This window comes from Pseudomonas sp. URMO17WK12:I7, assembly GCF_003269045.1.
In the GTDB taxonomy this organism is placed as follows: Bacteria; Pseudomonadota; Gammaproteobacteria; order Pseudomonadales; family Pseudomonadaceae; genus Aquipseudomonas; species Aquipseudomonas putida_J.
In genome coordinates this window covers 54,188-111,858 of the sequence record NZ_QLTL01000009.1, presented here as the reverse complement: position 1 = coordinate 111,858, position 57,671 = coordinate 54,188, and the positions used below count along the sequence as shown (strand labels likewise).

General features: G+C 58.3%; 51 protein-coding genes and 1 pseudogene (2 of these 52 running past the window's edge). 42 read left to right on the top strand and 10 right to left on the bottom strand.

The window, feature by feature from the left end:
- On the top strand, positions 1 to 195 hold the 3' portion of the coding sequence (locus H040_RS14075) for a DMT family transporter (protein WP_027918168.1). It extends 759 nt beyond the left edge of the window; only the last 195 of its 954 coding nucleotides appear in the window; the start codon falls outside the window, past its left edge; the stop codon is at positions 193 to 195.
- A 132-nt stretch (positions 196 to 327) separates the two neighbouring features.
- Here the strand turns inward: H040_RS14075 and H040_RS14070 are convergent, their stop codons facing one another.
- A complete protein-coding gene (locus H040_RS14070; protein WP_027918169.1) occupies positions 328 to 1,722 on the bottom strand; it encodes a class II fumarate hydratase in 1,395 nt (464 codons plus the stop codon).
- A 155-nt stretch (positions 1,723 to 1,877) separates the two neighbouring features.
- Here H040_RS14070 and H040_RS14065 point away from each other — a divergent pair, with 155 nt between their 5' ends.
- The 7 genes from H040_RS14065 to H040_RS14030 all read left to right on the top strand — a co-directional run bounded on the left by H040_RS14065 (position 1,878) and on the right by H040_RS14030 (position 9,777).
- Positions 1,878 to 2,402 carry a DUF2059 domain-containing protein gene (locus tag H040_RS14065; protein ID WP_027918170.1) on the top strand — a complete coding sequence of 175 codons (525 nt, stop codon included), beginning with the start codon at positions 1,878 to 1,880 and terminating at the stop codon, positions 2,400 to 2,402.
- A 10-nt stretch (positions 2,403 to 2,412) separates the two neighbouring features.
- Complete coding sequence (locus tag H040_RS14060) at positions 2,413 to 2,709, top strand: BolA family protein (protein WP_027918171.1); 297 nt, start codon at positions 2,413 to 2,415, stop codon at positions 2,707 to 2,709.
- 206 nt (positions 2,710 to 2,915) lie between these two features.
- Complete coding sequence (gene trhO, locus H040_RS14050; protein WP_027918172.1) at positions 2,916 to 3,848, top strand: oxygen-dependent tRNA uridine(34) hydroxylase TrhO; 933 nt, start codon at positions 2,916 to 2,918, stop codon at positions 3,846 to 3,848.
- A 3-nt stretch (positions 3,849 to 3,851) separates the two neighbouring features.
- A complete protein-coding gene (locus H040_RS14045; protein ID WP_027918173.1) occupies positions 3,852 to 4,484 on the top strand; it encodes a DsbA family protein in 633 nt (210 codons plus the stop codon).
- Positions 4,477 to 6,309: an ABC transporter ATP-binding protein gene (locus H040_RS14040; RefSeq protein WP_027918174.1), complete on the top strand. Its 1,833-nt coding sequence runs from the start codon at positions 4,477 to 4,479 to the stop codon at positions 6,307 to 6,309. Before H040_RS14045 ends, H040_RS14040 begins: the two co-directional genes overlap by 8 nt.
- 186 nt (positions 6,310 to 6,495) lie before the next feature.
- Entirely contained in the window at positions 6,496 to 8,952 is a 2,457-nt protein-coding gene (locus H040_RS14035) for an EAL domain-containing protein (RefSeq protein ID WP_027918175.1), read from the top strand.
- Between the two features lie 39 nt (positions 8,953 to 8,991).
- Positions 8,992 to 9,777, top strand: a complete 786-nt coding sequence (locus H040_RS14030) for a TenA family transcriptional regulator (RefSeq protein ID WP_027918176.1) — start codon at positions 8,992 to 8,994, stop codon at positions 9,775 to 9,777.
- A 123-nt stretch (positions 9,778 to 9,900) separates the two neighbouring features.
- On the opposite strand, the gene H040_RS14025 is transcribed toward H040_RS14030, so the two are convergent.
- From H040_RS14025 to ubiG, 3 genes are all read right to left on the bottom strand, one after another.
- Positions 9,901 to 10,641, bottom strand: a complete 741-nt coding sequence (locus H040_RS14025) for a YciK family oxidoreductase (RefSeq protein ID WP_027918177.1) — start codon at positions 10,639 to 10,641, stop codon at positions 9,901 to 9,903.
- Positions 10,642 to 10,796: 155 nt separating this feature from the next.
- Positions 10,797 to 11,468: an N-acetylmuramic acid 6-phosphate phosphatase MupP gene (mupP, locus tag H040_RS14020; protein ID WP_027918178.1), complete on the bottom strand. Its 672-nt coding sequence runs from the start codon at positions 11,466 to 11,468 to the stop codon at positions 10,797 to 10,799.
- A gap of 2 nt (positions 11,469 to 11,470) precedes the next feature.
- Entirely contained in the window at positions 11,471 to 12,169 is a 699-nt protein-coding gene (gene ubiG, locus H040_RS14015; RefSeq protein ID WP_027918179.1) for a bifunctional 2-polyprenyl-6-hydroxyphenol methylase/3-demethylubiquinol 3-O-methyltransferase UbiG, read from the bottom strand.
- Between the two features lie 112 nt (positions 12,170 to 12,281).
- Between ubiG and mtnA the strand changes: the two genes are divergently transcribed.
- The 7 genes from mtnA (at position 12,282) to rpsA (ending at position 23,898) form a co-directional block, all read left to right on the top strand.
- Positions 12,282 to 13,358 carry an S-methyl-5-thioribose-1-phosphate isomerase gene (gene mtnA, locus H040_RS14010; protein WP_027918180.1) on the top strand — a complete coding sequence of 359 codons (1,077 nt, stop codon included), beginning with the start codon at positions 12,282 to 12,284 and terminating at the stop codon, positions 13,356 to 13,358.
- Between the two features lie 490 nt (positions 13,359 to 13,848).
- Positions 13,849 to 16,611 (top strand): DNA gyrase subunit A, encoded by a 2,763-nt coding sequence (gene gyrA, locus H040_RS14005; protein ID WP_027918181.1) that lies wholly within the window; start codon positions 13,849 to 13,851, stop codon positions 16,609 to 16,611.
- Positions 16,612 to 16,816: 205 nt separating this feature from the next.
- Positions 16,817 to 17,902, top strand: a complete 1,086-nt coding sequence (serC, locus tag H040_RS13995; protein WP_027918182.1) for a 3-phosphoserine/phosphohydroxythreonine transaminase — start codon at positions 16,817 to 16,819, stop codon at positions 17,900 to 17,902.
- A complete protein-coding gene (gene pheA, locus H040_RS13990; protein WP_027918183.1) occupies positions 17,902 to 18,996 on the top strand; it encodes a prephenate dehydratase in 1,095 nt (364 codons plus the stop codon). Before serC ends, pheA begins: the two co-directional genes overlap by 1 nt.
- 210 nt (positions 18,997 to 19,206) lie before the next feature.
- Positions 19,207 to 21,414, top strand: coding sequence for a bifunctional prephenate dehydrogenase/3-phosphoshikimate 1-carboxyvinyltransferase (locus tag H040_RS13985; protein WP_256208045.1), 2,208 nt, complete (start codon positions 19,207 to 19,209; stop codon positions 21,412 to 21,414).
- A complete protein-coding gene (gene cmk / locus H040_RS13980) occupies positions 21,411 to 22,097 on the top strand; it encodes a (d)CMP kinase (RefSeq protein ID WP_027918185.1) in 687 nt (228 codons plus the stop codon). Before H040_RS13985 ends, cmk begins: the two co-directional genes overlap by 4 nt.
- Before the next feature lie 124 nt (positions 22,098 to 22,221).
- Entirely contained in the window at positions 22,222 to 23,898 is a 1,677-nt protein-coding gene (gene rpsA / locus H040_RS13975) for a 30S ribosomal protein S1 (protein WP_027918186.1), read from the top strand.
- Between the two features lie 143 nt (positions 23,899 to 24,041).
- Here rpsA and H040_RS13970 read toward each other — a convergent pair whose 3' ends face one another.
- The gene (locus H040_RS13970) at positions 24,042 to 24,635 is read right to left on the bottom strand and encodes a hypothetical protein (RefSeq protein ID WP_027918187.1); all 594 of its coding nucleotides are present in this window, start codon (positions 24,633 to 24,635) and stop codon (positions 24,042 to 24,044) included.
- Positions 24,636 to 24,991: 356 nt separating this feature from the next.
- Between H040_RS13970 and ihfB the strand changes: the two genes are divergently transcribed.
- The 23 genes and pseudogenes from ihfB (at position 24,992) to rfbA (ending at position 49,832) form a co-directional block, all read left to right on the top strand.
- On the top strand, positions 24,992 to 25,288 hold the full coding sequence (ihfB, locus tag H040_RS13965) for an integration host factor subunit beta (RefSeq protein ID WP_012313292.1): 297 nt from the start codon (positions 24,992 to 24,994) through the stop codon (positions 25,286 to 25,288).
- A 19-nt stretch (positions 25,289 to 25,307) separates the two neighbouring features.
- Positions 25,308 to 25,571, top strand: a complete 264-nt coding sequence (locus H040_RS13960; RefSeq protein ID WP_027918188.1) for a LapA family protein — start codon at positions 25,308 to 25,310, stop codon at positions 25,569 to 25,571.
- A 101-nt stretch (positions 25,572 to 25,672) separates the two neighbouring features.
- Positions 25,673 to 27,094: an MBL fold metallo-hydrolase RNA specificity domain-containing protein gene (locus H040_RS13955; RefSeq protein ID WP_027918189.1), complete on the top strand. Its 1,422-nt coding sequence runs from the start codon at positions 25,673 to 25,675 to the stop codon at positions 27,092 to 27,094.
- A gap of 205 nt (positions 27,095 to 27,299) precedes the next feature.
- On the top strand, positions 27,300 to 28,349 hold the full coding sequence (locus H040_RS13950) for an LPS O-antigen chain length determinant protein WzzB (protein ID WP_027918190.1): 1,050 nt from the start codon (positions 27,300 to 27,302) through the stop codon (positions 28,347 to 28,349).
- A 170-nt stretch (positions 28,350 to 28,519) separates the two neighbouring features.
- Positions 28,520 to 29,899, top strand: a complete 1,380-nt coding sequence (locus tag H040_RS13945) for a Wzz/FepE/Etk N-terminal domain-containing protein (RefSeq protein ID WP_033696097.1) — start codon at positions 28,520 to 28,522, stop codon at positions 29,897 to 29,899.
- A gap of 657 nt (positions 29,900 to 30,556) precedes the next feature.
- A pseudogene (gene rfbC / locus H040_RS28145) lies at positions 30,557 to 31,108 on the top strand (dTDP-4-dehydrorhamnose 3,5-epimerase); the annotation flags it as partial.
- Positions 31,082 to 31,549, top strand: a complete 468-nt coding sequence (locus H040_RS28140; RefSeq protein WP_256208046.1) for a sugar 3,4-ketoisomerase — start codon at positions 31,082 to 31,084, stop codon at positions 31,547 to 31,549. The pseudogene rfbC and the gene H040_RS28140, both read left to right, overlap by 27 nt.
- Positions 31,524 to 31,991, top strand: a complete 468-nt coding sequence (locus tag H040_RS13935; protein WP_081784265.1) for an acyltransferase — start codon at positions 31,524 to 31,526, stop codon at positions 31,989 to 31,991. Before H040_RS28140 ends, H040_RS13935 begins: the two co-directional genes overlap by 26 nt.
- On the top strand, positions 31,984 to 33,081 hold the full coding sequence (locus H040_RS13930; RefSeq protein WP_027918192.1) for a DegT/DnrJ/EryC1/StrS family aminotransferase: 1,098 nt from the start codon (positions 31,984 to 31,986) through the stop codon (positions 33,079 to 33,081). The genes H040_RS13935 and H040_RS13930 overlap by 8 nt, the downstream gene beginning before the upstream one ends.
- Before the next feature lie 143 nt (positions 33,082 to 33,224).
- Positions 33,225 to 34,496: an O-antigen translocase gene (locus H040_RS13925; protein ID WP_027918193.1), complete on the top strand. Its 1,272-nt coding sequence runs from the start codon at positions 33,225 to 33,227 to the stop codon at positions 34,494 to 34,496.
- A gap of 43 nt (positions 34,497 to 34,539) precedes the next feature.
- Positions 34,540 to 35,445, top strand: a complete 906-nt coding sequence (locus tag H040_RS13920; protein WP_027918194.1) for a glycosyltransferase family 2 protein — start codon at positions 34,540 to 34,542, stop codon at positions 35,443 to 35,445.
- Complete coding sequence (locus H040_RS13915) at positions 35,442 to 36,791, top strand: hypothetical protein (RefSeq protein WP_027918195.1); 1,350 nt, start codon at positions 35,442 to 35,444, stop codon at positions 36,789 to 36,791. The genes H040_RS13920 and H040_RS13915 overlap by 4 nt, the downstream gene beginning before the upstream one ends.
- Positions 36,791 to 37,678, top strand: a complete 888-nt coding sequence (locus H040_RS13910; protein ID WP_027918196.1) for a glycosyltransferase family 2 protein — start codon at positions 36,791 to 36,793, stop codon at positions 37,676 to 37,678. The genes H040_RS13915 and H040_RS13910 overlap by 1 nt, the downstream gene beginning before the upstream one ends.
- Positions 37,679 to 37,717: 39 nt before the next feature.
- Positions 37,718 to 39,643: an asparagine synthase (glutamine-hydrolyzing) gene (asnB, locus tag H040_RS13905; RefSeq protein ID WP_027918197.1), complete on the top strand. Its 1,926-nt coding sequence runs from the start codon at positions 37,718 to 37,720 to the stop codon at positions 39,641 to 39,643.
- Between the two features lie 27 nt (positions 39,644 to 39,670).
- On the top strand, positions 39,671 to 40,477 hold the full coding sequence (locus H040_RS13900; RefSeq protein WP_050437194.1) for a glycosyltransferase: 807 nt from the start codon (positions 39,671 to 39,673) through the stop codon (positions 40,475 to 40,477).
- A 6-nt stretch (positions 40,478 to 40,483) separates the two neighbouring features.
- On the top strand, positions 40,484 to 41,443 hold the full coding sequence (locus tag H040_RS13895) for an NAD-dependent epimerase/dehydratase family protein (RefSeq protein WP_027918199.1): 960 nt from the start codon (positions 40,484 to 40,486) through the stop codon (positions 41,441 to 41,443).
- 12 nt (positions 41,444 to 41,455) lie between these two features.
- On the top strand, positions 41,456 to 42,796 hold the full coding sequence (locus tag H040_RS13890) for a UDP-glucose dehydrogenase family protein (protein ID WP_027918200.1): 1,341 nt from the start codon (positions 41,456 to 41,458) through the stop codon (positions 42,794 to 42,796).
- A gap of 22 nt (positions 42,797 to 42,818) precedes the next feature.
- On the top strand, positions 42,819 to 43,769 hold the full coding sequence (locus H040_RS13885; RefSeq protein WP_027918201.1) for an NAD-dependent epimerase/dehydratase family protein: 951 nt from the start codon (positions 42,819 to 42,821) through the stop codon (positions 43,767 to 43,769).
- Positions 43,770 to 43,792: 23 nt separating this feature from the next.
- A complete protein-coding gene (locus tag H040_RS13880) occupies positions 43,793 to 44,806 on the top strand; it encodes an MraY family glycosyltransferase (protein WP_027918202.1) in 1,014 nt (337 codons plus the stop codon).
- A gap of 36 nt (positions 44,807 to 44,842) precedes the next feature.
- Complete coding sequence (locus H040_RS13875; protein ID WP_371260239.1) at positions 44,843 to 46,852, top strand: polysaccharide biosynthesis protein; 2,010 nt, start codon at positions 44,843 to 44,845, stop codon at positions 46,850 to 46,852.
- 129 nt (positions 46,853 to 46,981) lie between these two features.
- Positions 46,982 to 48,052, top strand: coding sequence for a dTDP-glucose 4,6-dehydratase (gene rfbB, locus H040_RS13870; RefSeq protein WP_027918204.1), 1,071 nt, complete (start codon positions 46,982 to 46,984; stop codon positions 48,050 to 48,052).
- A complete protein-coding gene (gene rfbD, locus H040_RS13865) occupies positions 48,049 to 48,945 on the top strand; it encodes a dTDP-4-dehydrorhamnose reductase (protein WP_027918205.1) in 897 nt (298 codons plus the stop codon). The genes rfbB and rfbD overlap by 4 nt, the downstream gene beginning before the upstream one ends.
- 5 nt (positions 48,946 to 48,950) lie before the next feature.
- Complete coding sequence (rfbA, locus tag H040_RS13860) at positions 48,951 to 49,832, top strand: glucose-1-phosphate thymidylyltransferase RfbA (RefSeq protein WP_027918206.1); 882 nt, start codon at positions 48,951 to 48,953, stop codon at positions 49,830 to 49,832.
- Positions 49,833 to 50,036: 204 nt separating this feature from the next.
- Here the strand turns inward: rfbA and H040_RS13855 are convergent, their stop codons facing one another.
- Positions 50,037 to 51,227, bottom strand: coding sequence for an acyltransferase family protein (locus H040_RS13855; protein ID WP_027918207.1), 1,191 nt, complete (start codon positions 51,225 to 51,227; stop codon positions 50,037 to 50,039).
- 676 nt (positions 51,228 to 51,903) lie between these two features.
- On the opposite strand from H040_RS13855, the gene H040_RS13850 reads away from it, so the two are divergent.
- A complete protein-coding gene (locus tag H040_RS13850) occupies positions 51,904 to 52,245 on the top strand; it encodes a ComEA family DNA-binding protein (RefSeq protein WP_027918208.1) in 342 nt (113 codons plus the stop codon).
- A gap of 60 nt (positions 52,246 to 52,305) precedes the next feature.
- Here H040_RS13850 and H040_RS13845 read toward each other — a convergent pair whose 3' ends face one another.
- On the bottom strand, positions 52,306 to 52,473 hold the full coding sequence (locus tag H040_RS13845; protein WP_003252762.1) for a DUF2897 family protein: 168 nt from the start codon (positions 52,471 to 52,473) through the stop codon (positions 52,306 to 52,308).
- A gap of 185 nt (positions 52,474 to 52,658) precedes the next feature.
- On the opposite strand from H040_RS13845, the gene pyrF reads away from it, so the two are divergent.
- Positions 52,659 to 53,360, top strand: a complete 702-nt coding sequence (pyrF, locus tag H040_RS13840) for an orotidine-5'-phosphate decarboxylase (RefSeq protein WP_027918209.1) — start codon at positions 52,659 to 52,661, stop codon at positions 53,358 to 53,360.
- Between the two features lie 57 nt (positions 53,361 to 53,417).
- On the opposite strand, the gene H040_RS13835 is transcribed toward pyrF, so the two are convergent.
- The 3 genes from H040_RS13835 to H040_RS13825 all read right to left on the bottom strand — a co-directional run bounded on the left by H040_RS13835 (position 53,418) and on the right by H040_RS13825 (position 56,481).
- Complete coding sequence (locus tag H040_RS13835) at positions 53,418 to 54,248, bottom strand: undecaprenyl-diphosphate phosphatase (protein WP_112312843.1); 831 nt, start codon at positions 54,246 to 54,248, stop codon at positions 53,418 to 53,420.
- A 201-nt stretch (positions 54,249 to 54,449) separates the two neighbouring features.
- The gene (kdsA, locus tag H040_RS13830) at positions 54,450 to 55,292 is read right to left on the bottom strand and encodes a 3-deoxy-8-phosphooctulonate synthase (RefSeq protein ID WP_027919533.1); all 843 of its coding nucleotides are present in this window, start codon (positions 55,290 to 55,292) and stop codon (positions 54,450 to 54,452) included.
- A gap of 187 nt (positions 55,293 to 55,479) precedes the next feature.
- Complete coding sequence (locus H040_RS13825; protein ID WP_027919532.1) at positions 55,480 to 56,481, bottom strand: NADP-dependent oxidoreductase; 1,002 nt, start codon at positions 56,479 to 56,481, stop codon at positions 55,480 to 55,482.
- A gap of 216 nt (positions 56,482 to 56,697) precedes the next feature.
- Here H040_RS13825 and H040_RS13820 point away from each other — a divergent pair, with 216 nt between their 5' ends.
- On the top strand, positions 56,698 to 57,459 hold the full coding sequence (locus H040_RS13820) for an SDR family oxidoreductase (RefSeq protein WP_027919531.1): 762 nt from the start codon (positions 56,698 to 56,700) through the stop codon (positions 57,457 to 57,459).
- Positions 57,460 to 57,539: 80 nt separating this feature from the next.
- Positions 57,540 to 57,671, top strand: partial view of an LPS biosynthesis protein gene (locus tag H040_RS13815; protein WP_027919530.1) — the 5' portion only. Its footprint extends 696 nt past the window's final position; the window shows 132 of its 828 coding nt (coding positions 1–132); its start codon is at positions 57,540 to 57,542; its stop codon lies beyond the right edge, outside the window.

Below are 57,671 nucleotides of genomic sequence, written 5' to 3'. Positions count from 1 at the left end.
CTGGCGCTGACGCCGCTGGTGACTTTTGTGGCGGTGGCGCTGGCGGCTGTGGTGTGGCCGGAATATGTTCAGGCCGAGGACATCAATGCCTTGGGGTACGTGGGAGCGATGACCGTGGTGGCGGGGTCGAGCCTGGTGGCCTTGGGGCCGTCGCTGGTGGCCGGGTGGCGGGCCAGAAGAGCGCGCCTGGCCTAAGTTGATGTGTTGTCTGTGCCCGCCTCTTCGCGGGTAAACCCGCTCCCACAAGGAACCCAAAGGCTTGAACCTGGTGAAATCCCTGTGGGAGCTGGTTTACCCGCGAAAGGGCCGGCACAGGCGATGCCTCATTCAGCCCTTGCCACCGGGCGCCAGCATGTTCTCCGGCCTCACCCACTGGTCGAACTGCTCATTGGTCAGGTACTTCAACTCCAGCGCCGCCTCGCGCAAGGTCTTGCCCTCGCCATAGGCCTTCTTGGCAATCTCCGCCGCCTTGTCATAGCCAATATGCGGGTTCAGCGCCGTCACCAGCATCAGCCCACGCTCCAGGTGCGCCGCCATCTGCTCGGCATCCGGTTCGATCCCGGCCACGCAATGCTGCTGGAAGTTGCGACAGCCATCGGCCAGCAGCTCGACCGACTGCAGCAGGTTGTGGATGATCACCGGCTTGAACACGTTCAGTTGCAGGTGCCCCTGGCTCGCGGCAAAGCCGATCGCCGCATCGTTGCCCAGTACCTGGCAGGCCAGCATCGACAGCGCTTCGCACTGGGTCGGGTTGACCTTGCCCGGCATGATCGAGCTGCCTGGCTCGTTGGCCGGCAGGCGCACTTCGGCCAGCCCCGCACGTGGGCCCGAGCCGAGCAGGCGCAGGTCATTGGCGATCTTCATCAGCGCCACTGCCAGGGTCTTCAGCGCACCGGCCAGGCTGGTCAGCGGCTCATGGCCGGCGAGGGCGGCGAACTTGTTGGGGGCGGTGACGAAGGGCAGGCCGGAGAGGGCGGCCAGTTCGGCGGCCACGGCTTCGGCAAAACCATGCGGGGCGTTCAGCCCGGTGCCCACGGCCGTACCGCCCTGGGCCAGCTCGCACACCGCCGGCAAGGTGGCGCGGATGGCGCGCTGGGCGTAGTCGAGCTGGGCGACGAAGGCCGAAACTTCCTGGCCGAAGGTGATCGGCGTGGCGTCCATCATGTGCGTGCGGCCGGTCTTGACCAGCTTGCTGTGGCGCGCCGATAGCTCGGCCAGCCCCGATGAAAGCTCGGCGATCGCCGGCAGGAGTTTTTCATGCACCGCCTGGGCGGCGGCGATGTGCATGGCGGTGGGGAAGCAGTCGTTGGAACTCTGCGAGCGGTTCACGTGATCGTTGGGGTGCACTGGCGCCTTGCCACCGCGGCCCTTGCCGGCCAGCTCGTTGGCGCGCCCGGCGATCACCTCGTTGACGTTCATGTTGCTCTGGGTGCCGCTGCCGGTCTGCCACACCACCAGCGGGAACTGGTCGTCGTGTTCGCCGTCGAGCACTTCGTCGGCGGCCTGTTCGATCAGGCGGGCGATGTCGGCGGGCAGGTCGCCGTTGCGGTCGTTGACCCGCGCAGCGGCTTTCTTGATGAGTGCCAGGGCGTGCAGCACCGCGAGCGGCATGCGTTCCTTGCCAATGGCAAAGTTGATCAGCGAACGCTGGGTCTGCGCGCCCCAGTAGGCGTGCTCAGGAACTTCGACCGGGCCCAGGCTGTCTGTCTCGATACGGCTCATGCTGCGTTCACTCCTTTGTCAGTCAGAATCAGCAGTTTAGGCCCTCATGCGTGCGAGCGGTTCATTCGCTCGTCGTGCCACTTGAGCGCTGCGACCCTGCGGGAGCAGAATGCTCTACTCTGAGGTACCGCCTCCCCCTCCTTGAAGGAAATGCAATGACCCGTCTTCGTGTCCTCTGTGCTGCCGTTGCCCTGGCCTGTGCCAGCGGCCAGGTACTCGCTGCCACCGCCAGCCACAACGCTGCCGCCGAGAAATTCCTGACCCTGGCCAATGCCGACAAGCTGGGCACTCCGGTGTACATGCAGGTCCAGCAGATGTTTGCCCAGCGTTTCGCCCAGACCAAGGCCCCGGCCTCCAAGCAACCGGTGCTCGAGAGCTACCAGGCCAAGGCCAACGCCGCGCTGGACAACGCCATTGGCTGGAACAAGCTGAAGCCGAAGATGGTCGACCTGTATACCCAGACCTTCACCGAGCAAGAGCTCAAGGACCTGGTCAAGTTCTACGAGTCGCCGCTGGGCAAGAAGGTCCTGCGTGAAATGCCGAAGGTCACCCAGCAGTCGGCCCAGCTGACCCAGACCAGCCTGGAACCGGCCGTGCCGGTGGTCAACAAGCTGCTCGACGACATGACCAAGGAGCTGGACCCGAACGCCGGCAAGGCCGCCGCCCCGGCCAAGAAGTGAGCCATAACCGATGAGCATGCAGCAACGCATCGAGCAGCAACTGGCCGCGCTGGCCCCGCAACACCTTGAAGTGCTCAACGAAAGCCACATGCACAGCCGTGGCCAGGAAACCCACTACAAGGCGGTGATCGTCAGCGAGCAGTTTGCCGGGCTCAACAGCGTCAAGCGCCACCAGAAGGTCTACGCCACCATGGGTGAGCTGATGGGTGAGATCCACGCCCTGGCGATCCACACCTACACGGCCGAGGAGTGGGCCAAGGTGGGCGTGGCACCGGCCTCGCCAGTGTGTGCTGGCGGCGGGCACTGAATCCTTTCCGTCGTTCTGGTACAATCCTGCAAAATCCGGGGGCCGCTTTGCGGCCCTTTCGCGACACGAGGCCGCTCCTACAGGAATACGCATTCCCCTGTAGAAGCGGCCTTGTGTCGCGAAAGGGGCGCGTAGCGGCCCCATGTTTTTTTAAATTCAAACCCGGTCCGCCCCTTACGAGGGCAACCACCTGGAGATCCACCTGAATGTCCCAAGCTATCGTCGTGGCGGCGCTGTACAAGTTCGTCACTCTTGAAGACTACGTCGAGCTGCGTGAACCGCTGCTCAAGGCCATGCTCGAAAACGGCGTCAAAGGCACCTTGTTGCTGGCCAACGAAGGCATCAACGGCACCGTTTCAGCCACCCGCGAAGGCATCGACGGCCTGCTCGCCTGGCTGCGCAACGACCCTCGCCTGGTCGATGTCGACCACAAGGAATCCTACTGCGACGAGCAGCCGTTCTACCGCACCAAGGTCAAGCTCAAGAAAGAGATCGTCACCCTCGGCGTGCCGGGTGTCGACCCGAACAAGGCCGTCGGCACCTATGTCGAACCCAAGGACTGGAACGACCTGATCAGCGACCCCGAAGTGCTGCTGATCGACACCCGCAACGACTACGAAGTGGCCATCGGTACCTTCAAGGGCGCCATCGACCCGAAGACCGAGACCTTCCGGGAGTTCCCCGAGTACATCAAGGCCAACTTCGACCCGAGCAAGCACAAGAAGGTGGCAATGTTCTGCACCGGTGGCATCCGTTGCGAAAAAGCGTCCAGCTACATGCTCGGTGAAGGCTTCGAGGCGGTCTATCATCTTAAGGGTGGCATCCTGAAATACTTCGAGGAAGTACCTCAGGAAGAAAGCCTTTGGGACGGCGACTGCTTCGTCTTCGACAACCGCGTCACGGTGCGCCATGACCTGAGCGAAGGCGAGTACGACCAGTGCCATGCGTGCCGCCACCCAGTCGATGCCAAGGACCGCGAGTCCGAGCACTATTCGCCAGGCGTGAGCTGCCCGCACTGCTGGGACACCCTGAGCGAAAAGACCCGGCGCAGCGCCATCGACCGGCAGAAGCAGATCGAGCTGGCCAAGGCCCGCAACCAGCCGCACCCGATCGGTTACAACTACAAAGCCGAGGCTTGAGCCATGACTGCCCGCCTGATCTATGTGATGGACCCGATGTGCTCCTGGTGCTGGGGTTTCGCGCCAGTGGCCGCAGCCCTGGTCGCACAGGCCGCCGAGGCGGGCGTCAGTACCCGGCTGGTGCCGGGTGGCCTGCGCAGTGGCGGCAGCGCGCTGGATGGCTCGACCCGCAAGTACATCCTCGAGCACTGGCAGGCGGTGGCCGAAGCCACCGGGCAGCCGTTCCGTTTCGACGGCGCCATGCCTGACGGCTTCGTCTACGACACCGAGCCGGCCTGCCGCGCCTTGGTCACTGCCCGCGAACTGGAGGCCGAGCGCGTCTGGCCGCTGCTGGCGCTGATCCAGCGTTCGTTCTATGAACAGGGTTTGGATGTCACCCGCGCCCCGCAACTGGTCGAGTTGGCCGTGCAGGCTGGCTTCGACCGCGAGCGCTTCGCTCAGCATTTCGCCAGCCATGACATCCGCGCCGCCACCGCAGCCGACTTCAGCTGGGTACAGGACCTGGGTATCGCCGGCTTCCCGACCCTGCTGGCCGAACGCAATGGCCAGCTGGCACTGCTGACCAACGGCTACCAGCCGCTGGACAGCCTGCAGCCGCTGCTTGGCCGCTGGTTGCAGCAGGCCGTCTGTGCTTGATCTGCCAGGGTCGCCAGACCCTGTGCCAGGGAAGCCTGCCGCTGTGCCCGATCGCCTGAGCTGGGCGGAAATCCGCCGCTTGGCCCTGCATCACAAGAAAAACCTCTGGACCGCCAACCTGGTGGCCGTGCTGGCGGCCTGCTGCAGCGTGCCGATCCCGCTGCTGCTGCCGTTGCTGGTCGACGAAGTGCTGCTGGGCCACGGCGATGCCGCACTGAAATGGATGAATCACCTGCTGCCGAGCGGCTGGCAGGTGGCGGCCGGCTATATCGGCCTGATGCTGGCGGCCACGCTGTGCCTGCGCCTGTCGGCGCTGGCCTTCAACGTGGTGCAGGCCAAGCTGTTCGCCGGGCTGGCCAAGGATATCGTCTACCGCCTGCGCATTCGCCTGATCGAGCGCCTCAAGCGCATTTCGCTCAAGGAATACGAAAGCCTCGGCAGCGGCACCGTGACCACTCATCTGGTCACCGACCTGGATACCCTCGACAAGTTCGTCGGTGAAACCCTCAGCCGCTTCCTGGTGGCCATGCTGACGCTGACCGGCACGGCGGCGATCCTGATCTGGATGCACTGGAAGCTGGCGTTGCTGATCCTGCTGTTCAACCCGTTGGTGATCTACTTCACCGTGCAGTTGGGCAAGCGCGTCAAGCACCTGAAAAAGCTCGAGAACGACAGCACTTCGCGCTTTACCCAGGCATTGTCGGAAACCCTGGATGCCATCCAGGAAATACGCGCCGGCAACCGCCAGGGTTACTTCCTCGGGCGGCTTGGCCTGCGCGCCCGTGAAGTGCGCGACTATGCCGTGGAGTCGCAATGGAAGAGCGATGCCAGTGGGCGCGCCAGTGGCCTGCTGTTCCAGTTCGGTATCGATATCTTCCGGGCGGCGGCGATGCTGACCGTGCTGTTCTCCGACCTGTCGATTGGCCAGATGCTGGCAGTGTTCAGCTACCTGTGGTTCATGATCGGCCCGGTGGAGCAGCTGCTCAACCTGCAATATGCCTACTACGCCGCCGGCGGTGCGTTGAGCCGGCTGAACGAGCTGTTGTCGCGGGCCGACGAGCCGCAGTATGCGGCTGCCAGCGACCCGTTCGCCGGTCGCGAAACGGTGGGCATCGAGGTGCGCGACCTGCGCTTCGCCTACGCCGATGAGCCGGTGCTCGACCAGTTGAACCTCGCCATCGCCCCTGGTGAAAAGGTAGCGATCGTCGGTGCCAGTGGTGGCGGCAAGAGCACTTTGGTGCAGTTGCTGCTGGGGCTGTACAGCGCCCAGGCCGGGAGCATCCGTTTTGGCGGTGCCAGCCTGCAGGAAATCGGCCTTGAAACCCTGCGCGAGAACGTCGCTGTGGTGCTGCAGCACCCGTCGCTGTTCAACGACAGTGTGCGCGCCAACCTGACCATGGGCCGCGAATGCACCGACGAGGCTTGCTGGCAGGCACTGCGCATTGCCCAGCTGGATGCCACCATTGCCGCCTTGCCGCAAGGGCTGGACAGCGTGGTCGGCCGTTCGGGGGTGCGCCTTTCCGGTGGCCAGCGCCAGCGCCTGGCGATTGCCCGCATGGTCCTGGCCGAGCCCAAGGTGGTGATTCTCGACGAGGCTACCTCGGCGCTGGATGCCGCCACCGAGTACAACCTGCACCAGGCATTGGCACGTTTCCTCAGTGGCCGGACCACGCTGATCATTGCCCACCGTTTGTCGGCGGTGAAACAGGCTGACCGTGTGCTGGTGTTCGACGGTGGGCACGTGGCCGAAGATGGCGACCATCAGCAGCTGATTGCCGAGGGTGGGCTGTATGCCAAGTTGTATGGGCATCTGCAGCAGACCTGAGCTGAGCTACAAGCTATAAGCGGCAAGCCTCTAGCAGACAGTCACCACTCCACGGGTCTTCTTTCCCTTGTGGCTTGTAGCTTGAGGCTTGCAGCTCGAAATTTCCCTTCACGTAGATGGCAAATGGCCTACGCTGTGCTTGTCTGGGTTGAGTTCAAGTCTTATCTGCTCTGCGACAGGGACTAAATGAAGGGAAATCGCACTCAAGAAGCGCCAAGGTTGGTAGGTATCATCTGGCCCTTCATCGCCGTTGTCGTGTTCCAGGTATTGCTGGGTAGCCTCAGCCTTTATGCGTTGTCGGCGGTCCGTGCCTACGTGGCCGGCGAAAGCCTGTGGTCCAAGGCGCAGAAAGACGCCATCTATTACCTCAACCTTTACGCCGATGACCGCGACGAGCGCACCTTTCTGCGCTATCGCCAGGTCATGGCCGTGCCCCAGGGCGACCATGAACTGCGCGAACTGCTGGATCAGGCCAGCCCTGACCTGGAAGGCGCCCGTCAGGCCGTGCTGCAGGGCGGCAACCACCCTGACGACGTCGACCGTATCATCTGGTTCTACCGCAACTTCCGTCAGATCAGCTACATGCAGACGGCGATCGAGTACTGGAACATCGGCGATGACTACCTCAAAAAGCTTGATGTGCTGGCCAACGAGATGCACGACGGTTTCGCCGGTGGGCAGGTTGGCATCGCCCAGCTCAATGAGTGGAAGGGCCGCATCGTCGCGATCAACGAAGGTGTCACGCCAGCCGCCAGGGCGTTCAGTGATGCCTTGGGCGAAGGCTCGCGGATGCTGTTGCGGGTGCTGCTGGTCACCAATCTGTTGACCGCGCTGTTCCTCATCACCATCGCCTGGCGCCGTTCGAGCAAGCTGCTGGCCCAGCGTCAGGCGTTCGCCAGTGCCCTGAGGGAGGAGAAAGAGCGGGCACAGATCACCCTGGAGGCGATTGGCGATGCGGTGATCACCGCTGATGTCGACGGTAATATCGGCTACATGAACCCTGCTGCCGAGCAGCTGACCCACTGGCAGTCCGGCCAGGCGCAGGGCTTGCCGCTGGGGGCGCTGTTCAGCCTGCTCGACGAGCAGGAGCAGGGCGAAGGCTGCACGCTGGTTGAACAGGTGCTCAGTGGCAGCCTCAAGGGCGGCGCCGAGCATGCCCGGCTGATCCAGCGCCTGGATGGCAGCACGGTATCGGTCAACCTGGTCGGCTCGCCGATCATCAACAACGACCAGGTGGCCGGTATCGTACTGGTACTGCACGACATGACCCAGGAGCGCCAGTACATCGCCAACTTGTCGTGGCAGGCCACCCATGACGCCTTGACTGGCTTGGCCAACCGCCGCGAATTCGAATATCGCCTGGAGCAGGCGCTCAATGGCCTGGTGCGCCAGGCCGGGCGGCATTCGCTGATGTTCCTCGACCTCGACCAGTTCAAGCTGGTCAACGACACCTGCGGCCATGCGGCCGGTGACGAGTTGCTCAGGCACATCTGTGCAGTGCTGCAGTCGGGGCTACGGGAAGGCGACACGCTGGCACGCCTGGGGGGCGACGAATTTGGCGTGCTGCTGGAAAACTGCCCGGCCGAACAGGCCGAGCGCATCGGCGAAAACCTGCGCCAGGCCGTGCAGAGCCTGCATTTCGTGTGGAAGGGCAGGCCGTTCGTGACCACCGTCAGTATCGGCCTGGTGCACATGGCCCAGGCGCCGGGCACGCTCGAGGCTTCGCTGCGCGCTGCCGACATGGCCTGCTACATGGCCAAGGAAAAGGGCCGTAACCGAGTGCAGGTGTACCACGCCGACGACAGCGAATTGTCCATGCGCTTTGGCGAAATGGCCTGGATCCAGCGCCTGCATGTGGCGCTGGAGGAAAACCGCTTCTGCCTCTATTGCCAGGAAATCGCCGCGCTGAAAGCTGCCGAAGGCCCAGGCCATATCGAAATCCTGCTGCGCCTGCACGACGAAAGCGGTCGCACCATCCTGCCGGACAGTTTCATCCCGGCCGCCGAGCGCTATGGCCTGATGACGGCCCTGGATCGTTGGGTTGTGCGCAGCGTGTTCCAGGTCATCCGCCAGTGCCTGGACGAGGGCCGGGACGGGCCGCTGGCGATGTGCGCGATCAACTTGTCGGGTACCAGTATCGGAGATGACAATTTCCTCGAGTACCTGCAGCGGTTGTTCGTCGAATACGCCATCCCACCACGCATGATCTGCTTCGAGATCACCGAGACCAGTGCCATTGCCAACCTGGGCAGCGCCATCCGATTCATCAACGAATTGAAGGGCCTGGGTTGCAAGTTCTCTCTGGACGACTTCTGTGCCGGGATGTCGTCATTTGCCTATTTGAAACATTTACCCGTCGACTTCTTGAAGATCGACGGAAGTTTTGTCAAAGATATGCTGGATGACCCGGTCAACCGTGCCATGGTCGAGGTGATAAATCACATCGGCCATGTCATGGGCAAGCGGACCATCGCCGAGTTCGTCGAAACACCGTTGATCGAGCAGGCCTTGCAGGAGATTGGCGTGGACTACGCCCAGGGCTATCTGATTGAACGACCGCAGGTATTTACCTGTGACAGTCTGCAGCGCCAACGGATTGCTGCGCGGCCCTTGCTGCATCGGGCGCCAGGTACTTTTCGCTGAGAACACGTCCGCAAAATCACAAGGATCAAGGAGCTGAAAGTGATTGATGCATTCGTACGTATCGGGCCCTTGATGGACCCGGCCAGTTATCCCCAGTGGGCCCAGCAGCTGATCGAGGATTGTCGTGAAAGCAAGCGCCGGGTGGTTGAGCACGAGTTCTACCAGCGCCTGCGTGATGGCCAGCTGCGCCAGTCGACCATTCGCCAGTACCTGATCGGTGGCTGGCCGGTGGTCGAGCAGTTTTCCCTGTACATGGCCCACAACCTGACCAAGACCCGTTATGCCCGCCACCCAGGCGAGGACATGGCGCGGCGCTGGCTGATGCGCAACATCCGTGTCGAGCTCAACCATGCCGACTACTGGGCCCACTGGTGCCAGGCCCATGGCGTGCACCTGCACGAGCTGCAGGCCCAGGATGTGCCGCCGGAACTGAACGGGCTCAACGATTGGTGCTGGCGCGTGTGCACCACCGAGTCACTGGCGATTGCCATGGCAGCGACCAACTATGCAATTGAAGGGGCGACTGGCGAGTGGTCGGCGGTGGTCTGTGCCGAGGACACCTATGCCATGGGCTTTCCGGAGGATCAGCGCAAGCGGGCGATGAAGTGGCTGAAGATGCATGCCCAGTACGATGATGCGCACCCGTGGGAGGCGCTGGAGATCATCTGCACCCTGGCCGGCGAGAACCCGACCCTGGGGCTGCGCAACGAGCTGCGCAAGGCGATCTGCAAGAGCTATGACTGCATGTACCTGTTCCTCGAGCGGTGCATGCAACTGGAAGGGCGCCAGCAAGGGCGCCTACGCCCGGCCTTGGCTGCTGGCTGAAACTTGTACTGGCCTCTTCGCGGGTAAACCCGCTCCCACAGGGATATCACAAGGCTTGAGGGCGGTGATGTTCCTGTGGGAGCGGGTTTACCCGCGAAGAGGCCGGAACGGGCGAAACAAGGCTCACTGAGCGTTGAGCGCCTGCCCGTTCACATCCTTGCTGTCCGGCCCCATCAGGTACAGATAGACCGGCATGATCTCTTCCGGCAGCGGATTGTTCTGCGGGTTTTCGCTCGGGTAGGCCTGCGCCCGCATCGCCGTGCGCGTAGCGCCCGGGTTGATGCTGTTGGAGCGCACTGGCGCCACGCCTTCCAGTTCGTCGGCCAGGGTCTGCATCAGCCCTTCGGTGGCGAACTTCGACACCCCGTAGGCACCCCAGTAGGCACGGCCCTTGCGCCCGACGCTGCTAGACGTGAACACCACCGAGGCATCTTCGGACAGCTTGAGCAGCGGCAGCAGCGTGCTGGTGAGCATGAAGGTGGCGTCGACGTTGATGTGCATCACACGCATGAAGTTGTCGCCCGAAAGCTGCTCCAGTGGCGTGCGCGGGCCGATGATCGAGGCGTTGTTGAGCAGGCCGTCGAGGCGGCCGAACTGCTCCTCGATCATCACTGCCAGCTCGTCGTACTGGTGGGGCAGGGCGGTTTCCAGGTTGAACGGGATTACCACGGGCTGTGGGTGGCCGGCGGCCTCGATCTGGTCGTAGACCTCGTTCAGGTTGGCCTCGGTCTTGCCCAGCAGCAGCACGGTGGCGCCCAGTGCGGCATAGGCTTTGGCGGCGGCGGCGCCGATGCCGCGGCCGGCACCGGTGACCAGGATGACGCGGCCGGCGAGCAGGCCAGGGCGGGCGATGTAGTCGAACATGGTACTGTCCTTTGAGTTCGTAAGCGCGACACCGGCCCCTGTGGGAGCGGGTTTACCCGCGAATGGGTACGATCAGGCGGCGGTGTTGTCCGATCTGACGCTTTCGCGGGTAAACCCGCTCCCACAGGGGCGTAGTCCGGGGCGTCAATCGGTGTTCAGCAGCCGCACAGGGCGCTGTCGATCACCTTGCGCAGTTCCAGCGGGTGGTCCACCACCACATCGGCGCCCCAGTTGTTCGGGTTGTCCTCTGGATGAATATAACCGTAGCGCACCGCTGCCGTGCGGGTGCCAGCGTCACGGCCGGATTCGATGTCACGCAGGTCGTCGCCGACGAACAGCACGCTGGCCGGGTCCAGGCCCAGGGTCTTGCAGGCGAGGATCAGTGGCTCCGGGTCAGGCTTGCTGTTCTTCACGTGGTCCGGGCAGATGAGCAGGGCCGAGCGCTCGGCCAGGCCCAGTTGCTGCATGATCGGCTCGGCGAAGCGCACCGGCTTGTTGGTCACCACGCCCCACAGCAGGTTGCCCTTTTCGATGTCGGCCAGCAGTTCGCCCATGCCGTCGAACAGTTTGCTGTGCACCGCGCAATCACGCTGGTAGCGCTCGAGGAACTCCAGGCGCAGGGCTTCGAAGCCCTCGGCGTCCGGGCTCATGGCAAAGGTTGCAGCGACCATGGCGCGGGCGCCGCCGGAGATCACGTCACGGATCAGTTGGTCATCGATCGCCGGCAGGCCGCGCTCGGCGAGCATGGCCTGGCAGATGGCGATGAAGTCCGGCGCCGTGTCGAGCAGGGTGCCGTCCATGTCGAAGAGTACCGCTCGCAAACGCATGCTCATTCCTCGCGCAGGGTCTGGATCATGTAGTTGACGTCAACGTCGCTGCTCAGTTTGTAGTGCTTGGTCAGCGGGTTGTAGGTCAGGCCGATGATGTCCTTGACCTCTAGGCCGGCGACGCGGCTCCAGGCGCCGAGCTCGGACGGGCGGATGAACTTCTTGAAGTCGTGGGTGCCGCGCGGCAGCATCTTGAGGATGTACTCGGCGCCGACAATGGCCAGCAGGTAGGCCTTGGGGTTGCGGTTGATGGTCGAGAAGAACACCTGGCCGCCGGGTTTGACCATGCGGTAGCAGGCGCGGATGACCGAGGATGGGTCGGGCACGTGCTCGAGCATCTCCAGGCAGGTGACCACGTCGAACTGCTCGGGCATTTCCTCGGCCAAGGCTTCAGCGGTGATCTGCCGGTACTCGACCTCGACGCCCGATTCCAGTTGGTGCAGTTGGGCTACGGCCAGTGGCGCCTCACCCATGTCGATGCCGGTGACGGTAGCGCCGCGCAAGGCCATGGCCTCGCTGAGGATGCCGCCGCCGCAGCCGACGTCCAGCACTTTCTTGCCAGCCAGGCCGACGCGCTCGTCAATCCAGTTGACGCGCAGCGGGTTGATGTCGTGCAGCGGCTTGAACTCGCTTTCACGGTCCCACCAGCGGTGGGCCAAGGCTTCGAACTTGGCGATTTCGGCGTGATCGACGTTGCTCATTGAACAATCCTCTGGAACTTGCACTTCAAATGGGGCGCAGTATACCCGAGCGTCTGCGGCCGAGGGTCGCTATAATCGCCGGCTTTTGATATCCGAACGACGGGGAGAGGCAATGCGCGAGCGACTTTTGGCGGCGGAGAAGGTGACCGGGATGCGCTGGCAAGGCGGCGCCCTGCACCTGCTCGACCAGCGCCTGCTGCCGTCGGAAGAGCGCTGGCTGACCTGCGACAATGTCGCGCAGGTGGTGGCGGCGATCCGTGACATGGCCGTGCGAGGTGCCGCAGCCATTGGCATTGCCGCGGCCTACGGCCTGGTTCTGGCCCTGGAAGAGCGCCTGGCCGAGGGCGGCGACTGGGAAATGGACCTGGAAGAGGACTTCATCAGCCTGGCCGAAGCGCGCCCCACCGCGGCCAACCTGTTCTGGGCGCTGAACCGCATGCGCGAGCGTCTGCTGCGTGTGCGTGGCGAAGAGGGCGTGCTGGCAGCGCTGGAAGCCGAAGCGATTGCCATCCATGAAAGCGATCGCGAAGCCAACCTGACCATGGCTCAGCATGGCATCGATCTGATCCGTCGCCATCAGGGTAACGCACAGACCTTGCTGACCTACGGCAATGCCGGCGCCCTGGCCAGCGGTGGTATCGGCACGGCCCTTGGGGTGATTCGCGCCGGTTATCTGGAGGGTATGGTCGAGCGGGTGTATGTCGGCGAGACCCGCCCCTGGTTGCAGGGTTCGCGGCTGACGGCCTGGGAACTGGCCAGCGAAGGTATCCCGGTGACCCTGTGCGCCGACTCGGCGCTGGCCCACCTGATGAAGACCAAAGGCATCACCTGGGTGGTGGTCGGCGCCGACTGTATTGCCGCCAACGGCGATGTGGCCAGCAAGATCGGGACCTACCAGTTGGCCGTCAGTGCCATGCACCATGGCGTGCGCTTCATGGTGGTGGCGCCGAGCACCAGCATCGACCTCAATTTGGCCACCGGTGAGGACATCCCGCTGGAAGAGCGTGAAGCCGATGAGCTGCTGGACTACGCCGGAGCCCGCGTTGCGCCGCAGGTCGACGCATTCAACCCGGTGTTCGACGTGACCCCGGCCGACCTGATCGACGTGATCGTCACCGAGCGCGGCATTGTCGAGCGGCCCGATACCGCCAAACTGGCCCAGTTGATGTGCCGCAAGCGGCTGCATTGATCAGGGTGTAGGGTGGGCGATTTTCGGCGCCTGTGAGATCGAGCGCCGCCCGCGCGGCGCACCGCGGATGAATCCGCGCCCACATTTGTTGCAACGTACCGAACCAGTAAGGCCATGGTTGCCTGCCCTGGCGCATGGCTTGAGCCCTGCAGGCAAGGCTGACAACCCTGGCTTTACAGGCATGGCCACGTTGCAACAGGTGTAGGGGCGGATTCATCCGCGTTGCGCCGCGCGGGCGGCGCTCGATCTCCCGGGCGACACAAAACTCATGGCGAGCAACCCCGTGCCAGCTCTCCCCACTGCCCCGCCTTTGTGATAACATTCGGCAGTTTCCAAGACCGCCCATGAAGGCGGCCTTCATTGCGCAAATCCATGCAACAACTCATTGATTTGTCGTAAGTCGTCGCACCCCTATGCGCTGCGGCGGCGAGCTTCGTTCGGCCCTTGATGGAGCTGCGAAGTTTCACCAGAAAAAGGAATCAGGCTTCTCATGGGCGAACTGGCCAAAGAAATCCTCCCGGTCAATATCGAAGACGAACTGAGACAGTCTTACCTCGACTACGCGATGAGCGTGATTGTCGGGCGAGCGCTGCCCGATGCGCGTGATGGCTTGAAGCCCGTGCATCGCCGCGTCCTCTATGCAATGAGCGAACTGGGCAACGACTGGAACAAGCCGTACAAGAAATCCGCCCGTGTGGTCGGTGACGTGATCGGTAAGTACCACCCGCACGGTGACACTGCGGTCTACGACACCATCGTGCGTATGGCCCAGCCGTTCTCGCTGCGTTACCTGCTGGTCGACGGCCAGGGCAACTTCGGTTCGGTCGACGGTGACAACGCTGCGGCCATGCGATACACCGAAGTGCGCATGACCAAGCTGGCCCACGAGCTGCTGGCCGACCTGCACAAGGAAACCGTCGACTGGGTGCCCAACTACGACGGCACCGAGCAGATCCCGGCGGTCATGCCGACCCGCATCCCCAACCTGTTGGTCAACGGTTCCAGCGGTATCGCCGTGGGCATGGCGACCAACATCCCGCCACACAACCTCGGTGAAGTCATCGACGGTTGCCTGGCGCTGATCGACAACCCGGACGTCACCATCGATGAGCTGATGCAGTTCATCCCGGGTCCAGACTTCCCGACTGCCGGCATCATCAATGGCCGTCAGGGCATCATCGAGGCCTACCGTACCGGCCGTGGCCGCATCTACATGCGCGCCCGCTCCGAGATCGAAGACATCGACAAGGTCGGTGGCCGCCAGCAGATCGTCATCACCGAGCTGCCGTACCAGCTGAACAAGGCCCGCCTGATCGAAAAGATCGCCGAGCTGGTCAAAGAGAAGAAGATCGAAGGCATCACCGAGCTGCGCGACGAGTCCGACAAGGACGGCATGCGCATCGTCATCGAGCTGCGCCGCGGCGAGGTGCCGGAGGTGGTGCTCAACAACCTCTATCAGCAGACCCAGCTGCAGAGCGTGTTCGGTATCAACGTGGTTGCCCTGGTCGACGGTCGTCCGCGCCTGCTCAACCTCAAGGACCTGCTCGAGGCGTTCGTCCGTCACCGTCGTGAAGTGGTGACCCGTCGCACCGTGTTCGAGCTGCGCAAGGCCCGTGAGCGTGGCCATATCCTTGAAGGCCAGGCGGTCGCGCTGTCCAACATCGATCCGGTCATCGCCCTGATCAAGGCCTCGCCGACGCCGTCCGAAGCCAAAGAGGCCCTGGTTTCCACGCCGTGGGAATCCAGCGCCGTACAGGTCATGGTCGAGCGCGCTGGCGCCGATTCCTGCCGCCCTGAAGACCTGCCAGAACAGTACGGCCTGCGTGAAGGCAAGTATTACCTGTCGCCGGAACAGGCCCAGGCCATCCTCGACCTGCGCCTGCATCGCCTGACTGGCCTGGAGCACGAGAAGCTGCTGGCTGAGTACCAGGAGATTCTGGAGCAGATCGGCGAGTTGATCCGCATCCTCAGCAGCGCCCAGCGCCTGATGGAAGTGATCCGCGAGGAGCTGGAAGCGATCCGTGCCGAGTACGGCGATGCGCGTCGTACCGAAATCCTCGATGCCCGTCACGACCTCAACTACGGCGACATGATCCCGGAAGAAGAGCGCGTGGTGACCATCTCCCACGGCGGCTATGCCAAGACCCAGCCGTTGTCCGCGTACCAGGCCCAGCGCCGTGGTGGCAAGGGCAAGTCGGCAACCGGCGTGAAGGACGAGGACTACATCGAGCACCTGCTGGTCGCCAACAGCCATGCCACCCTGCTGCTGTTCTCCAGCAAGGGCAAGGTGTACTGGCTGAAAACCTACGACATCCCTGAAGCGTCGCGCGCCGCCCGCGGTCGCCCGCTGGTCAACCTGCTGCCGCTGGAGGAGGGTGAGCGCATCACCGCCATGCTGCAGGTCGACCTTGAGGCCCTGCAGCAGAACGCCGACCCTGAAGAAGAGCTGGAAGACGGTGATGACGGTGTCATCGAAGGCGAAATCGTCGAAGCAGAAGAAATCGACGAGGAAGACGGCGACACCCCTGAGTGGGTGGCCGAGCCTACCGGCGCCTATATCTTCATGGCGACTGCTTCCGGTACCGTCAAGAAGACGCCGCTGGCTCAGTTCGCCCGCCCACGCTCCAGCGGCCTGATCGCCCTGAAGCTGAAGGAAGGCGACACCCTGATCGCCGCGGCGATCACCGACGGCGCCAAGGAGGTCATGATGTTCTCCGACGCCGGCAAGGTGATCCGCTTCGCCGAAAGCGTGGTCCGCGAAATGGGCCGTACCGCCCGTGGTGTGCGCGGCATGAAGTTGGGCAAGGGTCAGCAGATCATTTCTATGCTGATTCCGGAGTCCGGTGCGCAGATCCTCACCGCTTCCGAGCGTGGCTTCGGCAAGCGTACCCCGCTGTCCAAGTTCCCGCGTCGCGGGCGTGGCGGCCAGGGCGTGATCGCCATGGGTACCAAGGGGCGCAACGGCCTGCTGATCGGCGCCATCCAGGTGCAGGAAGGCGAGGAGATCATGCTGATTTCCGACCAGGGTACCCTGGTGCGCACGCGGGTTGGTGAAGTGTCGAGCCTGGGCCGTAATACCCAGGGTGTTACGCTGATCAAACTGGCCACAGACGAAACCCTGGTGGGCCTGGAGCGTATCCAGGAGCCATCCGAGGACGAGCTCGATGATGTGATCGAGACGGACGAGGAGGGCGTCGAGGCGGATGCGCCGGATGATGAAGCTGCAGGCGCCGAAGAGGCTCCGCAGGAATAAGCAAGCGTGAAACCCGAGCGGGGCGACCAAGGTCGCCCCGTTTGACTGATTAGGCCGGGCAATGCCTGGCCCTGTGGGAGCGGGCTTGCCCGCGAATGAGGCACCGCGGTGCATGGCACCGGCTTTGCCGGTGTTCGCGGGCAAGCCCGCTCCCACAGGGTTCCCGCAGAACTAGCTGTTTAGATCTATTAGAGCGAGAGTGGATGTGAGCAAACGAGCCTTTAACTTCTGCGCAGGCCCTGCCGCGCTTCCTGACGCTGTGTTGCAGCGTGCCCAGGCCGAGATGCTGGACTGGAACGGCAAGGGCTTGTCGGTGATGGAAATGAGCCATCGCAGCGACGACTACGTGGCCATCGCCGAAAAGGCCGAGCAGGACCTGCGTGACCTGCTGTCCGTCCCCTCCAACTACAAGGTCCTGTTCCTGCAGGGTGGTGCCAGCCAGCAATTCGCCGAAATTCCGCTGAACCTGCTGCCGGAAAACAGCACGGCCGACTACGTCGAAACTGGCATCTGGTCGAAAAAGGCCATCGAGGAAGCGCGCCGCTTCGGCACCGTCAATGTCGCCGCCAGCGCCAAGCCCTACGACTATCTGGCCATTCCTGGCCAGAACGAGTGGAAGCTGACCAAGAACGCGGCCTACGTGCACTATGCGTCCAACGAGACCATCGGTGGCCTGCAGTTCGACTGGGTTCCAGAGACCGGCGAAGTACCGCTGGTGGTCGATATGTCCTCCGACATCCTCTCGCGCCCGATCGACGTTTCGCAGTACGGCATGATCTACGCTGGCGCACAGAAGAACATCGGCCCGAGCGGCCTGGTGGTGGTGATCGTCCGTGAAGACCTGCTTGGCCGCGCGCGCAGCAGCTGCCCGACCATGCTCGACTACAAGGTCGCGGCTGACAACGGCTCGATGTACAACACCCCGGCCACCTATTCCTGGTACCTCTCGGGCCTGGTGTTCGAGTGGCTCAAGGAGCAGGGTGGTGTCGAGGCCATGGAGCAGCGCAACCGCGCCAAGAAAGACCGCCTGTACGGCTTCATCGACGCCAGCGCGTTCTACACCAACCCGATCAGCCACAACGCTCGTTCGTGGATGAACGTGCCATTCCGCCTGGCTGACGAGCGCCTGGACAAGGCCTTCCTGGCCGGCGCCGACGCCCGTGGCCTGCTCAACCTCAAGGGCCACCGTTCGGTCGGCGGCATGCGCGCCTCGATCTACAACGCCTTGGGTCTGGAAGCGGTAGAAAGCCTGGTGGCTTACATGGCTGAATTCGAGAAGGAGCACGGCTGATGTCCGAACAGGAACTCAAAGCCCTGCGCGTACGCATCGACAGCCTCGACGAGAAGATCCTCGAGCTGATCAGCGATCGCGCCCGTTGCGCTGAAGAAGTGGCGCGGGTCAAGACCGCCTCCCTGGCTGAGGGCGAAAAGCCGGTGTTCTACCGCCCTGAGCGTGAAGCCGCCGTGCTCAAGCGCGTGATGGAGCGCAACAAGGGGCCGCTGGGCAACGAAGAGATGGCGCGGCTGTTCCGCGAAATCATGTCGTCCTGCCTGGCCCTGGAAGAGCCACTCAAGGTTGCCTACCTCGGCCCTGAGGGTACCTTCACCCAGGCTGCGGCCATGAAGCACTTCGGTCATGCCGTGGTCAGCCGCCCTATGGCGGCCATCGATGAAGTGTTCCGTGAAGTGGCGGCCGGTGCCGTCAATTTCGGCGTGGTGCCGGTGGAAAACTCCACCGAGGGTGCGGTCAGTCATACCTTGGACAGCTTCCTCGAGCACGACATGGTGATCTGTGGCGAAGTCGAGCTGCGCATCCACCATCACTTGCTGGTGGGTGAGAGCACAAAGACCAACAGCATCACCCGCATCTACTCCCACGCCCAGTCCCTGGCCCAGTGCCGCAAGTGGCTGGACGCGCACTACCCGAACGTTGAACGCGTTGCTGTTTCGAGCAATGCCGAGGCGGCCAAGCGGGTCAAGGGCGAGTGGAACTCGGCGGCGATCGCTGGCGACATGGCGGCCAACCTGTATGGCCTGACCCGCCTGGCTGAAAAGATCGAAGACCGCCCGGACAACTCCACGCGCTTCCTGATGATCGGTCAGCAGGAAGTGCCGCCGACCGGCGACGACAAGACCTCGATCATTGTTTCGATGAGCAACAAGCCAGGTGCGTTGCACGAGCTGCTGGTGCCGTTCCACGAGAACGGTATCGACCTGACCCGTATCGAAACCCGCCCGTCGCGTAGTGGTAAGTGGACCTACGTGTTCTTCATCGACTTCGTTGGCCACCACCGCGACCCGCTGATCAAGGCGGTGCTGGAGAAGATCAGCCAGGAGGCTGTGGCGCTCAAGGTGCTGGGTTCCTATCCAAAGGCAGTGCTTTGATTTGAGAGGGTTGGGGCCGCATCGCGCCCCATCGCGACACAAGGCCGCTCCTACAGGTATTGTGCAGGCCTCGAAACTGTACTGGCCCTGTAGGGGCGGCCTTGTGTCGCGATGGGCTGCAATGCAGCCCCAATGGGCCTCCCGGACTGCCTAGATTTCAGAACAGGGTTCGCAACAGTGGTAAATGCAGCAAAAACCAAACCCGCGCCAATCATCGATCGCCTGGTCGTGGTCGGTCTCGGCCTGATCGGCGGCTCCTTTGCCAAAGGGTTGCGTGAAAGCGGCCTGTGCCGCGAAGTGGTCGGTGTCGACCTCGATGCCCCGTCGCGCAAGCTGGCAGTGGACCTGGGCGTGGTCGATCGCTGCGAAGCCGACCTCGCCGCCGCTTGTGTCGGCGCCGATGTCATTCAGCTCGCCGTGCCTATCCTTGCTATGGAAAAGGTCCTGGCCCGCCTGGCTCAGCTCGACCTCGGTGACGCGATCATCACCGACGTCGGTAGTGCCAAGGGCAATGTCGTGCGTGAGGCGCGTGCCGTCTTCGGCGAACGCCTGCCGCGCTTCGTTCCCGGCCACCCGATCGCCGGCTCCGAGCAGAGTGGGGTTGAGGCCGCCAATGCCACCCTGTTCCGTCGTCACAAAGTCATCCTCACGCCACTGGAGGAAACCGACCCGGCCGCCCTGGCCCTGGTCGATCGCCTGTGGCGCGCGCTGGATGCCGATGTCGAGCACATGCCGGTGGAGCGCCATGACGAAGTGCTGGCCGCCACCAGCCATCTGCCGCACCTGCTGGCCTTCGGTCTGGTCGATTCGTTGGCCAAACGCAATGAAAACCTCGACATCTTCCGGTACGCTGCGGGAGGTTTCCGCGATTTCACGCGAATCGCCGGTAGCGACCCGACCATGTGGCACGACATCTTCCTCGCCAACCGCGAGGCTGTCCTGCGCACCCTCGACACATTTCGCAGCGACCTCGACGCCTTGCGCGACGCGGTCGATGCTGGGGACGGGCACCAGCTGCTGGGTGTTTTCACCCGTGCACGGGTTGCCCGCGAGCATTTCAGTAAAATCCTGGCCCGCCGGGCCTATGTGGACGCTATGAACGCCAACGATCTGATTTTCCTGGCCCAACCGGGTGGCCGCCTGACCGGGCGAATCCGCGTACCGGGCGACAAGTCGATTTCCCACCGCTCGATCATGCTCGGCTCGCTGGCCGAAGGCACGACCGAAGTCGAAGGTTTCCTCGAGGGCGAGGATGCCCTGGCGACCCTGCAGGCATTCCGTGACATGGGTGTGGTCATCGAGGGCCCGAACCACGGCCGCGTGACCATTCATGGCGTCGGCCTGCACGGCCTCAAGCCGCCACCAGGCCCGCTGTATGTCGGCAACTCTGGCACTTCGATGCGCCTGCTCTCCGGCCTGCTGGCTGGCCAGCCGTTCGATGTCACCATGACCGGCGACGCCTCGCTGTCCAAGCGCCCGATGAACCGTGTGGCCAACCCGCTGCGCGAAATGGGTGTCGTGGTGGAGACTGGCCCGGACGGCCGTCCGCCGCTGACCATTCGCGGTGGTAGCAAGCTGAAAGCGCTGACTTACACGCTGCCGATGGCCAGTGCCCAGGTCAAGTCCTGCCTGCTGCTGGCGGGCCTGTACGCTGAAGGCAAGACCACCGTCACCGAGCCGGCGCCGACCCGTGACCACACCGAGCGCATGCTGCGTGGCTTCGGCTACTCGGTCGAAAGCAACGGCCCGGTCGCTTCGCTGCAGTCTGGTGGCAAGCTCACCGCCACCCGCATCGAAGTGCCGGCGGACATCTCCTCGGCTGCGTTCTTCCTGGTTGCTGCATCGATCGCCGAAGGCTCCGAGCTGGTGCTCGAGCACGTCGGCATTAACCCGACCCGTACCGGCGTCATCGACATCCTGCGCCTGATGGGCGGCGACATCACCCTGGAAAACCAGCGTGAAGTCGGCGGCGAGCCAGTGGCTGACTTGCGTGTGCGGGGCGCCAAGCTCAAGGGCATCGACATCCCTGAAGAACTGGTGCCACTGGCCATCGACGAGTTCCCGGTCCTGTTCGTGGCGGCCGCCTGCGCCGAAGGGCGTACCGTGCTGCGCGGTGCCGAAGAGCTGCGGGTCAAGGAATCCGACCGTATTCAGGTGATGGCTGATGGCCTGATCACCTTGGGTATCAAGTGCGAGCCGACTCCGGATGGCATCATCATCGAGGGCGGCCAGATCGGCGGTGGCGAAGTGCACGGTCATGGTGACCACCGTATCGCCATGGCCTTCAGCGTTGCTTCGCTGCGTGCCAGCGCGCCGATCCGCATCCATGACTGCGCCAACGTCGCCACTTCGTTCCCGAACTTCCTCAAGCTGTGCGCCGATGTCGGTATCCGTGTCGCCGAAGAGGGCAAGTCGTGAATTCGCAAGCACCGGTCATCACCATCGACGGCCCAAGCGGCTCGGGCAAGGGTACCGTTGCCGGCATCCTCGCGCGCGAGCTGGGCTGGAAGCTGCTGGATTCCGGCGCGCTTTACCGTTTGCTGGCGTTCAATGCCAGCAACCACGGGGTCGATCTGACCAACGAAGAGCTGCTCAAGGCCCTGGCCGCCCATCTGGATGTGCAGTTCATCGCCGCCGAGCCGGGTAAGCTTCAGCAAATCATCCTCGAGGGCGAGGACGTCAGTAACGTCATTCGTACCGAGACGGTCGGCGCCGGTGCGTCGATGGTGGCCTCGCTGCCGGCGGTGCGTGAAGCATTGCTGCAGCGTCAGCGCGCCTTCCGTGAAGCGCCAGGCCTGATTGCCGACGGCCGCGACATGGGTACCGTGGTGTTCCCGGACGCGCCGCTGAAGGTCTTCCTCACCGCCAGTGCCGAGGAGCGTGCCCGTCGCCGCTACCTGCAGTTGAAGGGCAAGGGTGAAGATGTTAGTCTGTCGAGTCTGCTAGATGAGATTCGTGCGCGTGATGAGCGTGACACCCAGCGTGCAGTGGCCCCGCTGAAACCAGCGGCTGATGCCATTCAGCTGGACTCTACCGAGTTGTCCATCGAGCAGGTGCTGCAACGTATCAGGAGCGAGCTCGCCCAGCGCGACTTGGTCTGATAGCCAGGAGAGCAGGCAGGGGCACCAGTCAACGTCCTGCCGGCTTTCCTTTACTTAAAACAAACCCACATTGTCTGGAATGTGGCGAGGGGCGTCTGTTTCGCCCGAATCTACAGGAATTAAAATGAGCGAAAGCTTTGCAGAACTCTTTGAAGAAAGCCTGAAAACCCTCAATCTTCAGCCGGGTGCCATCATCTCCGGTATCGTTGTCGACATCGACGGCGACTGGGTTACCGTACACGCTGGCCTGAAGTCCGAGGGCGTCATCCCGCTCGAGCAGTTCTACAACGAAGCTGGCGAGCTGACCATCAAGGTCGGTGACGAAGTTCACGTTGCGCTGGACGCGGTCGAAGACGGCTTTGGCGAAACCAAACTGTCCCGTGAAAAAGCCAAGCGCGCCGAGTGCTGGATTGTTCTGGAAGCAGCTTTCGCCGCCGAAGAAGTGGTCAAGGGCGTTATCAACGGTAAGGTTAAGGGCGGCTTCACTGTCGACGTTAACGGCATCCGTGCGTTCCTGCCGGGCTCCCTGGTTGATGTCCGCCCAGTGCGCGACACCACCCACCTGGAAGGCAAAGAGCTGGAATTCAAGGTCATCAAGCTGGACCAGAAGCGCAACAACGTTGTCGTTTCCCGTCGCAGCGTGCTGGAAGCCGAGAACTCCGCCGAGCGCGAAGCCCTGCTGGAAACCCTGCAGGAAGGCCAGCAAGTCAAAGGTATCGTCAAGAACCTCACCGACTACGGCGCATTCGTGGACCTGGGCGGTATCGACGGCCTGCTGCACATCACCGACATGGCTTGGAAGCGCATCAAGCACCCATCGGAAATCGTTAACGTTGGCGACGAAGTCGACGTACGCGTTCTGAAGTTCGACCGTGAGCGCAACCGCGTTTCCCTGGGTCTGAAGCAGATGGGCGAAGATCCGTGGGTAGCTATCACTGCACGTTACCCAGAAGGTACTCGTGTACAGGCTCGCGTTACCAACCTGACCGACTACGGCTGCTTCGCTGAGCTGGAAGAAGGCGTTGAAGGTCTGGTACACGTTTCCGAAATGGACTGGACCAACAAGAACATCCACCCGTCGAAAGTCGTTCAGGTTGGCGACGAAGTGGAAGTCATGGTTCTGGACATCGACGAAGAGCGTCGTCGTATCTCCCTGGGCATCAAGCAGTGCAAGTCCAACCCATGGGAAGACTTCTCCGGCCAGTTCAACAAGGGTGACAAGATCACCGGTACCATCAAGTCGATCACCGACTTCGGTATCTTCATTGGTCTGGACGGCGGCATCGACGGCCTGGTTCACCTGTCCGACATCTCCTGGAACGAAACCGGCGAAGAAGCCGTACGTCGTTTCAAGAAGGGCGACGAGCTGGAAACCGTCATCCTGTCGGTTGACCCAGAGCGCGAGCGCATCTCCCTGGGCATCAAGCAGCTGGAAGACGATCCGTTCTCCAACTTCGTTGCTGTCAACGACAAGGGCGCTATCGTCAAGGGCATCGTGAAAGAAGTTGACGCCAAAGGCGCCATCATCACCCTGGCCGACGACATCGAAGCCACTCTGAAAGCTTCCGAAATCAGCCGTGACCGCGTTGAAGACGCGCGTAACGTCCTGAAGGAAGGCGAAGAGATCGAAGCCAAGATCATCAGCGTTGACCGCAAATCGCGCGTCATCAGCCTGTCGATCAAGTCGAAAGACGACGCTGAAGAGCGTGAAGCCATCCAGAGCCTGAAAAACGCTCCGGAAGCGGCTGCCGACACCACCATGGCTGCGCTGCTGCGCGAAGCAATGGCCAAGCAGAACTGAGTTCTGTTTGATCGGTAAAAAAAGGGTGGCCTTCGGGCCACCCTTTTTTTTGCCTGCGATTACAGTTGAGTCTTACAGTTTCTGTGGGAGGGGGCAGGCGTCGAGCCGCTGTGAGCGTACGCGAAGCCCGCTCTCACCTCAGGTCAGCGAACGGACGATTGTCCCGGTGGGGTTCCGGCTGCTGAGTTCATTCCCAGTGTTTTGAGGTCCGCTGCCGAAGGAGTGAACGTCACGGTGTAGCGACTCAGGTCGCTTTCGTTTCGCTGGAAATGTACTGCAACTCGTTTGCCTTCCCATGAGATGGTCTTCATTTCATAAGACGCGCCCGAGCTTAGCTGGATTCGACGGCTCAAGCTTGAGCCAGGTTGCCCGAGGGTATCGGTCAAGAAGTCATCGACCAGCTCGAGGCTGTTGGAGTTACCGGTCAACATCAGTTGGCTGATTGCGCCATCTTTCAGGGCTGCGAAAAGCTGATACCCCGAACTGATCGGAAGGTATGGCAGCCCATGAATCTCATAGCGGTCAGGGTCCGCGGTGCTGGTGCGGCACAGTGTTGGCTGGCGTGAGCTGCCGTTGCTGTCGGGGCATTCAGGGACCTGGGCTTTGAAATCGCCCTGAAAAGGAACGCCTAGAAACTCGGACGGTTCATTGTCCCAGGATTGGCGGACGGATTGAGCAAAGGTGCCAGTGGCGGTTACCAGAGTCGCCAGGGCGAGCGAAAGGGGGATTGTTCGCATAAACAGTCCTTGTGAGTACGACTCAACGAGCAAGGTAATTAAGCAATTTGCAATCTGCTTTAGGTCAGATCAAAGCAGATGCGTCCTACTCGCGATTATGACAAATCCTACAAGCCTTAGGTGCGTCGCGGTGGCGATTTTTATGTATACGCCAACTGGCTTGCGGGTTTGTGACATGGCGGGCACCTGCGATAAAAGGCGGTGCCATGCCTTGGGGCCGGCTTCCGGCTCTTATTTCTTTACAATCCCTTCTTGAATTTTTTTATTAAGTCAAGAACCACCCTGTTCAAATCCTTCCGAGCGTGCTACAACCTGATTAAGCAATGATCTAGCTGCTTGATAACGAAGGGAAAAATATGACGAAGTCGGAGCTGATCGAACGTATTGTCACCCATCAAGGGCTGCTCTCGTCGAAGGACGTGGAGTTGGCCATCAAGACCATGCTTGAACAGATGTCCCAGTGCCTGGCCACCGGAGATCGCATCGAGATCCGCGGTTTCGGCAGTTTTTCCTTGCACTATCGCGCGCCGCGGGTAGGTCGCAATCCCAAGACCGGCCAGTCGGTGGAGCTCGAAGGGAAATTCGTGCCGCATTTCAAGCCCGGTAAAGAGCTGCGCGATCGGGTCAACGAAGAAGAGCACGAGCACCCTTGAGTCAAGAAGGAGCAGACTGATGCGTAATTTGAAGCGCGCCTTGGCGGCGTTGTTCGTGCTGCTGTTGGCGGCGGTGGTGCTGTTCTTCGTGCTGGAGAACCAGCAGGCTGTGTCGCTGGTGCTCTTCGGCTGGTCGGCTCCAGCCTTGCCGGTGGCAGTGCCTGTGTTGGCGGCCTTGGTGGTGGGGTTGGCTGTTGGTCCGCTACTCGGCGCTTACGGTGTACAGCGTAGCAAGCGCAAGATTCGCGCATCGGCACGCCAGGCGGTGCTTAACGGCAATTAATGAAGGCGCCTACAGCTTTGTAGGAAGGCGTCCCCTATGCAGGCGGTCGGTGAAATGGAGTAATGGCATCCATTCATTAGGCCAGGCGAGCGTGGGGCAATATGCAATTTCCCAGCATTACTCATCACGGCGGAACCCGCAGCGTAACCGGGTCCTGTCACCAGCTGCATCTGGATTCTACTGCCAGCCTGCTGATTGATTGCGGCCTGGAGCAAGGTGCCGACGCGGGTTCGGGTCTGCTGCCTTGCGGTTTTGAGGTCCAGGGCATACGGGCGCTAGTAATCACGCATGTGCATCTCGATCATGTCGGGCGCATCCCGGCACTGCTCGCTGCGGGTTACCGCGGCCCCATCATTTGCAGTGAGCCTTCGGCAAAGCTGCTACCGCTGGTACTGGAAGATGCTTATAAACTGACCATCAGTAGTGAGCCTGCCCAGGTTGCGCGATATCTCGAGTTCGTCGGCAGTTTGGTAATGCCGGTTCCCTATGGGCAGTGGCATCCAGTGGCCGATCAGCTTGAGCCGAAATGCATGATCCGCTTGCAGCGCGCCGGGCACTTGCTGGGCTCCGCTTACGTGGAGTGTGATGTGGAAGTGGCGGGTGGCAGTCAGCGCATTGTCTTTTCAGGCGATCTTGGTCATGAATGCAATCCGCTGCTGCGACCGGTACAACCACCAGAGCGGGCTGATGTACTGGTACTGGAAAGCACCTATGGTGATCGTCTTCATGCGGATCGAGGTGATCGTCGGCAGCAGTTGGAGCAGGTTATCGACCGTGCTCTGCAGGATCGTGGGACCATCCTGATCCCCGCGTTCAGTCTGGGTCGCACCCAGGAGCTGCTGTTCGAACTTGAAGACATCCTCCATCGCAAGTCATTGCTGGGTGACCCTGCCGTGGCGCGGGGTGATGACGCCTTTGCCTGGTCGCAGCTACCTATCATCCTCGACTCGCCGCTAGCTCAGCGTATTACGGGTGTCTATCGGCAGTTGCATGACTACTGGAATGATGAGGCCAAGGCTCGGTTAAGTCAGGGGCGAGACCCGCTGAGCTTTGGTCAACTGGTGTGCGTCGATACGCACAGCCGCCACCTGAAGGTGGTGAATTACCTGAAGAGTACGGGGCGGCCGGCGATTGTGATTGCTGGAAATGGTATGTGCTCCGGCGGGCGGATTGTCGGCTATCTCAAGGCCATGCTCCCGGACCCGCGGCATGAGGTGGTGTTTGTCGGCTACCAGGCCAGGGGTACGCCGGGCGCGGTGATCCAGGCCTGTGAGGGTGCGGAGGGTTTTACGCAGATTGACCTCGATGGGAATACATATGAAATTCGGGCGAAAGTGATGACGCTGGGTGGTTATTCCGGCCATGCCGATCAGGCGGGGTTGGTGAGATTCGCGTTAACTTGTAATGCGCGAAAGATCGTGTTGGTGCATGGGGAAGGGAGTGCACGGAAAACGCTTGCTCGTGTATTGAGGCAAGCCGCTGCACAGGCAGGAAATGACGTGAGCGTAATGATTGCGGACTGACCATCGGGCGGAAAACGACTCGTCAGGCTGATAGTGGCGGGAACTTCTGTGCTGTCTGTCTCTCTACTTGCGCTCAATGCTATGTGAGTAAAGCTGGCAAGCGGATTGGCAAATTGCCGCTACGCTTGGTTCGGAGGGGGGTTAAGGCTGGGTGGTAACCCCCTGTGTAGAAGCGATCAGACGGACCCAAGGAAAAAAAGACTAAATGCGCAATGAACGCGAGCGCCTGAGTGGTGACGATGAGATTGATTTGGTTGAGCTTGTGCAGGGGGTCTGGAGGCAAAAGATTTGCGTGGTGCTAGTTGCGGCATTGGTGATTGGCCTCGCGTTGGTATACGTGATGCTTGCATCACCGGTCTACGAGGCAAAACTCTACCTTCGGCCCCCGACGCAAAATGATGTTGCCCAGCTCAACTTTGGTCGCGGCGAAGGCACCGGGCTCGCGCCACTTACTGCCAAGGATGTCTACAGCATTTACTTGAGAGCGCTGCAGTCTGAAGCGGTGCATGAGAAATTCTTTCGCAGTGCCTTTCTTCCTATGCTGAGCGAGGAGGAGCGCAAGGGTTCTCGTGATGCGTTGTACGCCCAGTTCAATGGCATGCTGACGGTGGCTCAGGCGGCACGTGATATGCCTGATCGCTTTGTTATTACTGCTGGCCTGGAGGATCCGCACCTCGCTGCCAATTGGGTGTCTAGCTACGCTGAAATGGCTGCGGCCCGTGCGAAAGATGAGTTGCTTAGCGGCACTCGCAGCGACATTTCAATCATGGCGGATAACCTGGAGCAACAGATTCGGGCTTCCCGAGCCAGCGCGTCCAATCAGCGTGCAGATCAGATTGCTCAGCTCAATGAGGCATTGCGTGTTGCCAAGTCGATCGGTTTGGAAAAGCCGCCTATCATATCGAATACCTTGTCCAGTGAGGTTTCGGCGGGAATGGGAGGGGCGCTCACGTACATGCGAGGTACGAAGGCGCTGGAGGCGGAGATCGCCAACCTTGAGTCTCGCTCTTCGGATGATCCCTACATCCCTGGCCTGCGCGAAAAGCAGGAAAGGCTGAACTTCATGCGCAATCTGAAGATAGATCCGTCGCTGGTCGCAATGTATCAGCAGGACGGGGCAGTCACTCAGCCCGATAAACCAATCAAGCCGCGCAAGGCAATCATCATGGCGTTCTCAGTCCTCGCTGGTCTGGCGCTGGGGGTGCTCGTAGCCCTCGGCCGTGACCGGTGGTTGAATCGAAGGAGCTGCAATTAAGGCAATTTGCCTGCTGAAGGTTGTTGTCAAGCGTTGTTGTCGGGTTGGGAAGGTGCAACAATGCGCCTCCTTCCCGCCAATGACATGGATGGCTGTATGAGGTGCACGAAGCGCCCCTTCTACCCCTGCCTGTCTTGGATGGCATCCCCGATAGAATGCAGGCAAAATCAGTGAACATCGAATCTCGCGGCTCCTACAGGGCCGGTTCTAGTGAAATAGAGCTCTTTGACCTTTTCCGAAGTGTCTGGCGTCGTCGTGTATTCGTTGCGGGCATGGGTGTGCTTTTTGCGATCATCGGTCTCGCGCTTGCCTACATCATCCCTCCTGAATATGAAGCATCTGCCACATTGCGCCCTGTTGAGCTTAATCAATTGGATGCACTGAATCGCTCGAAGATCTACAGTCTTCCGCCTGACGAAGCGCTGAAGCGTGTGGGTGCAAGGTTGGACTCCTACAGCGCACGGCTGGAGTACTTTCGTTCCAGGCCAGACCTTGTAGAGGCCTTCAGGGATGACGGGCAGACCATTGAGCAAGCCTTTCAAGACTTTAATAGCAGCGCGCTTAGCGTCGTCCAGGCTGACCCGAAGAAGACCGATTTGTTAAGCAACTTTATCGGTTTGAAAATGCGTTACGGGAAAGATATTGATGGCCCGGCTGTCCTGAATGCCTTCGTGGATTACGCTGTAGAGCGAGAGCGAATTCAGCTATCAAAGGATATGCAGGTAATTTTGGCTAACCGCCTGGCTGAGGTAAATGCCAAGCTAGGTTCGGCAGTTACTGAATACCGCAATGGTAATGAAGGGCGTATCGCTCGCCTGGAAGAAGATGATGCCATCAAGCGTGCGCAGCTTAATGACGAGCTTAAAGCTTTGCGTGTACAGCTCAAGATGCAGCGTGAATCGCGCTTGGCTGAACTGGACGAAGCTATCGGTATCGCTCGTAGTCTGGGCTTGAAAAGGCCATCCACACCCTCGCAGATGGCCGATGAGGTTACGGCGAATGGCAGCATTATTCGCACCGAAGTGAATGGTCGTCCGGTACCGCTTTATTTCATGGGTACCGAAGTGCTTGAGGCCGAGCGCAGTGCCTTGCGCAAACGCTCCTCTGATGACTTTGTCGAGCCAAGAATCGGTCAGATTCGCAAAGAGCTCCTGTTGCTTTCCAATAACCGAAATGTCGAGGCTATCAAGGCTCGGGCCAACGATCAGGATTTTCTGGAAGGTGTCGAAGCACTGCGGATTGAACGTGAGCGCCTGAAAGCCATTGATACGCAGTTGCAAGGCTTGCAGCTGGTTAGTATTGATCAGCGCGCTGTAGCAGCCAGCAAGCCGATAAAGCCGCGCAAGGCGTTAATTGTCATGCTGGCATTTATTGGGGGGCTTTTGCTTGGTGTGTTGATTGCGCTGACACGGGTGGCGTTCAAAAATCATCTACGGCGGATACGCACTCTGGAAGTAGGCGATGTAGTGGCGTCTGTTTTGCCCGAAGACCACGCGCGTAAGGTCAACGTTTTGTTGCCGGAAGTGCAGGTCCGGGCTGGTAAAGAATGATGCTATTTTGTTGCTGTGTTGGTTTTGATATGAGCAGAAAACCCTTATAGGGCGGCGTAGTTGAGCGGCCTATAATTGTGGCGGTCTACATCCACATCTCGATTCGGCGGGGCCGTTGCGCCCTGTTTCCCAGGTGGCGCCTCGTCGGTGCGATAATCCGTTCGTGCGTTCTCGACAGCGCCAAGAGGCTGAAGGTCGTTGTCCCGGCTTTCGCGTTGACACGAAGGTGTTCGAGGGTCATCAACAAGACGGCCGGTCGTTTTTTGCAGAAATCCAGTCAAGCGGTGTAAGGCTTTGATTATTCGAGCGATATCGTCGTCGGCGGCAGTGTGTCGTGCTGGCGAGGCAGTGAGGCAGCGGTCGGATTGCGTGCAAGCCAAGAGATAGGCGTGAGTCCATGGCAGAATGCTGTGGTCTCAACAGTGGTTCGCTGGCAGAATGAGTTGTTTGATCTGCGTGGTCGGTGCCGGTGACGGTGCCGGTGCATGGGGCCGTCCTCTCAGGTGCTGGCCGTGTCTAGAGGCGAGTGATGTGTCGGTAAGCATTTTGCTTGATGGTTTTTTTAGTTTTTTGCAGTGATGGAAAATGTTGTAAGTGTAGTTGAGGAGTTTTGTATGACAGGGATGAATCTGTCTACATTTATATGAGGTTGGCTGGGTGAAGCTTACAAAGACAGATATTGCTGAAGTTGTCATTATCGAACCAACAATCTTCGAGGATGAGCGTGGCTGGTTTTACGAGTTTTACAGCGAGCCGAAGTTTCACGCGCTGTTGAGGGCGTGTGATTTGCCGGTGCCGCGCCCGTTTATCCAAGAAAACTGCTCGATGTCGAAGAAGGGTGTTGTCCGAGGGTTACATTACCAGCTGTCGCCTTGTTCGCAGGGCAAGCTTGTCAATGTGAGTCAAGGCGCCGCTTATGATGTCGCAGTCGATATTCGCAAAGGTTCGCCGACGTTCGGGCAATGGGTTGGCGTAACGTTGTCCGCAGCGAACCGGAAGATGCTTTGGATTCCCGAAGGCTTCGCCCATGGTTTCATGGCGCTTGAGGATGACACTGTATTCCAGTACCGCACGACTGATACCTATTCCAAGGTGCACGAGCGGAGTCTGGCCTGGGATGACCCAGACCTGGCAATTGATTGGCCGACGACGCTTACTCCTGTAGTGAGTGCGAAGGACAAGATGGCGCCTTCCTTCGCCAGGGCCGAGCACACGGATTACCTGATCCCCGGAAAAGTTGATATTGTCGAGTTGGAGTCACATAGCGACGACCGTGGGAGTTTGATTGGTATTGAGAAAAATCTTAATATTCCATTCTCGATCAGGCGCATCTATTACATTTTTGGCACCCAGAAAGATGTCAGCAGGGGTTTCCATGCGCATCGTGATTTGCAGCAGTTGATCATCTGTGTTTCAGGAAGTTGCCGGATGGTGCTGGATGACGGTCGCGAACGGGTCGAGCATATTATTGATCGGCCAAATAAAGCCATCTTTGTTCGTAATATGGTCTGGCGCGAGATGCATGATTTTAGTGAAGATTGTGTATTAGTGGTCGTGGCAAGTGAAGTATATGACGAGCGCGACTATATTCGTGATTATCGGGATTTCAAGAGGCTGATTGGCAATGGCCAGTATTCACAAGTTGTCTGATGTTCAAACAGATGATATTGGTGAGGGTACGCGAATCTGGCAGTACGCCGTGGTATTGCAGGGTGCTCGAATCGGCAGGAATTGTAATGTCTGTGCACATACCTTCATTGAAGGTGGTGTCGTCGTTGGTGATAATGTAACCGTCAAGTGTGGTGTCTACCTGTGGGACGGTGTCAGTGTTGGTGACAATGTATTCATTGGTCCGAATGCTACGTTCACCAATGACAAGGAGCCTCGCTCCAGGCAGTATCCCGACACGTATGCAAAAACGCTGCTCAAAGAAGGCTGCAGTATAGGCGCAAATGCAACGCTGCTGCCGGGGATTACAATCGGCAAGCACGCGATGGTTGGCGCTGGTGCTGTTGTTACAAAAGATGTGCCTGACTACGCTGTCGTGGTCGGTAATCCTGCCAAAGTAATCAGGGAGTTGGAGCGTGGTTGATTTTTTGAGCCTGAAAGCTGTCAATCATCAATACCGAGAAGAGTTGCTGAAAGCCTGCGCTGATGTTATTGATTCAGGCTGGTATATCAATGGTGGTGCATTGAGGCGCTTCGAGACCCATTTTGCCAACTACTGCGACGTCAAGTTTTGCATTGGGGTCGCGAATGGCCTCGATGCGCTGACCCTGACGCTCAAGGCATGGAAGCTGCTTGGACGGTTGAAAGATGGCGATGAAGTCATCGTTCCAGGCAATACCTATATCGCCAGTGTACTTGCCATTACTGAAAGTGGCCTGACTCCGGTGCTTGTCGAGCCCGATCCGGCGACCTTCAACATTGAGCCCGAAGCGGTACGCGCAGCCGTCAATTCGCGTACCAAGGTGATTCTGCCTGTACACCTGTACGGCCGTATTGCGCCCATGCCAGCGATCCGGGCAATAGCTGACGAATTTGGCCTGCTCGTGCTTGAGGATTCTGCGCAGGCGCACGGCGCCGCAACACAGGGCAAAAAAGTCGGTGGCTGGGGCGATGCGTCTGGCTTCAGTTTCTATCCAGGCAAGAACTTGGGCGCTCTGGGTGATGGCGGCGCGATCACGACCAATGACGCCGAGTTGGCGGAAGTGCTGTGTGCCCTGCGTAATTATGGGTCGCACGAGAAGTACAAAAACATCTACGTGGGTGTCAACAGCCGTCTTGATGAAATTCAGGCGGCCATGCTGGATGTGAAGCTCAAGCACCTTGACGATGAAGTTGCGCGTCGCCGCAATATCGCCAAGTGCTACGCCAGAGGTATCGAGAATTCGAAGATCGCTTTGCCAGCGCATGGCGAAGACGGCGAGCATGTCTGGCACTTGTATGTTGTGCGCACGGCAGTTCGCGACGCTCTGCAGGCACACCTGGCATCGAAGGGAGTGCAGACCTTGGTGCACTACCCGATCCCGCCTCACAAGCAGCAGGCTTACAAGCACTTGAACGGGTTGAGCCTGCCCGTCACGGAAAAGATTCATGAGGAGGTTCTCAGCCTGCCAATGGATCCGACAATGACTCAGGAAGCGATTGAGCACGTTATCGACGCGTGTAACAGCTTCTAGTCCATCGAACAGAAGTCATGGCCCTGCATGGCATTTTGGTACGCCTGCAGGGTTATGGCTATCTTGGCGTTGCTCGATGAACTGGCATCACTGCTCGAGGTGTGTGGTGATTGTAAGTTAGGTGCTTTTGCGGATCGGTACAGATGAATCTCATCAAAACTAGCGTGCTCAACGGTATTGCGGTCGTCACAAAAATGCTGGCGCTGCTTGGTATCAATAAAATACTCGCTTTGTACGTTGGTCCGGCCGGGTACGCGGCATTCGGCCAATTTCAGAATGTTGTTGCGTTAATCACCACGCTGATTGGTGGCGCTTTTAACACGGGCGTAACGAAGTACACGGCGGAATATGTGGATGATGCCTCAAGGCGGGTCGCGGTGTGGCGTACAGCTGGCACCCTGAGCGTTGGGGTAAGCCTGGTGATCGCTTGTGTATTGTTTTTCTTTCGTGAGAGATTGGCTGAGAAGTTTTTGAATGATGGTAGCCTCGCTGATGTGTTTGCCTGGTTTGCAGCGGGTTTAGTATTTCTTATTTTAAATACGTTCCTCCTGGCCGTGTTGAATGGTTTGAAAGAAATTGCCCGGTATGTGGTCTGCAACATTGTTGGTAGCTTTCTTTCTGTTCTGATTACTGCTGTTTTGGTTCATCTTTATGGGCTTAAGGGGGCGCTGATAGCTTTGGCTACCTATCAGTCTGTCGCTTTTTTTTCTACCTTGGCCGTCTGTTGTCGTTTGAAGTTTTTCAATTTCTCCAGTCTCTTTGGTCGGCTGGATAAAGAGGTCGTTAAGAATCTGTTGAAATATGCTGTGATGGCAATTGTTTCAGCGGCCTGTCTTCCGGTCACCCAAATGTTGATTCGAAGTGAGATTGGCCAGACATTGGGTTGGACTGCGGCGGGGTATTGGGAGGCCATGTGGCGCTTGAGTTCTGCCTATCTGATGATGGCGACCACGACGTTGTCGATCTACTTTTTGCCACGGCTATCAGAACTCAAGACGTATCGAGAACTGATGGCGGAAATCGGCTTTGGATACCGAGTCATCTTGCCTTTGACAGCACTGGCAGCCGTGTCGATCTATGTGCTGAGAGAGCCCATTGTACTGTTTTTATTTAGTGCTGATTTTGCACCTGTCACTGACTTGTTTGCTTGGCAGTTGGTTGGTGATGCACTCAAGATTGGCAGTTGGATCATTGCCTATGTCATGTTGGGGAAGGCGATGTTCAAGGCCTTTATTTTTACAGAAATTATTGGGTCGTTTCTGTTTTATGTGTTGGCAGTTGTTCTGATCAGGGCTGTAGGGCTGGAAGGTGTTGTCATGGCCTATGCGATAAACTATGCCGTCTACTGGGTCCTCGTGTGGGTAGTGGTTCGTAGAAGTTTGCAGTCTATGAGGCATGCAGCCGAGACCGCTTAATAGATTGTTTGATTCAAACTGGTGCGTTGCAGGAGCTTGCAAAATGCTGACAGTAGTGATTCCGTCGTATAATCATGCAGACTATATTGTCGACTCTTTGAAGGCGGCGCTGGCAATTGCGGTGCCTGGCCTGAAAGTTCTTATTGTAGATGATGGTTCCAAAGACAGGTCCATGGAGTTGGTCAGGGCATATGTGGAGCAGTCTGGTCTTGGCGAAAAAGTCACCATAGTAGAAAAAGCTAACGGTGGTTTGGTGTCGTCGCTTAATGAGTCCATGAAGCGGATTGATACGGAATTTTGTTGGTTTGTAGCGTCTGATGATATTCTGATTCCTGAGGGTGTTGCCAAAGTATTTGCTGAAATCAAGGCGAAGCCTGAGTTGGGGTTTGTCATTGGTGGCGGCCATTACTTTAATGCTGATGGGGCTTTGGGCCCAATTTACAATGCTCGGCATGATAGATTTTTCGCGTTGGAGCGCTCCAGGCGTGAGCGTGAAATGTATACACATTATCCTTCACCTATTTTACTGCAATCTACTATTTTCAGAGTTGAAGCGCTTAGGCGTATCGGCGGCTGGGATCCTGCATTGCGGCTTGATGACTATCCGACTTTTGTAAAACTCTTGAGCGTGTATGATGAAGCCGGGCGCGATTTTGGATTCAATCCGCTGATTGACTGTGTGCGCTATCGCCAGCACGGCACCAATACATCAAAGAACTTGTCCATGCAGCTGAGGATGGTAAGGGGGGCTCTTGTAGCGCTGGCGCCAGATCACATTCGTCGCGAAGCGATCGCCAATGCAGCAGCCTATTACTCTTTGAATGCGCTTAAACATGCAAGGTTTGGCTTTTTTGTCGACTTGGTTCGCGAGTGTGATCTTGATGAGATTGTCTTAAGCTTAATTAAGATGCCGATTGTTGCTGTGCAGCATGTAGTGGCTAGAAAATGAGCGATCTGGATTTTTTTGAATTTGCCTTTTCAAATATTCCACTTTTGCTGGTCTGTATTTTTTTATCAACGGGCTTTCTATACCTTTCTGTTCGCCGGTTTGTGTTTTTGGGGTATCTTGATCCACTCCATTTTTATTGGACGTTTACGTTTGGCACGGCTTATGGCATCGTTCTGGCGCTTTTCATAGGGGGGTTCGTTTCTCTCTATTATGTGGCCTTGCTGCTGTCTTACGCGTTGTTTTTTTTGTTTTTTCTGCGGGTCAGCAAGCGCTACGGAAAATGGATGTACAAACTGGTAGTTACTTTGCTAGTGCCGCACGGTAGAGGCAGGGGGGAGTTCTGGATAATTCTACTGCTTTATGTCTGTCTGGCGCTTTTCTTGATCGTGAATACCGGTTTCGGAGCGAGTGCTGAAACTAATCGATTTGAGCAGAATAGAGGTCTGGGCGCGTTTGTGAGGGTGGCGGACGCTTTTAGGCTATTTCTAGTGGCTTATATTGCGGTTATTTGTGTGGAGCGTTGGCGGCACGGTAGGCGAAACTATTTAACCATCTTGTTCGGTATTGGTTATATTTTTTTGCTTCTGCTAAGTTCGCTTTTGAATGGTGCTAAGTTTGCGATCCTGGAAGGGATCTATGCTTCAATATTTGCGATGGCGGTCCAGGGTTATCGGTTGCGTCTGAATGTTCTAAAAGTGGGTCTCTTGTTTTCTGTTGTTCTTTTCTTTGCAGTGTGGATTTTGAGTAAGAATCTTGAGGGTGCGGGTGTGGATACTGAGGCATCCGGGGTCTATATGCAGGATGCGCCAATACTTTATGAGCGCCTTGCGTTAAGGGTGCTTGCGAATGCTGATAAGTACTATTTATCTCTGCCCAACGGCGTGATTGAGAAGCTCGAGACTGACAGTGCGCTTGTTCAATTTGTTGCGCCGTTGGTAAGCGTCACAAAGATGAGCGAGATTCTTGGGTATCCTATTAATGACTATGCTGTAGGGCGGCAGGCCTTGCTGTACTGGTATCCGGATAATGCCATTGCGGGCGGTCCGACCAGTCACTTTGATCTTTTTTCATATAAGTATTTTGGGTTCGCGCCAGGGCTTCTGTTTGCGGCACTGATGGGCTGGTTTTTTGCTTCGGTGTCGGCGCTTGGGCGTTTGGGGGGTAAGCAGGGTCCTTATTATGCTGCCTTAAGTGCTGCATTGTGGGTTCGCTCAATTGCAATGTTGCTTGAACCAACAGTTGGTTTGGCGTATGTGTTAGATATATTTATATTGTTTTTTGTTGTTAATATTTTTGGTGTTATTCTTCGGTTCGCGTCTAAGGGCAATGTTCGGGTGGTGGTGTAATGGGGGCTGATTTTACGAGTGCTAACGTTTCGATTCTAGTGACGACATACAATCCTCGTGTAGGGGAGCTGGAGGAAAACCTCAAGTCCTATTTGAATCAGGCTCAGTGCATTATATTGACTGATAACTCCGATGATGTTGTGCGGCAGCGTGAGGTTTTTGCATTGGCTGCCATGTATCCAACTATTGTAGTTAAGCAATTGTCGCGAAACCTAGGTATTGCTGCAGCGCAAAATATCGGCCTGCAAGAGGCCAGGGCCCGGAGAAGTGAATTTGTCATCGAGATGGATCAGGACTCTAAGCTCCCTCCAGATTATGTAAGCAACCTGATGCGCCGCTTCAGGGAGTTGACAGATAAAGGGATCAAGGTTGGCGGTATTGGCCCGCTCGCGGTGCGCAAGGACAGTGATGAGGTGTATGACGGGCTTACCCGCTCTGGCGATGTGATCGAAGTCGAATACACGCTGAGTTCCGGGTTTCTCATGCGCTTTGATGCCATTGATGCAGTCGGCCAGAAGAACGAGGATCTGTTCATCGATTTTGTCGACTGGGAGTGGTGCTGGCGTAGCCGCGAGCGGGGGTATCGTATCTTTATCGATACAACCCTTGAAATATCTCACATGCTCGGTGATGGCCATAAAAAAATCCTTGGCCAAAGCATTGGCATGCCATCGCCGATCCGCCATTATTACCAGTTCCGCAATTTCATCTACCTGCTAGGGAAGTCCTTTGTTCCGGGTAAATGGAAGTTAAAATACAGCGTCATCATGCTAGCGAAATTGTGCCTCATTCCGTTGTGCTTCGACAGGAAAATGAAACGGTTGAGCTTCGCGATTACAGGGATAAAAGACGCCATTCGTGGCGCTTGGGGAAAGATTGGAGAATGAATATGCTTTCTCGTTACGCGTCGATTGAGGGCAATTGAGATGTGCGGTTTCGCTGGGCTCCTATCTCGTTCGACGCTGGGCACTGATGCCGACCTGATTCTGGAAAACATGGGGCTCGCGATCGAACATCGCGGGCCTGATTCCAGTGGTGTGTGGTCTGATGCTGCTTCAGGTATCGGTCTTTCCCATCGGCGGCTCTCGATCATGGATGTATCCAGCCATGGCGCTCAGCCCATGCGCTCCGTCAGTGGCCGCTACGTGATCGCCTTCAATGGCGAGATCTATAACCACGTAGACCTGCGAGACAAGCTTGCCCGTGAGCAGCATGTCTTTCAGTGGGTCGGGCATTCAGATACCGAGACGTTGCTCGCCTGCTTCGAGTTCTATGGCATTGAAGCGACGCTTTCCCAGTTACATGGCATGTTTGCAATTGCGTTGTGGGATCGGGAACAAGCGCAATTGACGCTGATGCGTGACCGGCTGGGCGAGAAGCCGCTTTACTACGGCTGGGTGGGCGAGGCGTTTCTGTTCGGTTCGGAACTCAGGGCGTTGAAAGCTGCGCCTGGATTCGAATCGCCGGTGGACCCGCAGGCGCTTTCGCTTTTCCTCCAATACGGTTATGTCCCTGCGCCGTTATCGATTTACGCCCGCGTCAGCAAACTGATGCCAGGTGAGTATCTGCAGGTATCCCGGCATGATCCCCAACCAGTAACGCGCGCGTACTGGAGCGTTGATGAGGTCATTCGCAATGGCGTGAACGCACCGTTCCAGGGATCTGCGGATGAAGCCGTAACCGCGCTCGAGAGCAAGTTGAAGACGACCATTGGCAGGCAGATGCTTTCCGATGTGCCACTGGGTGCATTCTTGTCCGGTGGTGTCGACTCGTCACTCATCGTGGCGCTGATGCAGGCCCAGTCTTCGGAAAAGATCAAGACCTTTTCGATTGGCTTCGACGATCCGCGCTTCAACGAGGCGCCGTATGCCAAGGAAGTGGCCCAGCATATCGGTACGGAGCACGAGGAACTGTATGTCAGTGCCAAGCAGGCGCTGGATGTGGTCCCGATGCTTCCCGATATCTGGGACGAACCCTTCGCCGACCCTTCGCAGATACCGACCTTCCTGGTCTCCCAACTGGCAAAGAAGCAGGTGACTGTTTCGCTTTCCGGCGACGGTGGTGACGAGTTGTTCTGCGGCTACAACCGTTACTTGGTGGCGGGCAAACTGTGGCGTTACATGAAACCGATTCCTGCAGGGCTCAGGGCGGGCATAGGGCGGCTGCTGACAACTGTAGAGCCAGGAGGCTGGGACTCGCTTGGCAGATGGTTGCCGGGTAGCAAGGGGCTGGGCAGCATCGGCGACAAGGTCCATAAGTTGGCCGGGGTATTTGCCGCCCGGGGGCCTCATGACGTCTACAACAACATCGTCTCGAACCATGCACAGGCCAACAATCTGCTGCTGAAGCCGGTTATCGATTCCCGTCCTTCGCGGCAGGCCAATCACGGTTTGTGTGACGTACAGCAGATGATGGCCTGGGACCTGAAGGAATACTTGCCGGGCGACATCCTGACCAAGCTTGATCGGGCGGCAATGGCCGTTTCGCTGGAAGGTCGAGCGCCGTTCCTGGATCACTCGGTGGTGGAGTTCGCCTGGTCATTGCCGCTCGAGTACAAGTTCCGGGAAGGGGAGACCAAGTGGGCGCTCAAGCAGGTGCTCTATAAGCATGTCGATCGCGCGTTGATCGACCGCCCCAAGATGGGCTTTGGCGTGCCGTTGAGGGACTGGCTGATCGGCCCGTTGCGAGAATGGGCAGAGGCCTTGCTCGATGCCCGGAAGCTGCGTAGCGAAGGTCATTTCAATGTGGATGCCGTGCAGGCGCTCTGGCAAGAGCACGTGGGTGGCAAACGGAATCATGCGGCAATTCTCTGGAACGTGCTGATGTTCCAGGCTTGGCTGGCGCGTCAGTAGTGAGAATTTTGCAAAGGGAACATAGCTGTGACTGCTGACTTTTCCGTACTTATCTCGGTGTACGCATCGGAGAACCCCGACTTTCTGGCTGCATGCCTGGAGAGCTTGACGACACAGACCTGTGCCGCGCAGGAAGTAGTGCTCGTCGAGGATGGGCCGATAGCGGACTCGCTGAAGGCGGTCATCGAACAATTTCGGCCGAAGCTGCCGATCGTATCGGTGGCGCTGCCAGTAAACGTGGGACTGGCCAACGCGCTCAATGAAGGGCTGAAGCATTGCAGCCATGACCTTGTCGCGCGCATGGATACCGATGATGTATGCCTGCCTGAGCGATTCGAGCGGCAGTTGAAGCATCTGCGAGATCACCCCGAAGTGGCGGTTTTGGGCGCGATGGTCGAAGAGTACGATGTGACCATGGCCCATTCATTGGGGCCGCGCAGGTTGCCACTGGACCATGACGCCCTGTGTGCTTTTGCCAAACGCCGCAGTCCGCTCAGCCACCCGACTGTCATGTTCCGCAAGCCTGCTGTGCTGGCGGTGGGAGGCTACCCGAGCTTCAGGAAGGCTCAGGACTATGCGTTGTGGTCGTTGATGTTGCAAAAGGGGTACAGGATTGAGAACCTGCCGGACATTCTTTTGAAGATGCGGGCTGGCAGTGAGCTGATGCAGCGGCGTGGCAAGGACTATCTCAAGCATGAGCTCGCCATCATCCGGTTCCAGAAGGATATCGGCTTTATTAGCGGCGGCGCGTTTGTCGTCAACACGATGTTGCGTTCGATCGTCCGTCGGTCTCCTGCATTTCTTAAACATTTGCTATACAAATTCGCACGGTAGGCGTACATGAAAATTTTGATTACCGGCGCTGCCGGATTTATCGGACATGCGCTGATCAAGGCCTTGTCTGCTACCGCCGAGCAGTTGGTGGGTATCGATAACCTCAATGATTATTATGACGTCAGTCTCAAGGAAGCGCGGCTCAGGGATCTTGAGGGTATTGATAACTTCACGTTCATCCGTGCGGATCTTGTCGACGGCGAAGCAATCGACCGGGTTTTTTCCACTTACCAATTCGACTGTGTGGTGAACCTGGCGGCCCAGGCGGGCGTGCGCTACTCACTCGATAATCCGATGGCCTACGTGCAGAGTAATGTCGTTGGTTTTCTGAATATCCTGGAAGGTTGCCGTAATCACAACGTCAAGCGCTTGTACTACGCATCTTCGAGTTCTGTATACGGGCTGAGCAAGGATGTTCCATTCTCGACCCGACAATCGGTGGACTGCCCGATCAGCCTGTACGCGGCGACCAAGAAGTCCAATGAGCTGATGGCCCATACCTACTCTCATCTGTACGGAATTCAGACTATTGGCTTGAGGTTCTTTACGGTCTATGGCCCGTGGGGGCGTCCCGATATGGCCATGTTCAAGTTCACCAAGGCGATTCTCGAAGGCAAGCCCATTGATGTGTATAACCATGGGCTACTTTCGCGCGACTTTACCTACATTGACGACATCATTTCCGGCATTCTCCGGTTGCTGCAGAAACCTGACCTTGGCGCCTGCACGGTGTTCAACATCGGTCACGGTAGCCCGGTCAGCTTGATGGACTTCATCCGCGCTGTTGAAGCCGCAACAGGCATCAAAGCAACCTGCAACTACCTGCCCATGCAGCCCGGCGACGTGGAGCAGACGTGGGCAGATACCCAGGGGTTGTTCGATGCCGTCGGGTACAAACCGAATGTGCCTGTACAGGAAGGGGCTGCAAAGTTTGTCGATTGGTACCGCTCGTACTACAAAATTTGAAGGTGTGAATAGATGAAGATTACAGTTTTCGGTTCGGGCTATGTAGGGTTGGTCACTGGCACGTGCCTGGCGGACGTCGGCCATCATGTGGTGTGCGTCGATGTCGATCAACGCAAGATCGATAATTTGAAGCAGGGCATCATTCCAATCTATGAGCCAGGCCTCGACGAGATGGTTCGTCGTAACCAGCAAGAAGGTCGTCTGGATTTCACCACGGATGCCAGCTCGGGCGTGTCATTTGGTGAGATTCAGTTTATTGCGGTAGGCACCCCGCCGGATGAAGATGGCTCTGCGGACCTCAAGTACGTGCTGGCCGTAGCCAAGACCATTGGTCAGTACATGACTGAGCCCAAGATAGTTGTCGACAAGTCGACCGTGCCTGTGGGCACTGCTGACAAGGTCAAGGACACGATCCAGCGTACCTTGGCGTCTCGTGGTGTCGATCTGCAGTTCGACGTCTGCTCCAATCCTGAATTCCTCAAGGAAGGCGCAGCCTTGGAGGATTTCACCAAAGGCGCGCGAATTGTGGTGGGTACCGATTCTGAACACGTCCGTCGCAAAATGCGCGAGTGCTATGCGCCTTACAGCCGGAACCACGACAAACTGATTTTCATGGATGTTCGCTCTGCCGAGCTGACCAAGTACGCGGCCAATGGCATGCTGGCCACCAAGATCAGCTTCATGAATGAGCTGTCGAACCTTGCCGAGCGCCTGGGGGCTGACATTGAGCAGGTGCGGATCGGTATCGGCTCGGACCCGCGCATCGGTTACAGCTTCATCTACCCAGGCTGCGGTTACGGTGGCTCGTGTTTCCCCAAGGATGTTCAGGCGTTGTACCGTACCGCACAGGAAGTGGGTTACTCCGCTGAACTGCTTGCGGCCGTCGAGGCTGTCAACAAGCGTCAGAAAGACAAGATGTTCGCTTCGTTCGAGGATATCTTCAAAGGTGAACTGGAGGGCAAGACCATCGCAGTGTGGGGCCTGGCCTTCAAGCCTAACACCGACGATATGCGCGATGCGCCAAGCCGTCGGCTTATCGAACAGCTCTGGCAGGCGGGTGCGAAGGTACGTGTATTCGACCCTAAGGCCATGGAGGAGTTCGAGCGCATTTACGGTGATCGGGCTGATACCCACTACGCTGCGACGCAGGAAGAGGCCCTGGCCGGTGCCGATGCCCTGGCAATCTGCACCGAGTGGAAGTCTTTCCGTGCTGTAGACCCGCACATGCTGCGTGGCGCGCTCTCCAGTGCCGTTGTGGTCGATGGCCGTAACCTGTTCGACCCGTGGGCGATGGCGCAGGCAGGCGTTGCGTACCATGCGATCGGCAGGCCGCACGTTACTCCGGGAGTCTGATATGGTGGGCCCATGCCGGGTAATGGTTACTGGCGCTTCAGGCTTCGTCGGCAGGCATCTGTGTGAGTCCCTGGTCCAGCGCGATTTTTCGGTCAAGGCTGCAGTCCGGCGTGAGCCGGACCTAGCGCTGGCCGGCGATGTCGTGCAACTGGACTTGATGGATCAGGTTGCCGTGCAGCAGAGTCTGGTGGACGTCGACTGTGTCGTCCACTTGGCCGGGCGTGCGCATGTGCTCAATGATCAGGTAGCCGACCCATTGGCAGCTTTTCGGCAGGCGAATGTTGAAACGACCCTGGCGCTGGCCGAGGCAGCATTGGCCGCTGGTGTGAAGCGGTTCATTTTCGTCAGCTCCATTGGCGTAAATGGCAACGAAACCACCGGCCAGGCGTTTACCGAACAGAGCGACGTAGCGCCAGCGGCAGATTATGCCGTTTCCAAACTGGAGGCCGAGCAGGCGCTGGATCGCTTGTTGGCAGGTACTTCCATGCAGTTGGTCGTCGTGCGTCCCCCGCTCATTTACGATGCGGGCGCACCGGGTAATTTTGCAAGGCTGCTGAGTCTGGTGGCGAAAGGCTTGCCATTGCCTTTTGCCGCGTTGGATAACCGTCGCAGCCTGGTTTCGTTGAACAACCTGATCAGCTTCCTGATGCTGGTGATTACCCACGACAAGGCTGCCGGGCAGCTGTTCCTGATCGCCGATGGGGCCAGCGTTTCGACGCGCCAGATTGTTTCATCGCTTGCCATCGGCATGGGCCGCAAGGCCAGGTGCTTTTACATGCCCAAGCTGCTGGCCAGGCTGCTTTTGAGCGCTGTGGGGCGGCGGGCTATGTATGTGCAATTGTTCAACTCTTTGGAAGTCAGTACCAGTAAAGCGCGTGACCTGCTGGGCTGGATGCCGGTCGAAGAGCCAGAAGCTGCGCTTGCAGAAGCCGGCAGAAAGCACGCCAAGCGGTTGGCCGTTGATGCTCAGTAACTAGGAATTGGATTTCACGACTTATGGTTCAACTACTAATAATAGCGTTGGCTCTGGTGGGTGCCGCTGCACTGACTGGAGCGGTAAGGCGCTTTGCAATACGCAAGAGTGTGCTAGATATTCCCAATGAGCGTAGTTCGCATTCCGTGCCGACACCGCGGGGCGGCGGCGTGGCCATTGTTGTTGCATTCATTGCAGCGGTATTGCTGTGCTTCGTGCTTGGCGACATCGGCCTTGGGACCATGTCGGCGCTCGTGCTCGGCGGCGCCGGCGTGGCGGTGCTTGGCTTTTATGATGACCTGGGCCATATCCCAGCGCGCTGGCGGTTGCTCGGCCACTTTCTCGCGGGAATGTGGATCGTCTTCAGCCTTGGCGGGTTGGCCCCGATCACGCTCTGGGGTGAGCCAAAAGAGCTCGGGCTTATAGGCAGCCTGCTGGCAGTGGTGTTCTTGGTATGGATGCTGAACCTGTACAACTTCATGGATGGTATTGACGGTCTTGCCAGTTCCGAGGCTGTTTTTGTCGGGCTGGCCGGCGGTCTTATCTACCTCCTCTCGGGGCACGGGGGCCTCGCAGGCCTGAGCTTTGCCCTGGCAGCATCGGCAGCTGGTTTCCTGCTGTGGAATTTCCCTCCGGCCAAAATCTTCATGGGCGACGCAGGAAGTGGATTCCTGGGGGTCGTAGTGGGTGCGCTGACCTTGATCGCCGGGTGGGTATCAGCTGATTTCTTCTGGTGCTGGATCATTCTGCTGGGCTTGTTCGTGGTCGATGCCACGGTCACTTTGCTGCGTCGTCTGATGCGGGGTGAAAAAGTGTATGAGGCTCATAGAAGCCACGCTTACCAGTTTGCCTCTCGGCAGTTCGCAAGCCACAAGAAAGTGACGCTGGCCGCTTGGGGCCTGAACGTGCTGTGGCTACTTCCGTTAGCACTGCTGGTAGCGTTCGGCGGCCTGAATGGTGTGCTTGGCGTATGCTTGGCATATGCACCGCTGGTAGTGCTCGCATTGAAATTCCATGCGGGCGAGCGTGAGCTTTAATTTTTTGAAGGATACGGGGCAGGTGGGTAATTGGGTATGAAAGCTAGAGAGCTGATCGAGCTTCGAAAATATCTGCTTCAATTGCCGCGCAGGGAGAAGCGCATGCTCCAGGTGCTGGTGGATGTGTGCCTGGTGTGGCTGGCCCTGCTGATGGCCTTTGCCGTGCGTCTTGGCCTGGATGACATGGGTAATCCGGTCAAGGAACATATCTGGCTGTTCGTGACGGCACCCGTCCTGGCCATACCGCTTTTTGTAAAGTTCGGTATGTACCGGGCGGTGATGCGTTACTTCGGCAACGATGCGCTCATCGTTATCGCTAAGGCGGTTTCCTTTTCTGCGCTCTTGCTGGGTTTTTTCGTCTACTGGTACAGCAATCATCAGACTTTGGTGCCGCGTTCCGTCATCTTCAATTACTGGTGGTTGAGCCTGGTCATGATCGGTGGGTTGCGCCTGGTCATGCGGCAGTACTTCCTGGGTGACTGGTTCTCTGCAGCGCAGCACATGCCTTTCGCCCAGCGCGACGATGGCTTGCCGCGCGTTGCGATCTACGGTGCCGGCGCTGCCGGCAACCAGCTTATTGCCGCGTTGCGGATGGCCAAGTCTATGAGGCCTGTGGCTTTTATCGATGACGATGAGGAAATTGCCGATCGCATCATTTCCGGGTTGCAGGTGTACCGTTCGAATGAAATTGGTCGAATGATAGATGTCACCGGTGCCCAGGAAATCCTGCTGGCGATCCCCAGCAGCAGCCGCAGCCGACGCAGGGAGATCCTGACTTTCCTCGAAGGCTTCCCGTTGCACGTGCGCAGTGTTCCAAGCATCCTTGACCTTGCCAGTGGGCGAGTGCAGGTGGGCGACATTCAGGAAGTTGACATCGCTGATCTCTTGGGCCGTGATGCAGTGCCTGCGCAGCCCGATCTGCTGGCACAGTGCATTGCGAACAAGGTCGTGCTGGTTACGGGGGCGGGTGGTTCGATCGGCTCGGAACTCTGCCGGCAAATTGTTGGCGCCGGGCCCAAGACCCTGCTGTTGTTCGAGCATAGCGAATTCAACCTGTACAGCATCCTGAGTGAGCTGGAGCTGCGTGTTCGCCGTGAGGCATTGGCAATCAACGTTCTGCCGGTGCTGGGCTCTGTGCGCAACCAGGCGCACTTGCTGGAAGTGATGCAGTCCTGGCATGTGGACACTGTTTATCATGCTGCAGCTTACAAGCATGTACCCATGGTCGAGCACAACATTTCCGAAGGTGTGCAGAACAACGTCATTGGTACGCTCTATTCCGCTCAGGCTGCTGTTCAGGCGGGGGTCGCTAACTTCGTGCTGATCTCCACTGACAAGGCGGTGCGGCCGACCAATGTCATGGGCAGTACCAAGCGCCTTGCCGAGATGGTATTGCAAGCGCTTAGCCAAGAGTGCGCGCCAGTCCTGTTTGGTCAGAATGACAACGTTGCGCAGGTGAACAAGACACGCTTCACCATGGTGCGCTTCGGTAATGTGCTGGGGTCATCAGGCTCCGTCATACCTTTGTTCCGCAAGCAGATTCTATCGGGCGGCCCTTTGACGGTAACCCACCCCAAGATCACGCGTTATTTCATGACGATTCCCGAAGCGGCTCAGCTGGTTATCCAGGCTGGCTCGATGGGCCGCGGGGGGGATGTGTTCGTCCTGGACATGGGGGAGCCAGTGCGTATCGCCGAGCTGGCGGAAAAGATGATCCATCTGTCCGGCTTGAGCGTACGTTCGGAAAAGAACCCGCACGGTGATATTGCCATCGAGTTTACCGGGCTTCGTCCGGGTGAAAAACTTTACGAAGAGCTGCTGATTGGTGACAACGTCGTATCCACCCGGCACCCAATGATCATGAGCGCTAACGAAGATTTCCTGAACTGGGATGTCCTGAAAGTCAAACTCGACGAATTGCTTTGCGCGGTCAATGCGCATGAATTGCTGGCTGTGCGAAAATTGTTGCGTGAAGTGGTCAGTGGCTATGTTCCACAAGGAGAGATAGTGGACCTGCTGTATATGCAGCGAAAAAAGGAAATCTGACGGTCGCCGTTCTCGCGCGAGTTTTTCATAACGAGGGGCGTACGTGGGGGTGTGAGTGGGTCTGTCCGGCCACGGCATCTCGATTTCGCGCTCCTCGCATTCAATGCTTAGTTTAGTAGGTAGCCTATAATGACTGTTTTGGTAACCGGTGGTGCCGGCTTCATCGGCGCAAATTTTGTTCTCGACTGGTTGGCAGTCTCCGATGAACCTGTGGTGAACTTGGACAAGCTCACCTATGCAGGCAACCTGCAAACGCTGAACAGCTTGCAGGGTGATGAACGCCATGTTTTCGTGCATGGAGACATCGGTGATTCCGAGCTGGTTGCGCGACTGTTGAATGAACATCAGCCACGCGCCATCGTGAACTTTGCCGCCGAATCTCATGTCGATCGTTCGATTCACGGGCCTGAAGACTTCATCGAGACCAATATCGTCGGTACTTTCCGTCTGCTCGAGGCGGTGCGCGCCTATTGGGGCGGCCTGGACGAGCAAGCGCGTCAGGCGTTCCGCTTCTTGCATGTCTCTACCGATGAGGTCTATGGTTCGTTGGGCGCTGACGAGCCTGCGTTCACCGAGACCCATCAATATCAGCCGAACAGTCCTTACTCGGCCAGCAAGGCAGCGAGCGACCATCTGGTGCGTTCTTATCACCACACCTATGGCCTGCCGGTGCTGACCACCAACTGCTCTAACAACTACGGTCCGTTCCACTTCCCGGAAAAGCTCATCCCTCTGATGATCGTCAACGCCCTGGGCGGCAAAGCACTGCCTGTCTATGGCGATGGCCAGCAGATTCGCGACTGGCTTTATGTCAAAGACCACTGCAGCGCCATCCGCCGTGTGCTCGAGGCTGGTAAAACAGGTGAGGTTTACAACGTCGGTGGCTGGAACGAGAAACCCAACCTGGAAATCGTCAATCGCGTATGTACGCTTCTGGATGAGCTGCGCCCGCGTGCTGATGGTAAGCCTTACGCCGAACAGATTGCCTATGTTACCGACCGCCCAGGCCATGACCGCCGCTACGCCATCGATGCGCGCAAACTCGAACGAGAGCTGGGGTGGAAGCCCGCGGAAACCTTCGAGACCGGTATCCGCAAGACGGTCGAATGGTACCTGGGCAACTGGGACTGGGTAGAGAACGTACAGTCCGGTGGTTACCGTGACTGGGTCGAGAAGAACTACACCGGTCGTTCGGCATGAAAATTCTCCTGCTGGGCAAGGATGGCCAAGTGGGTTGGGAGTTGCAGCGCAGTCTGGCTGGATTGGGCCAAGTGCTGGCACTCAACTCGAGAAGCCATGAATATTGCGGCGACTTGGCCAACCTTCCGGGGCTGGCGGAAACCGTGCGCAGATTTGCACCCGATGTAATCGTCAATGCTGCGGCTTATACCGCGGTGGATAAGGCAGAAAGCGAGCGCGAGCAAGCATTTCTGGTCAATGCGCAAGCGGTGAAGTTGCTGGCGGAGTTAGCTGCAGAGCAGCGTGCATTGCTGGTGCATTACTCCACGGATTACGTCTTCCCGGGGCAGGGCAGTGCGCCTTGGCGCGAGCAGGATGCGGTTGGTCCTTTGAATGTCTATGGTGAAAGCAAGCTGGCCGGTGAGCAAGCCATCTTGGCAGCAGGCTGTACAAGCCTGATTTTCCGTACCTGCTGGGTATACGCCGCTCGCGGTAACAACTTTGCCCGCACCATGCTTCGGCTGGCATCCGAGCGGGATAGCCTTGGTGTCATCGATGACCAGTTTGGCGCCCCGACCGGCGCGGAACTGATCGCCGACGTTACCGCTCATGCGATCGTCGCCACCCTGCGTAAACCTGCACTGGCCGGTGTGTATCACTTGGCGGCGCGGGGCGAGACCAGTTGGTGCGGTTACGCGCGTTTTGTGCTGGAGCAAGCTGCGGCGCACGGTATTGCTCTGCAAGTGCATGCCGAACAGGTCAACCCGCTTACGACCGATGCCTACCCCACCCCGGCAAGGCGGCCGGCGAATTCCCGGCTGGATACCCAAAAATTGCAAGAAGCTTTCGCGCTGACGCTGCCTGACTGGCGTCTGGGCGTGGCTCGCATGCTGACTGAGATACTCGAGAAATGAGCAAAATGAATCGTAAAGGTATCATCCTGGCCGGCGGGTCCGGCACCCGTCTGCACCCGGCGACACTGGCGATCTCCAAGCAGCTCTTGCCGGTTTACGATAAGCCGATGATCTACTACCCGCTCACCACACTGATGCTGGCGGGCATTCGCGACATCCTGATCATTTCCACGCCACAGGACACGCCAAGGTTTGAACAGCTGCTGGGTGACGGGCATCAGTGGGGGATCAACATCAGCTATGCGGTGCAGGCTTCACCTGATGGCCTGGCACAGGCATTCCTCATCGGTGAGCAGTTCATCGGCAACGATTTGTCAGCTCTGGTGCTGGGCGACAACATTTACTATGGCCATGATTTCCAGGGTTTGCTCGGCAATGCCATGGAGCGCACCGAAGGTGCCAGTGTATTTGCTTACCACGTGCACGACCCTGAGCGTTATGGCGTGGTCGAGTTCGACCAACATGGCAAGGCTATCAGCCTGGAAGAGAAACCGGCCAAGCCGAAGTCAAGTTATGCGGTGACCGGGCTCTACTTCTATGATCGCGATGTGGTTGAGATCGCCAAGGGGATCAAGCCATCTGCACGTGGAGAGCTTGAAATCACTGATCTAAACCGTGTTTATCTCGAGCAGGGTCGGCTCTCTGTGGAAATCATGGGTAGGGGTTATGCTTGGCTGGATACCGGTACCCATGACTCGCTGCTTGAGGCCAGTGGTTACATTGCAACCATTGAACGTCGGCAAGGACTGAAAGTGGCTTGCCCGGAAGAGGTTTCGTTCCGTCAAGGCTGGATTGATGCTCAGCAGTTGGAAGGGTTGGCTGCACCGTTGGCGAAGAATGGCTACGGGCAGTATCTGAAGCGTTTGTTGCAAGACAAGATATATTAATCAAGCGAGGGTATTTTTTCTCTCTGCGATAATGCAGAGGAAAGAAATATTGACTAAGGTTCTGCCCTTGTCAGTTATCTGCGGTGGCTTGCCAAGCATTCTTCGTTAGGGGGGCTGGGCTTGGCATCGTGATTGAATGCGCTCCCAAATTTTGAATAAGTCGACTTGAGGTCGAGCTTTTTCAAATTGGGAGCGCAAACCTTGCTACTCAGCTGTGAGCGCTTTTATACCGGATGCTGGCATTGACCAGCTTTGTTGCAGCTTCCTGAACCGTTGCTGAATCGGCTTTTCGATCAGCAGATGTACTGCTATGGATATGACGATGCAACTCACCAAATTAATGATCATGAGTAGAGTGCTGTTGAGGGCATCAAAACCACAGGAAATCCCAATCAGGTATGTGATCCATGGCAGCGCCAGCCAATGTACAAGATACAGGCTGTAAGAAGAGTCACCCAAGAGCATTGACCATTTTGGTGCGGCGATGTGCTTTTCAAGGCTCAATGCGGCCCAAACTAGCAAAAATGCGAACCCTCCCCAAACTATTGTTCTGTGGAAGGTACCTCCAACTCCGCCGAATAGGTCATGTCTTTCGCAAACTATGAAGGCTGGGATTGCGATTACTGCAGCCATTAAGGCAAATGACTTTCGAATCAATAGTCCATTTCTAAAGATTCTGAATAATATCATTCCCAGCAAGAATTCGAACATCATTGGATGGGAAATCAATAACAGAGGCCGGTAGGCGCTGTGTTCTGTATTTATTCCGCTGCTTTGCACGGCTGCTAATGTCAAGGAGCTCGCAAAAAGAATACAGGCGAAGGAGAGTGTAAGTGTCTCGTACCGTCGGACACCCATGAACATGATAAGTGCAATGGTGATGTAGAAAGCAAATTCGAACTGTAGCGTCCAGCCGACATTTATTGTTGGGGCAATGAAGGCGTGAGTGAAGGACATTGATTCGAGGAACAGACGCAGATCAAGTTTGCTTGGATTATAAGCCAGTGCAATGTCCTGATTTGATGCCAGTGGTGTTTCCAGGATGGCGTAAGATAGTGCTATGACGAACAGGCTCATCAAAAAATAGAGCGGCCAAACCCTGAAGAATCTTCGGGATATGAATGTTGCCCATGATATTGTTGTTGTATCGTTTGTATGTTCTTTTCTTGGAAATAAGATGAAGGGTATTATGAATCCACTTATTACAAAGAAGACGTCGACGCCAAACCCACCCAGTTTGATTAGATAGGGGCTGACGCCGTAAAGTGTGAGGGGTGAATGTGCGAAGACTACCATGGCGGCAGCGAGAAATCGCAGGAATTGTATATTCCTGATCAAGTTGTGATCCTTTTGTTGGTTGTTTGTTTTTGATAGATTCTTTTTGGTGTCTATCATTTATTGTCATGCGTCCATGAAAGTGGCAATTTTTATCAATTTCTACAGTCGTGCACCCATCTGTAGATATTGTTATAAATTAGAGCCCGTTTCAAGGGCTACCTGCTGAACGGGTGGCGGTTTTCGAAAAGGTCCAAGCTGTAGCTTGGCGCGGCTTTGATCGGCGGCACCTAACTGGTCGGCGATCCCTCAAGCTCCTCTGGCTCGTCAGTCCTTATTGGCGAAGAGTCGGAGGTCCAGGCTCACCCCGCACATCGAGCATGTTGACGCATTGAAGCTTATACAACCGGGGTTGGGTGCAGCTTTGATTGTTAGGTTGCATGCGTTCGTGGGCATCAAGTATCGGTACTGTGTCATGCCGGTCGTGAGTTACCTGCTTGAGCTCACATTGATAAATGCTCATCAAGCTCGCCTTCCGTAAGAAAGAGGAACCGCTGTTGGTGAGAAAAATGTCTTCCAGGGCTAGCTGATCAAAGTAACTGCAGTGTGTCCTGTTGATATTGCACGATTTATTTATGCTGTACGTCAAAAGGCACAGTTAGAGGGTAGATAGGGGCATTGGCTCGGATGCTCAATTTGGTTACATTTCGCTTCCCCACAGAGGAGAACCGAGCGCTAGAGTTCCTCCAGGCAGCCAATGGAACGCTGCCTTCATATTCCACAAGGAGTGCTCAATATGCGTAACACCGTCCTGTCCTACCTACTGCTGCCACTTTTCGCAGCCCTGCCTTTCACGCTGCAGGCGGCCCCCGTCACAGTTGCGGAACCCGCGGCTGTCGCGGCTTCCCAAACAGGGCAAGTGCAGCCCCTGGCGCAGGTGGCAATGATCGACCTGAACGATGCCGACGCATTGACCCTGCAACAGAACCTCAACGGTATCGGCAAGGCTAAGGCTGAAGCTATCGTCGCTTACCGCGAAGCCAACGGTCCGTTCGGTTCGGTGGATGAACTGCTGGAAATCAAGGGAATTGGGAAGGCACTTTTGGAGCGTAACAAGGACAAGCTGGTCGTCAAATAGCAGCCAAATCTACCGGTTGGCATTGCGCCAACCGGTTTTCTGATTCATCAGGATTCAGGCTCAACGGTCCTGCGCATCCTTTGCATCTGCCTCGGCGTTGCGCTCATGCACTTTGCGCAACTGCTCCTCTGTCAGCGGCAGTTTCTTCGCCGTGTCGCGCAGCATCATCAATCCACCAACGATCGAGCCGAGGGCTATGATGAGTATTAGCCAGGCATACCAAGGCATCGTTCATTCTCCAGTCTTAGACTCAGGTCTTGCTCGTATTAATATTGAGCAATGGCCCGTGGCGTTGGTTCAATTATAGGAGTACAGCCCCGGCCGAGCCAATTCTCGTGACCCGCGGGCCCCAAACCCCGTGCCACTTCGTTTACAATGCGCGCCGTTTACGAATTACCAAAGAGACCTTGACCATGTCCGCCTGCCAGACGCCCCTGATCGTCGCCCTGGATTTCCCCACCCGTGACGCCGCCCTCAAGCTGGCCGACCAGCTCGATCCTGCCCTGTGCCGGGTGAAGGTGGGCAAGGAGCTGTTCACCAGCAGTGCTGCCGGCATTGTCGAGACCTTGTGCGAGAAGGGTTTCGAGGTGTTCCTCGATCTCAAGTTCCACGATATTCCGAACACCACCGCCATGGCCGTGAAGGCTGCCGCGGAGATGGGTGTCTGGATGGTCAACGTCCACTGCTCCGGCGGCCTGCGCATGATGGCGGCCTGCCGTGAAGAGCTGGCCAAACGCAGCGGCCCGCAGCCGTTGCTGATCGGGGTCACCGTGCTGACCAGCATGGAGCGTGAAGACTTGGCGGGTATTGGCCTGGATATCGACCCGCAGGAGCAGGTGTTGCGCCTGGCGGCTCTGGCCGAAAAGGCTGGCATGGACGGGCTGGTATGCTCGGCACTGGAAGCGCCAGCCCTGAAAGCTGCGCACCCAGGCCTGCAACTGGTGACGCCAGGCATTCGCCCGGCCGGTAGTGCCTTGGATGACCAGCGCCGGATCCTGACGCCTCGCCAGGCGCTGGACGCCGGTTCGGATTACCTGGTGATCGGCCGCCCGATCAGCAAGGCGGCGGACCCGGCTCAGGCACTGGCCGCGGTGGTCGCTGAAATACGCGGCTAAACCGCATCAACGAAAAAGGGCTGCTATGCAGCCCTTTTTCGTTTTCATATCTTGATATCAGCTGTGGGCCGTCGACCAGTCGATCCAGCCAGACTGCCAGGTCGCCAGAATCAGCAGACCAAAGACGATGCGGTACCAGGCAAAAGCCGCGTAGCTGTGGTTGGCAATAAACTTCAGCAGCGCGCGCACGGCGATCATGGCGAAGATGAACGAAGTCACGAAACCGATGGCAAACACCGGCAGGTCGCTTGGCTCGAACAGGTGGCGGTACTTGTAGCCCGAATACACCGCCGCACCGACCATGGTCGGCATCGCCAGGAAGAACGAGAACTCGGTGGCTGCCTTGCGCGACAGGCCGAACAGCAGGCCGCCGATGATGGTGGAGCCAGAGCGCGAGGTACCCGGGATCATCGCCAGGCACTGTACGAAACCGATCTTCAGGGCATGGGTCCAGCGCATGTCGTCGACATGGTCGACCGCCACGGTGTGCTGGCGACGCTCGGCCCAGAGCATGATCACGCCACCGATCACCAGCGCCGTGGCCACGGTGATCGGGTTGAACAGGTATTCGTGAATCAGGTCGGCGAACAGCACGCCCAGCACCACGGCCGGCATGAATGCCAGTAGCAGGTTACCGGTGAAACGCCGTGCCTTTGGCTGGCTGGCCAGGCCGAACACCACTTCGAGGATCTTGCCGCGAAATTCCCACACGACCGCCAGGATTGCCGCCAACTGAATGATGATGTTGAACGCCATCGCGCGCTCACCACCGAAATCGATCAAGTCGGCCACGATGATCTGGTGCCCGGTACTGGAAATCGGCAGAAACTCCGTAAGCCCTTCAACCACGCCCAGGATGATAGCCTGGAAGGCCGCCCATAAATCCATTTCTTCCCCCGTTGGAGCCTGGCTGATTGCGAGGCTCATATTCTTGATTTGCTTAAGATTGCCGGCTCGGGCAGCGCAGTTTTTGCGAGAGCGGCATGCTAACAGAGCAATTACACAATGTTGTGTGGGGTTGTAACGGAGATAAGAAAAAGGGCCGATATGCAGTTGCATATCGGCCCTCTTGTCTTGCGGTACGCTGACTTAAGCGATAACCAGCGGGGCGAAGCCCTTGATCAGGTCATCCAGCGCCTTGATCTGCGCCAAAAACGGCTCCAGCTTGTCCAGCGGCAGGGCGCTTGGGCCATCGCACTTGGCCTGGTCCGGATTTGGGTGGGCCTCCAGGAACAACCCGGCCAGGCCAACTGCCATGCCGGCACGGGCCAGGTCGACCACCTGTTCGCGACGGCCACCGGAGGCTGCACCGGACGGGTCGCGGTTTTGCAGGGCGTGGGTGACGTCGAAGATGATCGGCAGGTCGTCGCAGGTGCGCTTCATCACGCCGAAGCCGAGCATGTCGACCACCAGGTTGTCGTAGCCCATGCAGGTGCCGCGGTCGCAGAGGATCAGCTGATCGTTACCGGCTTCCTTGAACTTGTGCACGATGTTCTGCATCTGCGAGGGGCTGAGGAACTGCGGCTTCTTGATGTTTACCGGTTTGCCGGTCTTGGCCAGGGCCACAACCAGGTCGGTCTGGCGGGCGAGGAAGGCTGGCAGTTGCAGCACGTCAACCACTTCGGCTACTGGCGCGCACTGGTAGATTTCATGCACGTCAGTGATGATCGGTACGCCGAACTCGGCCTTCACCTTCTCAAAGATGCGCAGGCCTTCTTCCATGCCCGGGCCGCGGTAGGAGTGGATCGAGGAGCGGTTGGCCTTGTCGAAGCTGGCCTTGAATACGTAAGGGATGCCCAGCTTTTCGGTAACCCGAACGTACTCGGCGCAGGCGGTCAGGGCCAGGTCCTCGGACTCGAGCACGTTGATGCCGCCGAAAAGGACGAACGGGGCGGTGTTGGAGCACTCGATGGTGGGGGTGATCTTGATCATGGTCATCTCTGCAAATCCCTGTCACTGGTTTCAGTGGCGAAGGGGAATCTTACAAGATCTGCGTTGCCTGTGCCGGCCCTTTCGCGGGGCAGCCCGCTCCCACATGATCCCCACAACAGTGAACTTTTCACCGTCCTGGTGGAAGCGGGCTTGCCCGCGAAAGGGCTGGCACAGGCTTGATCCAATTTCAGACTTTCAACACCAACTTGCCGAAGTTCTCGCCGCTGAACAGCTTGAGCAGCGTCTCAGGGAACGTCTCCAACCCCTCGACCACATCCTCCTTGCTCTTGACCTTGCCCGTGGCCAGCCAGCCGGCCATCTCTTGCGCAGCCTTGCCATAGTCCTTGGCGTGGTCCATCACCACGAAGCCTTCCATGCGTGCGCGGTTCACCAGCAGCGCCAGGTAGTTGGCCGGGCCTTTTACGGCTTCCTTGTTGTTGTACTGGCTGATGGCGCCGCAGATGACGATACGCGCCTTGAAGTTGATGCGGGTGAGCACGGCGTCCAGGATTTCGCCACCGACGTTGTCGAAGTACACGTCGACGCCTTTGGGGCATTCGCGCTTCAGGCCGGTCAGCACGTCTTCGGCCTTGTAGTCGATGACGCCGTCGAAGCCCAGTTCGTCCTTGAGGTACTGGCATTTTTGCGCGCCACCAGCGATGCCGACCACATGGCAGCCCTTGAGCTTGGCGATCTGGCCGACGATGCTGCCCACCGCGCCGGCCGCGCCGGAGATGACCACGGTGTCGCCGGCCTTGGGCTGGCCAACCTCGAGCAGGGCAAAGTAGGCGGTCATGCCGGTCATGCCCAGGGCCGAGAGGTAACGGGGCAGTGGGGCGAGGTTGGGGTCGATCTTGTGCAGGCCCTGGGGTTCGCCGGTGAAGTAATCCTGCACGCCGAGGGCGCCGCTGACATGGTCGCCGGGCTTGTAGTCCGGGTGGTTGGAAGCGACCACTTCGCCGACGCCCAGTGCGCGCATCACCTGGCCGAGAGCGACGGGCGGGATGTACGACTTGCCTTCGTTCATCCAACCCCGCATGGCCGGGTCAAGCGACAGGTAAAGGTTGCGTACCTGGATCTGGCCGGCGGCGGGGGCCTCGGCAGGTACCGTCTCGAAGGTGAAGTCGTCACGGCGCACGGCGCCGACCGGGCGTTTGGCAAGCAGGAAACGGCGGTTGGTCTGGGTCATGGCAGGTCCTTGTGGGCGATGAGGCACAGCGGTCAATTTAACCTGCTGATGCAGGTTGATCGGCAAAATCACTGGCAAGCATGATAGCCCAACCGTTGCCCTGATGATGCTGCCCAGCCGGGCGGCGGGCTGACTAGACTCTGCCCACGGATTTGAAAGCCGCCGCACCCTACCTGTGGGAGCCGCGCGCTCCTGAACTGATGATTGGAGCAGACGATGAGCATGACCTTTTCCGGCCAGGTAGCCCTGGTCACCGGCGGTGCGGCAGGTATCGGCCGGGCGACGGCCCTGGCCTTTGCCCGCGAAGGCCTGAACGTAGTAGTGGCCGATCTCGACGCGGTCGGTGGCGAGGCCACGGTGGCCTTGGTTCGTGAAGCGGGTGGCGAAGCGCTGTTCGTGGCCTGTGATGTGACCCAGGAGGCCCAGGTGCGGCAGCTGCATGAGCGCGCCATCGAGGCCTATGGCCGCCTGGACTACGCCTATAACAATGCCGGCATTGAAATTGAAAAAGGCCGCCTGGCCGAGGGCAGCGAGGCGGAGTTCGACGCCATCATGGGCGTCAATGTCAAAGGTGTGTGGCTGTGCATGAAGTACCAATTGCCGCTGCTGCTGGCCCAAGGTGGTGGGGCGATCGTCAACACCGCCTCTGTGGCGGGTCTGGGCGCGGCGCCGAAGATGAGCATCTACGCCGCCTCCAAGCATGCGGTGATCGGCCTGACCAAATCGGCGGCCATCGAATATGCCAAGAAAGGTATCCGCGTGAATGCCGTGTGCCCGGCGGTGATCGACACTGACATGTTCCGCCGCGCCTATGAGGCAGACGCTCGCAAGGCCGAATTTGCCGCTGCGATGCACCCGGTGGGGCGTATCGGCAAGGTCGAGGAAGTGGCCAGCGCGGTATTGTATCTGTGCAGTGACGGGGCGGCGTTCACGACCGGTCATAGTCTGACTGTGGATGGAGGGGCGACTGCGATCTGAGCCGCAGGTTACACGCCCGAGCATAGTTGGTTAGCTGATTAGCTGTGTATAATCACGCTCTTCAAATTTTGGAAAGCGACATGGAGACAGTCAGCGCCCAAAAGCCCGGCTGCCAAGCCTCGATATCGGATTTCGGGGCGTGCCGGGGTATCGCCGAAGGGCCGGTGTTCATCGTTGCCTCGGGAGCCTCTGCCAAGGATTTTCCACTGCAG

What these genes read in the sequence shown, in the direction of transcription:
- H040_RS14070 (WP_027918169.1), bottom strand. Translation starts at nt 1,722, where the DNA reads ATGAGCCGTATCGAGACAGACAGCCTGGGCCCGGTCGAAGTTCCTGAG.
- H040_RS14065 (WP_027918170.1), top strand. Translation starts at nt 1,878, where the DNA reads ATGACCCGTCTTCGTGTCCTCTGTGCTGCCGTTGCCCTGGCCTGTGCC.
- H040_RS14060 (WP_027918171.1), top strand. Translation starts at nt 2,413, where the DNA reads ATGAGCATGCAGCAACGCATCGAGCAGCAACTGGCCGCGCTGGCCCCG.
- trhO (WP_027918172.1), top strand. Translation starts at nt 2,916, where the DNA reads ATGTCCCAAGCTATCGTCGTGGCGGCGCTGTACAAGTTCGTCACTCTT.
- H040_RS14045 (WP_027918173.1), top strand. Translation starts at nt 3,852, where the DNA reads ATGACTGCCCGCCTGATCTATGTGATGGACCCGATGTGCTCCTGGTGC.
- H040_RS14035 (WP_027918175.1), top strand. Translation starts at nt 6,496, where the DNA reads ATGAAGGGAAATCGCACTCAAGAAGCGCCAAGGTTGGTAGGTATCATC.
- H040_RS14025 (WP_027918177.1), bottom strand. Translation starts at nt 10,641, where the DNA reads ATGTTCGACTACATCGCCCGCCCTGGCCTGCTCGCCGGCCGCGTCATC.
- mupP (WP_027918178.1), bottom strand. Translation starts at nt 11,468, where the DNA reads ATGCGTTTGCGAGCGGTACTCTTCGACATGGACGGCACCCTGCTCGAC.
- ubiG (WP_027918179.1), bottom strand. Translation starts at nt 12,169, where the DNA reads ATGAGCAACGTCGATCACGCCGAAATCGCCAAGTTCGAAGCCTTGGCC.
- mtnA (WP_027918180.1), top strand. Translation starts at nt 12,282, where the DNA reads ATGCGCGAGCGACTTTTGGCGGCGGAGAAGGTGACCGGGATGCGCTGG.
- gyrA (WP_027918181.1), top strand. Translation starts at nt 13,849, where the DNA reads ATGGGCGAACTGGCCAAAGAAATCCTCCCGGTCAATATCGAAGACGAA.
- pheA (WP_027918183.1), top strand. Translation starts at nt 17,902, where the DNA reads ATGTCCGAACAGGAACTCAAAGCCCTGCGCGTACGCATCGACAGCCTC.
- rpsA (WP_027918186.1), top strand. Translation starts at nt 22,222, where the DNA reads ATGAGCGAAAGCTTTGCAGAACTCTTTGAAGAAAGCCTGAAAACCCTC.
- H040_RS13970 (WP_027918187.1), bottom strand. Translation starts at nt 24,635, where the DNA reads ATGCGAACAATCCCCCTTTCGCTCGCCCTGGCGACTCTGGTAACCGCC.
- ihfB (WP_012313292.1), top strand. Translation starts at nt 24,992, where the DNA reads ATGACGAAGTCGGAGCTGATCGAACGTATTGTCACCCATCAAGGGCTG.
- H040_RS13960 (WP_027918188.1), top strand. Translation starts at nt 25,308, where the DNA reads ATGCGTAATTTGAAGCGCGCCTTGGCGGCGTTGTTCGTGCTGCTGTTG.
- H040_RS13955 (WP_027918189.1), top strand. Translation starts at nt 25,673, where the DNA reads ATGCAATTTCCCAGCATTACTCATCACGGCGGAACCCGCAGCGTAACC.
- H040_RS13950 (WP_027918190.1), top strand. Translation starts at nt 27,300, where the DNA reads ATGCGCAATGAACGCGAGCGCCTGAGTGGTGACGATGAGATTGATTTG.
- H040_RS28140 (WP_256208046.1), top strand. Translation starts at nt 31,082, where the DNA reads ATGGCGCCTTCCTTCGCCAGGGCCGAGCACACGGATTACCTGATCCCC.
- H040_RS13935 (WP_081784265.1), top strand. Translation starts at nt 31,524, where the DNA reads ATGGCCAGTATTCACAAGTTGTCTGATGTTCAAACAGATGATATTGGT.
- H040_RS13925 (WP_027918193.1), top strand. Translation starts at nt 33,225, where the DNA reads ATGAATCTCATCAAAACTAGCGTGCTCAACGGTATTGCGGTCGTCACA.
- H040_RS13920 (WP_027918194.1), top strand. Translation starts at nt 34,540, where the DNA reads ATGCTGACAGTAGTGATTCCGTCGTATAATCATGCAGACTATATTGTC.
- H040_RS13915 (WP_027918195.1), top strand. Translation starts at nt 35,442, where the DNA reads ATGAGCGATCTGGATTTTTTTGAATTTGCCTTTTCAAATATTCCACTT.
- H040_RS13910 (WP_027918196.1), top strand. Translation starts at nt 36,791, where the DNA reads ATGGGGGCTGATTTTACGAGTGCTAACGTTTCGATTCTAGTGACGACA.
- asnB (WP_027918197.1), top strand. Translation starts at nt 37,718, where the DNA reads ATGTGCGGTTTCGCTGGGCTCCTATCTCGTTCGACGCTGGGCACTGAT.
- H040_RS13895 (WP_027918199.1), top strand. Translation starts at nt 40,484, where the DNA reads ATGAAAATTTTGATTACCGGCGCTGCCGGATTTATCGGACATGCGCTG.
- H040_RS13890 (WP_027918200.1), top strand. Translation starts at nt 41,456, where the DNA reads ATGAAGATTACAGTTTTCGGTTCGGGCTATGTAGGGTTGGTCACTGGC.
- H040_RS13885 (WP_027918201.1), top strand. Translation starts at nt 42,819, where the DNA reads ATGGTTACTGGCGCTTCAGGCTTCGTCGGCAGGCATCTGTGTGAGTCC.
- H040_RS13880 (WP_027918202.1), top strand. Translation starts at nt 43,793, where the DNA reads ATGGTTCAACTACTAATAATAGCGTTGGCTCTGGTGGGTGCCGCTGCA.
- H040_RS13875 (WP_371260239.1), top strand. Translation starts at nt 44,843, where the DNA reads ATGAAAGCTAGAGAGCTGATCGAGCTTCGAAAATATCTGCTTCAATTG.
- rfbB (WP_027918204.1), top strand. Translation starts at nt 46,982, where the DNA reads ATGACTGTTTTGGTAACCGGTGGTGCCGGCTTCATCGGCGCAAATTTT.
- rfbD (WP_027918205.1), top strand. Translation starts at nt 48,049, where the DNA reads ATGAAAATTCTCCTGCTGGGCAAGGATGGCCAAGTGGGTTGGGAGTTG.
- rfbA (WP_027918206.1), top strand. Translation starts at nt 48,951, where the DNA reads ATGAATCGTAAAGGTATCATCCTGGCCGGCGGGTCCGGCACCCGTCTG.
- H040_RS13855 (WP_027918207.1), bottom strand. Translation starts at nt 51,227, where the DNA reads ATGATAGACACCAAAAAGAATCTATCAAAAACAAACAACCAACAAAAG.
- H040_RS13850 (WP_027918208.1), top strand. Translation starts at nt 51,904, where the DNA reads ATGCGTAACACCGTCCTGTCCTACCTACTGCTGCCACTTTTCGCAGCC.
- H040_RS13845 (WP_003252762.1), bottom strand. Translation starts at nt 52,473, where the DNA reads ATGCCTTGGTATGCCTGGCTAATACTCATCATAGCCCTCGGCTCGATC.
- pyrF (WP_027918209.1), top strand. Translation starts at nt 52,659, where the DNA reads ATGTCCGCCTGCCAGACGCCCCTGATCGTCGCCCTGGATTTCCCCACC.
- H040_RS13835 (WP_112312843.1), bottom strand. Translation starts at nt 54,248, where the DNA reads ATGGATTTATGGGCGGCCTTCCAGGCTATCATCCTGGGCGTGGTTGAA.
- kdsA (WP_027919533.1), bottom strand. Translation starts at nt 55,292, where the DNA reads ATGATCAAGATCACCCCCACCATCGAGTGCTCCAACACCGCCCCGTTC.
- H040_RS13825 (WP_027919532.1), bottom strand. Translation starts at nt 56,481, where the DNA reads ATGACCCAGACCAACCGCCGTTTCCTGCTTGCCAAACGCCCGGTCGGC.
- H040_RS13820 (WP_027919531.1), top strand. Translation starts at nt 56,698, where the DNA reads ATGAGCATGACCTTTTCCGGCCAGGTAGCCCTGGTCACCGGCGGTGCG.